Source organism: Pseudomonas cremoris (assembly GCF_014230465.1).
Genome location: NZ_JAAXCY010000005.1, coordinates 115344 through 173014, shown reverse-complemented (window position 1 = coordinate 173014; position 57671 = coordinate 115344). Strand labels below are relative to the sequence as shown.

48 protein-coding genes and 4 tRNA genes (2 of these 52 cut by a window edge) are annotated in these 57671 nt (G+C 60.3%); 24 read left to right on the top strand and 28 right to left on the bottom strand.

What is annotated here, in order from left to right:
• Positions 1-895 carry the 5' portion of a LysR family transcriptional regulator gene (locus HF257_RS13870; protein ID WP_185706418.1) on the bottom strand. Its footprint begins 5 nt before the window's first position, so the window shows 895 of its 900 coding nt (coding positions 1-895); its start codon is at positions 893-895; its stop codon lies beyond the left edge, outside the window.
• A gap of 116 nt (positions 896-1011) precedes the next feature.
• On the opposite strand from HF257_RS13870, the gene HF257_RS13865 reads away from it, so the two are divergent.
• Positions 1012-2214 (top strand): MFS transporter, encoded by a 1203-nt coding sequence (locus HF257_RS13865; RefSeq protein WP_185706417.1) that lies wholly within the window; start codon positions 1012-1014, stop codon positions 2212-2214.
• A gap of 107 nt (positions 2215-2321) precedes the next feature.
• On the opposite strand, the gene HF257_RS13860 is transcribed toward HF257_RS13865, so the two are convergent.
• The 10 genes from HF257_RS13860 to HF257_RS13815 form a co-directional block, all read right to left on the bottom strand.
• Positions 2322-4196 carry a SurA N-terminal domain-containing protein gene (locus HF257_RS13860; RefSeq protein WP_185706416.1) on the bottom strand — a complete coding sequence of 625 codons (1875 nt, stop codon included), beginning with the start codon at positions 4194-4196 and terminating at the stop codon, positions 2322-2324.
• A 229-nt stretch (positions 4197-4425) separates the two neighbouring features.
• Positions 4426-4698 (bottom strand): HU family DNA-binding protein, encoded by a 273-nt coding sequence (locus HF257_RS13855; protein ID WP_003174819.1) that lies wholly within the window; start codon positions 4696-4698, stop codon positions 4426-4428.
• Positions 4699-4846: 148 nt separating this feature from the next.
• Entirely contained in the window at positions 4847-7243 is a 2397-nt protein-coding gene (gene lon / locus HF257_RS13850; protein WP_185706414.1) for an endopeptidase La, read from the bottom strand.
• Positions 7244-7417: 174 nt separating this feature from the next.
• The gene (gene clpX, locus HF257_RS13845; RefSeq protein WP_010209414.1) at positions 7418-8701 is read right to left on the bottom strand and encodes an ATP-dependent Clp protease ATP-binding subunit ClpX; all 1284 of its coding nucleotides are present in this window, start codon (positions 8699-8701) and stop codon (positions 7418-7420) included.
• Between the two features lie 112 nt (positions 8702-8813).
• The gene (gene clpP, locus HF257_RS13840; protein ID WP_017736926.1) at positions 8814-9449 is read right to left on the bottom strand and encodes an ATP-dependent Clp endopeptidase proteolytic subunit ClpP; all 636 of its coding nucleotides are present in this window, start codon (positions 9447-9449) and stop codon (positions 8814-8816) included.
• Positions 9450-9540: 91 nt separating this feature from the next.
• Positions 9541-10851, bottom strand: a complete 1311-nt coding sequence (tig, locus tag HF257_RS13835) for a trigger factor (RefSeq protein WP_185706412.1) — start codon at positions 10849-10851, stop codon at positions 9541-9543.
• 399 nt (positions 10852-11250) lie between these two features.
• A tRNA-His gene (locus HF257_RS13830) sits at positions 11251-11326 on the bottom strand.
• A gap of 79 nt (positions 11327-11405) precedes the next feature.
• Positions 11406-11490: transfer RNA gene (locus HF257_RS13825), tRNA-Leu, on the bottom strand.
• A gap of 57 nt (positions 11491-11547) precedes the next feature.
• Positions 11548-11623, bottom strand: a tRNA-His gene (locus HF257_RS13820).
• A 32-nt stretch (positions 11624-11655) separates the two neighbouring features.
• Positions 11656-11732 (bottom strand) — tRNA-Arg (locus HF257_RS13815).
• Between the two features lie 279 nt (positions 11733-12011).
• Here HF257_RS13815 and folD point away from each other — a divergent pair.
• The gene (gene folD / locus HF257_RS13810; protein WP_185706410.1) at positions 12012-12866 is read left to right on the top strand and encodes a bifunctional methylenetetrahydrofolate dehydrogenase/methenyltetrahydrofolate cyclohydrolase FolD; all 855 of its coding nucleotides are present in this window, start codon (positions 12012-12014) and stop codon (positions 12864-12866) included.
• 207 nt (positions 12867-13073) lie between these two features.
• A complete protein-coding gene (pbpG, locus tag HF257_RS13805) occupies positions 13074-13997 on the top strand; it encodes a D-alanyl-D-alanine endopeptidase (RefSeq protein ID WP_185706408.1) in 924 nt (307 codons plus the stop codon).
• A gap of 141 nt (positions 13998-14138) precedes the next feature.
• Here the strand turns inward: pbpG and HF257_RS13800 are convergent, their stop codons facing one another.
• The gene (locus tag HF257_RS13800) at positions 14139-14801 is read right to left on the bottom strand and encodes a peptidase C39 family protein (protein WP_185706406.1); all 663 of its coding nucleotides are present in this window, start codon (positions 14799-14801) and stop codon (positions 14139-14141) included.
• Positions 14802-14998: 197 nt separating this feature from the next.
• On the opposite strand from HF257_RS13800, the gene HF257_RS13795 reads away from it, so the two are divergent.
• Positions 14999-15157: a hypothetical protein gene (locus HF257_RS13795; RefSeq protein ID WP_185706404.1), complete on the top strand. Its 159-nt coding sequence runs from the start codon at positions 14999-15001 to the stop codon at positions 15155-15157.
• On the opposite strand, the gene HF257_RS13790 is transcribed toward HF257_RS13795, so the two are convergent.
• Positions 15154-15564 (bottom strand): PA0061/PA0062 family lipoprotein, encoded by a 411-nt coding sequence (locus HF257_RS13790; RefSeq protein ID WP_185706402.1) that lies wholly within the window; start codon positions 15562-15564, stop codon positions 15154-15156. The genes HF257_RS13795 and HF257_RS13790 overlap by 4 nt on opposite strands.
• Before the next feature lie 196 nt (positions 15565-15760).
• Between HF257_RS13790 and HF257_RS13785 the strand changes: the two genes are divergently transcribed.
• From HF257_RS13785 to HF257_RS13775, 3 genes are read left to right on the top strand one after another with little or no spacing between them, the layout of a single operon-like run.
• Complete coding sequence (locus HF257_RS13785; RefSeq protein WP_185706400.1) at positions 15761-18982, top strand: efflux RND transporter permease subunit; 3222 nt, start codon at positions 15761-15763, stop codon at positions 18980-18982.
• Positions 18972-20141, top strand: coding sequence for an efflux RND transporter periplasmic adaptor subunit (locus HF257_RS13780; RefSeq protein WP_185706398.1), 1170 nt, complete (start codon positions 18972-18974; stop codon positions 20139-20141). The genes HF257_RS13785 and HF257_RS13780 overlap by 11 nt, the downstream gene beginning before the upstream one ends.
• Positions 20125-21543 (top strand): efflux transporter outer membrane subunit, encoded by a 1419-nt coding sequence (locus HF257_RS13775; RefSeq protein ID WP_185706396.1) that lies wholly within the window; start codon positions 20125-20127, stop codon positions 21541-21543. The genes HF257_RS13780 and HF257_RS13775 overlap by 17 nt, the downstream gene beginning before the upstream one ends.
• Positions 21544-21690: 147 nt before the next feature.
• Here HF257_RS13775 and HF257_RS13770 read toward each other — a convergent pair whose 3' ends face one another.
• Both HF257_RS13770 and HF257_RS13765 read right to left on the bottom strand, forming a co-directional pair.
• A complete protein-coding gene (locus tag HF257_RS13770) occupies positions 21691-22974 on the bottom strand; it encodes a Zn-dependent hydrolase (RefSeq protein ID WP_185706394.1) in 1284 nt (427 codons plus the stop codon).
• Between the two features lie 41 nt (positions 22975-23015).
• A complete protein-coding gene (locus HF257_RS13765; RefSeq protein ID WP_185706392.1) occupies positions 23016-24503 on the bottom strand; it encodes an NCS1 family nucleobase:cation symporter-1 in 1488 nt (495 codons plus the stop codon).
• 591 nt (positions 24504-25094) lie between these two features.
• Here HF257_RS13765 and hydA point away from each other — a divergent pair.
• The 3 genes from hydA to preA all read left to right on the top strand — a co-directional run bounded on the left by hydA (position 25095) and on the right by preA (position 29328).
• Positions 25095-26534 (top strand): dihydropyrimidinase, encoded by a 1440-nt coding sequence (hydA, locus tag HF257_RS13760; protein ID WP_185706390.1) that lies wholly within the window; start codon positions 25095-25097, stop codon positions 26532-26534.
• A gap of 152 nt (positions 26535-26686) precedes the next feature.
• A complete protein-coding gene (locus HF257_RS13755) occupies positions 26687-28054 on the top strand; it encodes an NAD(P)-dependent oxidoreductase (RefSeq protein WP_185706388.1) in 1368 nt (455 codons plus the stop codon).
• Positions 28054-29328, top strand: a complete 1275-nt coding sequence (preA, locus tag HF257_RS13750) for an NAD-dependent dihydropyrimidine dehydrogenase subunit PreA (RefSeq protein WP_185706386.1) — start codon at positions 28054-28056, stop codon at positions 29326-29328. The genes HF257_RS13755 and preA overlap by 1 nt, the downstream gene beginning before the upstream one ends.
• A gap of 123 nt (positions 29329-29451) precedes the next feature.
• On the opposite strand, the gene HF257_RS13745 is transcribed toward preA, so the two are convergent.
• A complete protein-coding gene (locus HF257_RS13745) occupies positions 29452-30072 on the bottom strand; it encodes a TetR/AcrR family transcriptional regulator (protein WP_185706384.1) in 621 nt (206 codons plus the stop codon).
• A 143-nt stretch (positions 30073-30215) separates the two neighbouring features.
• On the opposite strand from HF257_RS13745, the gene HF257_RS13740 reads away from it, so the two are divergent.
• From HF257_RS13740 to HF257_RS13695, 10 genes are all read left to right on the top strand, one after another.
• On the top strand, positions 30216-30683 hold the full coding sequence (locus tag HF257_RS13740) for a GNAT family N-acetyltransferase (RefSeq protein ID WP_185706383.1): 468 nt from the start codon (positions 30216-30218) through the stop codon (positions 30681-30683).
• Complete coding sequence (copC, locus tag HF257_RS13735; protein WP_185706382.1) at positions 30677-31042, top strand: copper homeostasis periplasmic binding protein CopC; 366 nt, start codon at positions 30677-30679, stop codon at positions 31040-31042. The genes HF257_RS13740 and copC overlap by 7 nt, the downstream gene beginning before the upstream one ends.
• 3 nt (positions 31043-31045) lie before the next feature.
• Entirely contained in the window at positions 31046-31903 is an 858-nt protein-coding gene (copD, locus tag HF257_RS13730; RefSeq protein WP_185706381.1) for a copper homeostasis membrane protein CopD, read from the top strand.
• Positions 31904-32082: 179 nt separating this feature from the next.
• Complete coding sequence (locus HF257_RS13725; RefSeq protein WP_185706380.1) at positions 32083-33345, top strand: OprD family porin; 1263 nt, start codon at positions 32083-32085, stop codon at positions 33343-33345.
• Positions 33346-33516: 171 nt separating this feature from the next.
• Positions 33517-34335: an NAD-dependent epimerase/dehydratase family protein gene (locus tag HF257_RS13720; RefSeq protein ID WP_185706379.1), complete on the top strand. Its 819-nt coding sequence runs from the start codon at positions 33517-33519 to the stop codon at positions 34333-34335.
• A gap of 30 nt (positions 34336-34365) precedes the next feature.
• Positions 34366-35241 carry an SMP-30/gluconolactonase/LRE family protein gene (locus HF257_RS13715; protein WP_185706378.1) on the top strand — a complete coding sequence of 292 codons (876 nt, stop codon included), beginning with the start codon at positions 34366-34368 and terminating at the stop codon, positions 35239-35241.
• A 51-nt stretch (positions 35242-35292) separates the two neighbouring features.
• On the top strand, positions 35293-36255 hold the full coding sequence (locus tag HF257_RS13710) for a TRAP transporter substrate-binding protein (protein ID WP_185706377.1): 963 nt from the start codon (positions 35293-35295) through the stop codon (positions 36253-36255).
• A 63-nt stretch (positions 36256-36318) separates the two neighbouring features.
• Complete coding sequence (locus tag HF257_RS13705; RefSeq protein ID WP_185706376.1) at positions 36319-36846, top strand: TRAP transporter small permease; 528 nt, start codon at positions 36319-36321, stop codon at positions 36844-36846.
• Between the two features lies 1 nt (position 36847).
• A complete protein-coding gene (locus HF257_RS13700) occupies positions 36848-38128 on the top strand; it encodes a TRAP transporter large permease (protein WP_185706374.1) in 1281 nt (426 codons plus the stop codon).
• Positions 38128-39015 carry an aldose 1-epimerase gene (locus HF257_RS13695; protein WP_185706372.1) on the top strand — a complete coding sequence of 296 codons (888 nt, stop codon included), beginning with the start codon at positions 38128-38130 and terminating at the stop codon, positions 39013-39015. Before HF257_RS13700 ends, HF257_RS13695 begins: the two co-directional genes overlap by 1 nt.
• 66 nt (positions 39016-39081) lie before the next feature.
• Here the strand turns inward: HF257_RS13695 and HF257_RS13690 are convergent, their stop codons facing one another.
• The 10 genes from HF257_RS13690 to pedF form a co-directional block, all read right to left on the bottom strand.
• The gene (locus tag HF257_RS13690; protein ID WP_185706370.1) at positions 39082-40227 is read right to left on the bottom strand and encodes an HlyD family secretion protein; all 1146 of its coding nucleotides are present in this window, start codon (positions 40225-40227) and stop codon (positions 39082-39084) included.
• Positions 40224-41867, bottom strand: a complete 1644-nt coding sequence (locus HF257_RS13685; RefSeq protein WP_185712090.1) for an MFS transporter — start codon at positions 41865-41867, stop codon at positions 40224-40226. The genes HF257_RS13690 and HF257_RS13685 overlap by 4 nt, the downstream gene beginning before the upstream one ends.
• A gap of 954 nt (positions 41868-42821) precedes the next feature.
• Positions 42822-44285: a DASS family sodium-coupled anion symporter gene (locus HF257_RS13680; RefSeq protein ID WP_185706366.1), complete on the bottom strand. Its 1464-nt coding sequence runs from the start codon at positions 44283-44285 to the stop codon at positions 42822-42824.
• A gap of 64 nt (positions 44286-44349) precedes the next feature.
• Positions 44350-45720: an ATP-binding response regulator gene (locus tag HF257_RS13675; RefSeq protein ID WP_185706364.1), complete on the bottom strand. Its 1371-nt coding sequence runs from the start codon at positions 45718-45720 to the stop codon at positions 44350-44352.
• The gene (gene ercA / locus HF257_RS13670) at positions 45704-46867 is read right to left on the bottom strand and encodes an alcohol dehydrogenase-like regulatory protein ErcA (RefSeq protein WP_185706362.1); all 1164 of its coding nucleotides are present in this window, start codon (positions 46865-46867) and stop codon (positions 45704-45706) included. The genes HF257_RS13675 and ercA overlap by 17 nt, the downstream gene beginning before the upstream one ends.
• Before the next feature lie 104 nt (positions 46868-46971).
• Positions 46972-47043 (bottom strand): pyrroloquinoline quinone precursor peptide PqqA, encoded by a 72-nt coding sequence (gene pqqA / locus HF257_RS13665; RefSeq protein WP_010209364.1) that lies wholly within the window; start codon positions 47041-47043, stop codon positions 46972-46974.
• 242 nt (positions 47044-47285) lie between these two features.
• Complete coding sequence (gene exaC / locus HF257_RS13660) at positions 47286-48806, bottom strand: acetaldehyde dehydrogenase ExaC (RefSeq protein WP_185706360.1); 1521 nt, start codon at positions 48804-48806, stop codon at positions 47286-47288.
• A gap of 29 nt (positions 48807-48835) precedes the next feature.
• Entirely contained in the window at positions 48836-49768 is a 933-nt protein-coding gene (locus HF257_RS13655) for a quinoprotein relay system zinc metallohydrolase 1 (RefSeq protein ID WP_185706357.1), read from the bottom strand.
• Positions 49765-50508, bottom strand: coding sequence for a quinoprotein dehydrogenase-associated SoxYZ-like carrier (locus HF257_RS13650; RefSeq protein ID WP_332872217.1), 744 nt, complete (start codon positions 50506-50508; stop codon positions 49765-49767). The genes HF257_RS13655 and HF257_RS13650 overlap by 4 nt, the downstream gene beginning before the upstream one ends.
• A gap of 3 nt (positions 50509-50511) precedes the next feature.
• Positions 50512-50973 carry a cytochrome c-550 PedF gene (gene pedF, locus HF257_RS13645; RefSeq protein WP_185706355.1) on the bottom strand — a complete coding sequence of 154 codons (462 nt, stop codon included), beginning with the start codon at positions 50971-50973 and terminating at the stop codon, positions 50512-50514.
• 257 nt (positions 50974-51230) lie between these two features.
• Between pedF and exaA the strand changes: the two genes are divergently transcribed.
• Both exaA and HF257_RS13635 read left to right on the top strand, forming a co-directional pair.
• The gene (gene exaA / locus HF257_RS13640; RefSeq protein ID WP_185706353.1) at positions 51231-53126 is read left to right on the top strand and encodes a quinoprotein ethanol dehydrogenase; all 1896 of its coding nucleotides are present in this window, start codon (positions 51231-51233) and stop codon (positions 53124-53126) included.
• Positions 53127-53279: 153 nt separating this feature from the next.
• Entirely contained in the window at positions 53280-53927 is a 648-nt protein-coding gene (locus tag HF257_RS13635) for a pentapeptide repeat-containing protein (protein WP_185706351.1), read from the top strand.
• A 129-nt stretch (positions 53928-54056) separates the two neighbouring features.
• Here HF257_RS13635 and HF257_RS13630 read toward each other — a convergent pair whose 3' ends face one another.
• Complete coding sequence (locus HF257_RS13630; RefSeq protein ID WP_185710488.1) at positions 54057-54683, bottom strand: response regulator; 627 nt, start codon at positions 54681-54683, stop codon at positions 54057-54059.
• Between the two features lie 154 nt (positions 54684-54837).
• Here HF257_RS13630 and HF257_RS13625 point away from each other — a divergent pair, with 154 nt between their 5' ends.
• Positions 54838-55377 carry a PQQ-dependent catabolism-associated CXXCW motif protein gene (locus HF257_RS13625; protein ID WP_185710487.1) on the top strand — a complete coding sequence of 180 codons (540 nt, stop codon included), beginning with the start codon at positions 54838-54840 and terminating at the stop codon, positions 55375-55377.
• Between the two features lie 27 nt (positions 55378-55404).
• Complete coding sequence (locus tag HF257_RS13620; protein WP_185710486.1) at positions 55405-56070, top strand: response regulator transcription factor; 666 nt, start codon at positions 55405-55407, stop codon at positions 56068-56070.
• Positions 56071-56157: 87 nt separating this feature from the next.
• Here HF257_RS13620 and HF257_RS13615 read toward each other — a convergent pair whose 3' ends face one another.
• Positions 56158-57671: the 3' portion of a PAS domain-containing hybrid sensor histidine kinase/response regulator gene (locus tag HF257_RS13615; RefSeq protein ID WP_185710485.1), read on the bottom strand. It continues 430 nt past the right edge of the window; the window shows 1514 of its 1944 coding nt (coding positions 431-1944); its start codon lies beyond the right edge, outside the window — the gene reads right to left on this strand; its stop codon occupies positions 56158-56160.

Genomic DNA, 57671 nt, shown 5'->3' with positions numbered 1-57671 from the left:
CGACGGTGCCTGCAGGAAAAAGCCCTGCACACATATGATCAATAAACACACGCAATTTGGCCGAGGCATGGCGGCTTGACGGCCACAACATCCAGAAACTGCCACGGTGCTCCAGGTAATCATCCAATACCCGTTGCAGGCGCCCCTCCCCCACGGCTCTGTTGACCATGTAATCCGGCAGGCAGGCAATGCCCAACCCCTCGTGCACCACATGGTTGAGGGATTCGATGGTGGTGCTGACCAACGGAGCGCGCAAGACCGGCTCTGCGGCACCGGGCGCAAGACGCAACGGCCAAGGCTCCAGTTTGCCTGTCGCGCAGAATTTGTGACGCAGGCAGGCGTGGTCGCTCAAGTGGTGGGGGTGTTGCGGAGTGCCGTGCTGAAGGAAGTAAGCCGGGGTGCCCACCAACACCAATTGGTAGTGCCCCAGGTGGCGGGCCATCAGCCGTGAATCTTCCGGTTTGCCGGTGCGAATGACCGCGTCGAACCCCTCTTCGATCACGTCTACCATGCGGTCGGAAAAATCCACATCCAGCTCGATCTCAGGGTAAGCACGCATGAAGTCACTGAGCACCGGCATCAACAAGCCGCGCACCTGCGGCAGGCTGATGCGCAACTTGCCCCGAGGCGTCGCACTGGCCTCGGTTAGCTCGCGTTCGGCGGCCTCCACCTCGGCCAGGATACGCCGCGAGCGTTCAAGGAATAACGTGCCTTCCCCGGTGAGCGTGATACTGCGCGTACTGCGATGAAACAACCGCACGCCCAGGCGTTCTTCCATACGCGCGATACTTTTGCCCACCGCCGAGGACGACACGCCCAAGACGCGCCCCGCAGCCGTGAAACTGCGGGTCTCTGCGACCTGCACAAATACCGAAAGGCTGCCCAAACTGTCCATGATGTGACCCTGCATTACGGACGAGTGTGTCCGATAAGTTCGGAACCTTAGCCTGTTTTTCCGCAGACGGCAGCCCCCTACTCTGCGTCCTTGCCCTTTTGCATGGATACAGCGTCATGACTTCACTTGTTAGCGACTCCCCGGATACGCTGCCGCTGGGCGGCTTGCTGGCACTGGCCAGTGCGGGCTTTATTACCATCCTCACTGAGGCCATGCCCGCCGGGCTGTTGCCACAGATGGGCGATGGCCTGGGCGTGTCGCCTGCACTGGTTGGCCAACTGGTCACCCTCTACGCGCTGGGCTCATTGCTGGCCGCCATCCCCCTGACGTTGCTGACCCGTGGTTGGCGTCGACGTCCGTTGTTGCTGCTCGCCATCGGCGGTTTTGCCTTGGTCAACAGCGTGACCGCCTTATCCAGTCACTATGGGCTGACGCTGGTGGCACGCTTCTTTGCCGGGGTATTCGCCGGGCTGCTGTGGGCGTTGCTGGCTGGTTATGCCAGCCGGATGGTCGCGCCACATCTGCAAGGTCGTGCAATTGCCGTGGCGATGCTTGGCGCACCACTGGCCTTATCCCTGGGCGTGCCAGCCGGCACCTTGCTGGGTAACGTTGTCGGCTGGCGCCTGAGTTTTGCGATCATGACCGGGCTGACACTGATACTGCTGGTCTGGGCGCGTTGGCAGCTCCCGGATTTTGCCGGCCAGCCCGCCGAAAAACGCATGGGGTTACGCCAGGTGCTGACCTTACCCGGCATTCGTCCGGTGCTATGGGTGACCTTTACCTACGTGTTGGCCCACAACATTCTGTACACCTACATCGCCCCACTGCTAGTGCCTGCCGGGATTGCAGTGGAAATCGATCGGGTACTGCTGGTGTTCGGCCTGGCGGCACTGCTGAGTATCTGGCTGGCTGGCGTGCTGATCGACCGGTGGCTGCGCGTTTTGCTGTTGATCAGCTGTGCGCTATTTGGCCTGATCGCTTTAGTGCTGGCGTTATGGATCAGTGTGCCGGCGATCGTCTATTTTGCGGTCGCATCGTGGGGCCTGGCGTTTGGCGGCCTACCGGCATTGCTGCAAACGGCACTGGCCAAGTCGGCAGGAGAATCAGCCGATGCCGCGCAATCGATGCTGGTGACCGTATGGAACCTGGGCATCGCCGGCGGTGGCTTGGCGGGCGGTGTACTGCTTCAAGCCTGGGGCGTCACGGCCTTTCCATGGGCAGTCATTTTGCTGATGTTGCTTGCCCTGATCGGCGCGTCACAGACGGCGACCCAACACCTGAGCCGGCCAGCCATCCATTCCTTGAACCGACACGGTTGACACTCCCTTCCCGAACGACAGCGCTCACGCGCCCAGGCCGTTCACTCTAGCGCACATAAAAAAGCCCCCGGTCTTTTCAGGCCGGGGGCTTCTTGTTCAAAGCGACATCAGAACTTCTTGATGTCAGCTTTCTCTTCCAACTGCTTGCGGTACGCCGCGAAGTCTTGCTGGCCAACACGGGAGGCGAGGAAGCGGCGGATTTGCGCTTTTTCTTCGTCCGTTGGGGCAGCGGCTTCGTTAACGCCATTCAAGCGCACGATCACCAGGCTACCATCGGCCAGGGTCACGGTGGTGAAGGTCGGCTTGTCCTTGGCCGCAGGCTTAGGCATACGGAACAGGGCTTGCAGCACGGCAGGCTCGATCGCTTCCTGGTTACGGGTAGCAGCTTCGGTAACCTTCCACGCCTGACCGTCGACCGGCTGGTTCAGCGGGGTCTTGCCATCGCGCAGGCTGGCGATCAACTCGTCAGCATGAGCCTTGGCAGCCGCGCTGGCGCGCTCCTTGGTCATCTGGGTGCGGATCGCTGCAGCGACGCTTTCCAGCGGCAGTTGCGCAGGCTTCAAGTGCTCCTTAGCACGCAGCACAATGATGGTTTCCGGGTCCAGCTCGATAGCGGAACTGTTAGCACCTTCATCCAGCACTTCCGGGCTGAATGCAGCGGTGACCACGGCACGATTGGCCGCAACACCTTCGCCACCTTCACGGCCAAACGGCGCAGAGGTACGCACGGTCAGCTTCAAATCGGACGCTGGCTGTGCCAGGTCGGAGGCCTCGAATGCCGCGTCTTCCAATTGCTTGGTCGCCTCGACATAACGCTGCTCAACCTGTTGGGTCTTGAGCTCTTTGGTCAGCTTGTCTTTCAGGCTGGCAAAGGTCGGCACTTGAGGTGCTTCAACGCCCAGCAGCTTGATCAGGTGCCAACCAAAGGTGCTACGCACCGGTGCCGAAACCTGGTCCTTGTTCAACGCGTACAAGGCGGTTTCGAAGTCCGGGTCGTAGACGCCTGGGCCGGCAAAGCCAAGGTCACCACCATTGCTGGCCGAACCTGGGTCTTGGGAGAACTCCTTGGCCAGGGCCTCGAACTTCTCGCCTTTGGCCAGGCGTGCCTGGATCTCTTCGATCTTGGCCTTGGCTTGGGCGTCAGTGACCTTGTCGTTGACTTCAATCAGGATGTGCGCCGCACGACGCTGTTCAGCGAGGTTGGCGGTTTCTTTCTGATAGGCAGCCTGCAGTTCATCGTCCTTGACGGTCACCTGGTCGAAGAAAGACGACTTCTTCAGTTCCAGGTAGTCGATGACCACTTGATCCGGCGTCATGAACTCTTTGGCGTGCTGGTCGTAGTAAGCCTTGACCTCCTCGTCGGTGATCTTCACCGCCGCAGGGTTGGCCTTGATATTGACGGTGGCGAAGTCGCGGGTCTGTTTTTCCAGACGGGCAAATGCCAGTACCTCGGCGTCGGTCACGAAACCGCTACCGGCGATACCCGCACGAACCTGGCCGATCAGCATTTCCTGGGTCAGCATCTGACGGAACTGCATGCGGCTATAGCCCAGTTGACGGATCACCTGGTCAAAGCGTTCGGCGCTGAATTTGCCGTCCACCTGGAATTCCGGCGTCTGCAGGATCACCTGGTCCAGTGCCGCTTCAGAGAAGCCAAACTTGGAATCAGCCGCGCCTTGCAGCAGCAGCTTGCGATCGATTAGACCTTTAAGGGCCGCTTCGCGCAGCAATTTTTCGTCCAACAGGGAAGCATCGAAATCCTTGCCCAGCTGTTGCATCAGCTGGCGACGTTGCATGTCGACGGCCTGGCTCAGCTCGGTCTGGGTGATTTCTTCACCGTTGACCTTGGCCACGTCCTGCTTGTTGTTACCCGAAGCCTGGAAAATAGCTTCGATACCGGTGAACGCCATCAATGCGACGATGATCCCGATAATGGTCTTGGCAATCCAGCCTTGTGAATTGTCCCTGATATTTTGCAGCATGCGTCCCCCAGAAACGGTTGATCTTCAAAAATAGGCAACCGTGGAGCGTGGGTAGAGTACGGATATAAGAAAGGCGCATCCTAGGATGCGCCTTCTCGCAACTGGCGGAGCGGACGGGGGCTTGAGTTCTCCCCCCGGCGTGGTGACCCGATGGATACGTGGGTCAGCTGCCGCTCCGCTGCCAGGTCGAACCTGCGTTCGACCCGGGTAGGTAAGGCTTGAGCGAAGCTTAGTTAACGGCTTCTTTCAGGGCTTTACCGGCTTTGAAACCTGGTTTCTTGGCAGCAGCGATTTGCAGTGCTTTGCCAGTCTGTGGGTTACGGCCAGTGCGAGCTGGGCGGTCAGTCACAGAGAAAGTACCGAAGCCTACCAGTACCACGGAGTCGCCGGCCTTCAGAGCGCCAGTGACGGATTCGATTACTGCATCCAGCGCACGGCCAGCAGCAGCTTTCGGGATATCAGCGGATGCAGCGATAGCATCAATCAGTTCCGACTTGTTCACTCTAAGTCCCCTTATATATCTATTGAGTATGATTCTAAGTTTTTTGGTGAAAGCAAAAACCAGTGCTGAATGGCCTACAGACACTTAAGAGCCGCTTTATAACAAGGGCTCTAAAAAGCTGTCAAGGAAGCCCCCAGGCTTAACCGCATTAATGCGTGCTAATTCTTTCCTTGGAATCAGACTCGCGTTTTTCGTCCTTTGCAACTATCTCCGGAGCCACATCCGGCAAGGGCTCCGGCGCGTATTGCAGCGCAATTTGCAGGACCTCGTCAATCCATTTAACCGGTTTAATCTGCAGATCTTGCTTGATGTTGTCAGGAATTTCCTTCAAGTCGCGAACATTCTCTTCGGGAATGATCACGGTCTTGATGCCACCCCGATGTGCGGCCAGCAATTTCTCTTTCAGGCCACCAATGGCCAGTACTTGCCCACGCAAGGTGATTTCACCCGTCATTGCCACATCAGCACGCACCGGAATGCCGGTCAACGCCGATACCAGGGCCGTGCACATGCCCACGCCAGCGCTAGGGCCGTCTTTGGGCGTCGCCCCTTCCGGCATGTGGATGTGGGTGTCGTGCTTCTCGTGGAAGTCCAGGGGGATCCCCAGGCTCTTGGCGCGGCTGCGCACCACGGTCTGCGCGGCTGTGATGGACTCGACCATCACGTCACCGAGGGAACCGGTCTTGATCAGTTGCCCCTTGCCCGGGATCACTGCGGCTTCGATAGTCAGCAACTCGCCGCCCACCTGAGTCCACGCCAAGCCTGTCACCTGCCCGACCTGATCCTGCTGCTCAGCCAGGCCGTAACGGAATTTACGTACGCCCAGGAAGTGCTCCAGGGAATCCGCCGTCACCTTCACAGAGAAGCGTTTTTCCAGCGCATGCTCCTTGACCGCCTTACGGCAAATCTTCGCAATTTGGCGCTCCAGGCCCCGTACACCGGCCTCGCGGGTGTAATAGCGCACGATGTCACGGATCGCCTCGACCTCAAATTCGATCTCGCCTTTCTTCAGGCCGTTGGCCGAAGTCTGCTTGGGCGCGAGGTATTTGACCGCGATGTTGATCTTCTCGTCTTCGGTGTAACCCGGCAGACGAATCACCTCCATCCGGTCCAGCAAGGCTGGCGGAATGTTCATGGAGTTGGAGGTGCACAGGAACATTACGTCGGACAGGTCGTAGTCGACTTCCAGGTAATGATCGTTGAAATTGTGGTTCTGCTCGGGGTCGAGCACCTCCAGCAGAGCAGACGCCGGATCGCCACGCATGTCACTGCCCATTTTGTCGATTTCATCGAGCAGGAACAGCGGGTTGCGCACACCCACCTTTGTCATCTTTTGAATCAATCTTCCTGGCATCGAACCGATATAAGTACGGCGATGGCCACGAATTTCGGCTTCGTCACGCACGCCACCAAGGGCCATACGCACGAATTTACGGTTGGTGGCGTTGGCAATCGACTCCGCCAGGGAGGTTTTACCCACACCAGGCGGGCCAACCAGGCACAACACGGGACCGCGAATCTTCTTCACTCGCTTTTGCACGGCGAGGTATTCGAGGATGCGTTCCTTGACCTCTTCAAGACCATAGTGGTCGGCGTCGAGGATGTCCTCGGCACGTGCCAAGTCCAGGCGCACTTTGGTCTGGGCCTTCCACGGCACCTGTACCAGCCAGTCGATGTAGGAGCGAACCACGGTGGCTTCGGCTGACATCGGCGACATTTGCTTGAGCTTGTTCAACTCGGCATTGGCTTTGGTCAGAGCGTCTTTCGGCAGGCCTGCGGCGTCGATGCGCTTTTTCAGCTCTTCGATTTCGTTGTGGCCTTCCTCGCTGTCGCCGAGCTCCTTCTGAATGGCCTTCATCTGCTCATTCAGGTAGTACTCGCGCTGGCTGCGCTCCATTTGTTTCTTCACACGACCACGGATGCGTTTTTCGACTTGCAGCAAGTCGATTTCGGCATCCAGCAGCGCCAACACGTGTTCAACACGGGCCGACAGGTCGATAATTTCGAGAATGTCCTGCTTCTGCTCGATCTTCAGCGCCATGTGCGCAGCCATGGTGTCCACCAGGCGGCTTGGCTCATCGATACTGTTGAGAGAGGACAGGACTTCGGCCGGGACCTTCTTGCCCAACTGCACATACTGCTCGAACTGCGAAAGCAGGCTGCGTACAAAGACTTCGGACTCGCGCTCAGGGGCTTCGACTTCGTCGATCAGCGCCACTTCGGCGCGCAGGTGGCCGTCCACCTCCATGAAGCGCTCGACCGCGCCGCGTTGCTCACCTTCCACCAGCACCTTGACGGTGCCATCGGGCAGCTTGAGCAGTTGCAAAACAGTCGCAATGGTGCCGACGCGATACAGGGCGTCTTCGCCCGGATCATCGTCAGCAGGATTTCTTTGGGCCAACAGCAGGATCTGCTTGTCGCCCGTCATCGCTGCCTCAAGGGCTTCGATAGACTTCTCGCGCCCCACGAACAGCGGGATAACCATGTGCGGATAGACGACGACATCACGCAACGGCAGGAGAGGCAATTCGATGGTGGTCTTCATGATTTCGCCTCTATGACAGATGAAAAATAAGCTTGAAACCAAGATGGGGGCTGCATGCAAAAAAAACAAGCTTATTGCCAGCAGTTAAACGCAGGAAACATCTCACAACAAAAACCGCTTCAAAAACAAAGGGGCCCCTAAAGGCCCCTTGTTTGTACCGCAACCGCAAAACGCTTACGCGTCTGGCGCAGCCTTGGCAGCCGGCTCACTGTTCTCGTAGATATACAGTGGCTTGGACTTACCCTCTATAACGCTTTCATCGATCACCACTTTACTCACCTCAGACTGCGAGGGGATTTCGTACATGGTGTCGAGCAACACGCCTTCGAGGATCGAACGCAAACCACGCGCACCGGTTTTACGCTCCAGTGCCCGCTTGGCCACCGATTTGAGCGCGTCGGTACGGAATTCGAGGTCCACACCTTCCATTTCGAACAGCTTGGCGTATTGCTTGGTCAGGGCGTTCTTCGGCTCGGTGAGGATCTGAATCAGAGCAGCCTCATCCAGCTCGTCCAACGTGGCCAGGACCGGCAAACGGCCTACGAATTCCGGGATCAGACCGAACTTGACCAGATCGTCAGGCTCGACTTCACGCAGGGACTCGCCTACCTTCTTGCCTTCTTCCTTACTGCGTACTTCGGCACTGAAACCAATGCCGCCACGGGTCGAACGCTGCTGGATAACTTTTTCCAGACCGGAGAACGCACCGCCACAGATAAACAGGATGTTGCGCGTATCAACCTGAAGGAATTCCTGCTGTGGGTGCTTGCGACCACCTTGTGGCGGTACGGAAGCAACCGTGCCTTCGATCAGTTTCAACAGGGCTTGCTGCACGCCTTCACCGGAAACATCCCGGGTGATGGACGGGTTGTCGGACTTGCGCGAAATCTTGTCGATTTCGTCGATGTAGACAATGCCCATCTGGGCCTTCTCTACGTCGTAGTCGCACTTCTGCAGCAGCTTCTGAATGATGTTCTCGACGTCCTCACCCACGTAGCCAGCCTCGGTGAGGGTGGTGGCGTCGGCAATGGTAAACGGAACGTTCAGCAAACGAGCGAGGGTTTCTGCAAGCAGGGTTTTACCCGAGCCTGTAGGACCGATCAGCAAGATGTTGCTCTTGCCGAGCTCGACTTCGTCGCCTTTCTTGTCACGCTGGTTCAAGCGCTTGTAGTGGTTGTATACCGCTACGGCCAGAACCTTCTTTGCACGCTCTTGACCAATCACGTACTGGTCAAGGATGCCGCTGATTTCTTTAGGCGAAGGCAATTTATGCGCACTGCTCTCGGCCTGGGCTTCCTGCACCTCCTCGCGGATGATGTCATTGCACAGGTCGACGCACTCGTCGCAGATAAACACCGAGGGGCCGGCAATCAATTTGCGTACTTCATGCTGGCTTTTGCCGCAGAAGGAGCAATAGAGCAGCTTGCCGTTGTCCTCGCCGTTGCGGGTGTCAGTCATTCGTTCGATCCAAATCCGATAGGCTTGCAACACAAGATGAAGGCTTATGCGGGCTTTTTCAAGCCCGCCAGTGGTCGGACATGCCGACCAGCCCTATTTTGAGCGGCTTATATTAAGCGGGGCGCTTGTCGATCACTGCGTCGATCAACCCATAATCACGTGCGGCTTCAGCGCTCATGAAATTGTCGCGGTTGGTGTCGCGCTCGATTTCTTCCAGGGTGCGCCCGCTGTGCTTGGCCATCAGCGTGTTGAGACGCTCACGAATAAACAGGATTTCCTTGGCGTGGATTTCGATGTCCGAAGCCTGGCCCTGGAAACCGCCCAGTGGCTGGTGAATCATCACGCGGGAGTTCGGCAGACAGAAACGCTTGCCCTCGGCACCCGCGGTCAGCAGGAAAGCGCCCATGCTGCAGGCCTGGCCGATGCAGGTGGTCGATACGTTTGGCTTGATGAACTGCATGGTGTCGTAGATCGACATGCCCGCTGTCACCGAACCGCCTGGGGAGTTGATGTAGAGATGGATGTCCTTGTCCGGGTTTTCCGCTTCAAGGAACAGCAGTTGCGCACAGATCAGGTTGGCCATGTAGTCCTCTACGGGGCCCACCAGAAAGATCACTCGCTCCTTGAGCAGGCGCGAGTAGATGTCGTAGGCGCGTTCGCCACGAGCGGACTGCTCGACAACCATCGGGACCAGGCCGCCAGCGGCCTGGATATCAGAGTTCTGCTGAATATAGGAATTACGGAACATGCTCTGCAGTTACTCCCAAATAGTCATGTCTTGAAAACGCATAAGCCAGCGCGAGGCTGGCTTATGGTTGTATTTCCAACGAGTTGGACAATCAGTCGGCTTGTGCTGCTTCCGCCGGTTTGACTGCTTCTTCGTAAGAGACCGCTTTGTCGGTCACCTTAGCCTTCTGCAGAACAGTATCCACAACTTGTTCTTCCAGCACAACCGAACGTACTTCGTTCAGCTGTTGGTCGTTCTTGTAGTACCAAGCCACAACCTGCTCAGGCTCCTGGTAGGCCGAAGCCATTTCCTGGATCATTTCGCGAACGCGATCTTCGTCAGGCTTGAGGTCGAATTGCTTGACCACTTCAGCCACGACCAGACCCAGCACGACACGGCGCTTGGCTTGTTCTTCGAACAGCTCGGCCGGCAGTTGGTCAGGCTTGATGTTGCCACCAAACTGCTGAACAGCTTGTACGCGCAGGCGATCCACTTCGTTGGACAGCAGGGCCTTAGGCACTTCGATCGGGTTGGCAGCCAGCAGACCGTCCATAACCTGGTTCTTGACCTTGGACTTGATGGCCTGACGCAGTTCGCGCTCCATGTTCTTGCGAACTTCGGTGCGGAAGCCTTCGATACCGGTTTCCTTGATACCGAATTGAGCGAAGAACTCTTCGTTCAGCTCTGGCAGCTTAGGCTCGGAAACGCTGTTGACGGTCACGGTGAACTCGGCGACTTTGCCAGCCAGGTCCAGGTTCTGGTAGTCAGCAGGGAAAGTCAGGTTCAGAACGCGCTCTTCGCCGGCTTTAGCGCCAACCAGGCCGTCTTCGAAACCCGGGATCATGCGGTTGGAACCCAGCACCAGCTGAGTACCCTTGGCGGAGCCGCCAGCGAATACTTCGCCGTCAACCTTGCCAACGAAATCGATGTTCAGTTGGTCTTCGTTCTGGGCAGCACGATCAACCGCTTCGAAACGAGTGTTCTGCTTGCGCAGGATTTCCAGCATGTTGTCCAGGTCGGCATCAGCCACTTCAGCGCTCAGGCGCTCTACGGCGATGGACTCGAAACCGGCAACGGTGAACTCTGGGAACACTTCGAAAGTAGCGACGTATTCCAGGTCCTTGCCAACTTCCAGGGACTTAGGCTCGATCGAAGGCGAACCAGCCGGGTTCAGCTTGTGCTCAACAACAGCTTCGTAAAAAGAGGCCTGGATCACGTCGCCAACAGCTTCCTGACGCGCATCAGCACCAAAACGGCGCTTGATTTCGCTCATTGGCACTTTGCCTGGACGGAAACCAGCGATCTTGGCCTTCTGGGCAGTCTGCTGCAGACGCTTGTTGACCGCAGTCTCGATACGCTCAGCCGGAACGGTGATGCTCAGGCGACGTTCGATAGCAGTAGTATTTTCAACAGAAACTTGCATGGATATTCCTCGTTGCACAGACGTTAGCCGGCCATTTCCGACCCCAATCAAGGGCATGCATTCTAGTGGGTCAAACTCAAGAAGTCACCCTACTGGAAACTCACCCGAAAACAGCCGGCAATTTATCGGTACGAAGGCACTGAAGTACCTCGCCCCGGTGACAAATACATCCCATCACGCCAGGGCTCTGCGCCGCCCCTTCTATATATAGAAGAGGTCGTCATCCATCTCCCTGACGGCCCACCCCGCAAACAGGGCGAGCAGGCAGCGCGGCATCATCGAGACACATAAATACGATGAAACGCCCTGCCGCTGCGACCCAGCACCTGCAGTCGCGAATATCAGAACCGCTAAAACCAAAAAAGGCGCCAGACTGTTAAATCTGGCGCCTTTCGAATATGGGGTGGACGAAGGGGATCGAACCCTCGACAACGGGAGTCACAATCCCGTGCTCTACCAACTGAGCTACGCCCACCATATTGCATTAACAAAGAACTCATACATCTTCTTTGTTGAACCTCACCTTACCTGACGGTAGGGCGACGCCTTGAAATTGGTGCGGATGAAGAGACTCGAACTCTTACGCCTCGCGGCGCTGGAACCTAAATCCAGTGTGTCTACCAATTCCACCACATCCGCGCTTGAAGCTCTTAAAGCAAAGGCGCCAGACGATTAATCTGGCGCCTTTTCAGAATATGGGGTGGACGAAGGGGATCGAACCCTCGACAACGGGAGTCACAATCCCGTGCTCTACCAACTGAGCTACGCCCACCATATAGCGCTACTTGTGCCAAAGCTGCCTAATGGCGCACCCGGCAGGACTCGAACCTGCGACCATCCGCTTAGAAGGCGGATGCTCTATCCAGCTGAGCTACGGGCGCCTGATTAATCTGTATTCTATTAGGACTACAAACTAAGTGCTTCCAGCCTTACAGAACAACCATCTATTCTGCTCGACCTTCTTAACCAGTGCTAGGCTGTGCCCGACAAGTGCGACGAATAGTATAGAGGGCCTCGAAACCCGTCAAATCTTTTTTGAAAAAAATTCATTTTATTTAAGGGGTTAGGGCAATTTGCAGACCAAGCGCCTTTGCCCTCACGCCATGGCATGCGAGAATGCGCGCACTTTTCTTCCCCCTCTCGATGGTTAATCACGCGTAATGACTGCACAACTTATCGACGGCAAATCAATCGCCGCCAGCCTGCGCCAGCAGATCGCCAAACGAGTCACCGAGCGCAGCCAGCAAGGCCTGCGCACGCCTGGTCTCGCGGTGATCCTGGTCGGCAGCGATCCTGCCTCTCAGGTTTATGTCTCGCACAAGCGTAAAGACTGTGAAGAGGTCGGCTTTATTTCCAAGGCCTATGACCTGCCTGCCGAGACCTCCCAACAGGCGCTTACCAACCTGATCGATGGCCTCAACGCCGACGCTGGCATCGACGGCATCCTGCTGCAACTGCCGCTGCCGGAACACCTGGATGCATCCAAATTGCTGGAGCGTATCCGCCCGGACAAAGACGTCGACGGTTTCCACCCCTATAACGTCGGCCGCCTGGCCCAGCGTATCCCGCTGCTGCGCCCGTGCACCCCGAAAGGCATCATGACCCTGCTGGAAAGCACCGGTGTCGACCTTTACGGCCTCGATGCCGTTGTCGTCGGCGCGTCCAACATCGTCGGTCGCCCGATGGCCATGGAACTGCTGCTGGCCGGCTGCACCGTGACCGTCACCCACCGCTTCACCAAAGACCTCGCCGGCCACGTCGGGCGAGCCGACCTGGTGGTTGTCGCCGCCGGCAAGCCAGGCCTGGTCAAGGGTGAGTGGATCAAGGAAGGCGCCATCGTTATCGACGTGGGCATCAACCGCCAGGAAGATGGCAAGCTGGTGGGCGACGTGGTGTACGAAACCGCCCTGCCCCGCGCTGGCTGGATCACGCCGGTCCCGGGCGGTGTAGGCCCGATGACCCGTGCCTGCCTGCTGGAAAACACGCTGTACGCTGCAGAAAACCTGCACGACTAATAACCAGCGGCACTGAAAAAGCCCTGCCTTATCGCAGGGCTTTTTATTGGCCGCAATAAAACCCGTTTTTTCTTAGTTTTTAGGTACTTTCGTCTGCTTTCAGAAGAACATTCGACAGTTTCTGATCCATACTCCTAAAATGTAACGGCATTTGTCATATAACCCGTTCCCGAACGGTATTTCCTTACTTTTAGCGAGTTCATCCGCGTGAAAATTCGTCTCTCTCTCGTCAGCCTATTTTTTGCATTTACAGGCACCTTCGCGCACGCCGCCGAGACCACCCAGGCTCCGCGTGACACTTCCAAGCTGCAGATCGCTTCAGGCAGCGCCATGCTGGTGGACCTGCAGACCAACAAGGTCATTTATTCCAGCAACCCCGACGTGGTGGTCCCTATCGCCTCGGTGAGCAAGCTGATGACCGGCCTGATCGTGCTGGAAGCCAAGCAGAACATGGACGAGTACATCGACATCAACATCAAGGACACGCCAGAAATGAAAGGCGTGTTCTCCCGCGTGAAGATCGGCAGCGAAATGCCGCGTAAAGAAATGTTGCTGATCGCCCTGATGTCCTCGGAAAACCGTGCCGCCGCCAGCCTGGCCCACCACTACCCTGGCGGCTACCCAGCGTTTATCGCGGCGATGAACGCCAAGGCCAAGGCGCTGGGCATGACCAGCACCCACTACGTGGAACCCACCGGCCTGTCGATCCACAACGTATCCACTGCCCGTGACCTGAGCAAACTGCTGGCCGCCGCACGCCACTATCCGATGCTCAGCCAGTTGAGCACCACCAAGGAAAAGACCGTTTCGTTCCGCAAGCCCAACTACACCTTGGGTTTCTCCAACACCGACCACCTGATTAACCGCGCCAACTGGGATATCAAACTGACAAAGACCGGCTTCACCAACCAAGCCGGCCACTGCCTGGTGCTGGTGACCAGCATGGGTAACCGCCCGGTGTCGCTGGTGATCCTGGATGCGTTTGGCAAATTCACCCACTTTGCTGATGCGGGCCGGATTCGTAATTGGGTTGAAACCGGCAAGAGTGGCTCGGTGCCCGACGTAGCGCTGCGCTACAAGGCCGACAAGAACTTGAAGAACCGTCCTAACGCGGCAGAAGCCAGTCGCTAAAACACTACGATATTCCTGTAGAAGCGGGGCTGTGTAGGAGCGGGCTTGCTCGCGAATGCGTTGGGTCAGTCAGTGAATCTAAGCCCGACACACCGCTTTCGCGAGCAAGCCCGCTCCCACAGGGGTTCGCGGTGTTCTTGCTTACTTGGTTTCAGCCAACACTTTAAGCGCCTGCGCCGCCGCACGCTCCTGCCCGGCCTGGGCCGTTGCATTGGCAGCATCACGCCAGCGCTGGGCATCCACATTGGCCGGCAACTGGCTCGGGCGCTGAGTGAGGATTGCCCAGCTCCCAGCGCTTTTCCACTTCGATTCAAAGTCGCTGAAGCTCATCAACAAACGCCGGTCCATTCCCGAGCGCAGCAACACCGTACTCTTCTGTTGGTTGAACCCCACTACAACCACGTAGCGCGCATCCGACCAAATCCCGCCGCCCACCCGCGCCATCACCGGGTAACCTGCCGCCACCTGCGCCAGTACCGCCGTCAGCTTGGCGTCCAACGGGTACACCATCAGCCCGTACTCGCGCGCCAGCACTTGCATGTTGCGTTCAAGGTCCGCTTCGCCGCCTGGCAAATGCAGCGGCTTATCCAGCAAGCCCGGTGTCATGACAATGCCTTGTTGCGACAGCATGCTGGCTAACGCGCTAGGGCCACTTTGATAAGCCTCGCTGCGAAAGGTCGGCACGCCATTGAGCTCGACACGCTCCGGCAGGCCCGGCAGCTTGGACGGGTGCCCGGAACAGGCCGCAAGCCCCAAGGCACAGGCCAATACCCACGATGATTTAACGTTCGACCGTAACCGCAATTTTTTACTCTCTTGATCAACTGCCGGTAAGGGCCCAGATCATAGCCCAATCGCGTTTCTGTAGGAGAACGGCGGCGCGCATATAGCAAAGAAGTTGGACGGACTCGACCATTGGTCAATAGCAGGCAACCGCCAGGTGTCTAGACTGTCCATTGAGAAGACTGTGTGTGCCCCGGACGGGGCGAAAGGAGGCCCAAATGAGCCTTGCTGCAACGATTATCCTGTTGATCTGCGGTTGGCTGGCAGTTGCCGGCGCCATGTTGTGGGGGGTATTGCGCATTACCCGCCGGCACCACCCCCACGTCAAACCCGCTGCACCTGCAAAACCTCACAAGGCAGCGGTGCGCCACGCTTAGCCAGGCATGCAATTGAAGTCCTGAGTCGCCGCGACTTCCTTGCCGTGACCATCTTTCAGGGATGCGCGCACGGTGGTGCCCAGGCTTGATTCCACCAGGGTGTAATGCTCACCCGCCTTGAAATCCTTGTACTCCACTCGGCCCTGGCAGTCCTGCTGATTGTCGTCGCCTGGCTCCTCTTCGAACAACGTCACGTCCAGGCGATGGTCCCCCGGGGTCACTTCAAAAAAGCGCCCGTCATCCACGCGCTTGCCGTCTACGCGTTCAGCCATCAGATCGTTCGGCGCTTCTTCCTTCAAGCCGATCCAGGCTTCGCTCGGGTCGGCTTTGGGAATCGGGCCGGCACACGCCGACAACAACAGCACAGCACCAAGGGCTGGAATCAACAAAAGAGGTTTGAGTGACATGGCAGGGCTCCAGAGAAAGACGATGTGTCCAATGGGTTACAAGCTTGAGGAGCCGACCTGTGTAGAACAAATGAATACATATGAAACGATCTTCAGCCCTTAACTAAATGTTCCTTCACTTGGCTGAAAGGTGCCTGTTAGGTGGGTCGGGCAAGACTGCCGGGGTTTGCAATCCTGCTCCAATGGAGGTTCACGCATGCTCGGGCTGGTAAAGACCGCACTGCAAAAGCCGTACACGTTTATCGTGTTGGCTATATTCATCTGCATCATCGGGCCGATGGCGGCCCTGCGAACCCCTACGGATGTTTTTCCCGATATCGGCATCCCCGTGGTCGCCGTGGTCTGGCAGTACAACGGCTTGTCGCCGGACGCCATGGCCGGACGGGTGATCTACACCTACGAACGCTCCCTGAGCACCACCGTCAACGACATCGAACACATCGAATCGCAATCGCTGCCCGGCATGGGCATCGTCAAGATCTTCTTCCAACCGGGCGTGGACATCCGCACCGCCAACGCCCAAGTGACCGCCGTTTCACAAACCGTGCTCAAGCAGATGCCACCGGGCATCACGCCGCCGCTGATCCTCAACTACAGCGCCTCCACGGTGCCGATTTTGCAGATGGCGTTCTCCAGCCCCAGCCTCTCGGAAGCGAAGATCCGCGACCTGGTACAGAACAATATCCGCTTGCCCCTCAGCGCCCTGCCCGGCCTGGCCATGCCGACGCCCATGGGCGGCAAGCAACGCCAGATCACCCTTGACCTTGACCCGCAGGCGCTGGCCGCCAAAGGTCTGTCGGCTCAGGACGTGGGTAACGCGCTGGCGCTGCAAAACCAGATCATTCCGGTGGGCACTGCCAAACTCGGCCCCAACGAATACACGATCCTGCTCAACAACAGCCCTAAGGCCATCGATGAGCTCAACGACCTGCCGATCAAGACGGTCGACGGCGCGCTGATCACTATCGGCCAAGTGGCCCATGTGCGTGACGGCTCGCCGCCGCAAACCAACATCGTGCGTGTAGACGGCCATCGCGCCGTGCTGATGCCGGCGCTGAAAAACGGCAGCATCTCCACCCTGTCGATCATCGACGGCATCCGCCAGATGCTGCCGCGCATCAACGAAACGCTGCCGCCGTCGCTGAAGACCTCGTTGCTGGGTGACGCCTCGGTGTTCGTCAAGCAATCGGTGGGCAGCGTGGCCCAGGAAGGCATCATCGCCGCCCTGCTGACCAGCGCGATGATCCTGCTGTTCCTCGGCAGCTGGCGTTCGACGCTGATCATCGCCGCCTCGATTCCCTTGGCAGTCTTGTCGGCCATCGCACTGCTGGCAGTCAGCGGGCAAACCCTCAACGTGATGACGCTGGGCGGGCTGGCGTTGGCCGTGGGCATCCTGGTGGACGACGCCACGGTGACCATCGAAAACATCAACTGGCACCTGGAGCAAGGCAAAGCGGTGAAGACCGCGATCCTCGACGGCGCCGCGCAAATCGTCGGCCCCGCGTTTGTTTCGCTGCTGTGCATCTGCATCGTGTTCGTGCCGATGTTCCTGCTGCAAGGCATCGCCGGTTACCTGTTCCGGCCGATGGCGCTGGCGGTGATCTTTGCCATGGCCAGTTCATTCATCCTCTCGCGCACCTTGGTGCCGACCCTGGCAATGTTCCTGCTCAAGCCCCATGTACCGGAGCAAGGCGCGGGGCATCACCCGGAAGATGAATTCATCAACCACCACGAGGGCGAGCAGCACACCAAACAACGCAATGCCGTGCTGCAATCGGTGCTGAATTTCCAGCAGGGTTTCGAGCGCCACTTTTCGAATATCCGCGACACCTACCATGGTGTGTTGATGCTTGCGCTGGGCAATCGCAAGCGCTTTATCGTCGGCTTCCTGGCCTGCGTACTCGCCTCGTTCCTGCTGCTGCCAAGCCTGGGCCAGGACTTCTTCCCGGCCACTGACGCTGGCGCCCTCGCGCTGCATGTGCGCCTGCCGCTGGGCACGCGCATCGAAGAAAGCGCCGCGGCTTTCGACCGTATCGAAGCGCGGATCCGCGAAGTGATCCCCGCCGAAGAACTCGACACCATCGTCGACAACATCGGCATCCCGCTCAGCGGCATCGACATGGCTTACAGCAGCAGCGGCACCATCGGCCCGCAGGATGGCGACATCCAGGTCACCCTGAAAAAGGACCATGCACCAACTGCCGACTACGTGAAAAAACTGCGCGAAGCCCTGCCGCAAAGTTTCCCCGGCAGCCACTTTGCCTTTCTGCCAGCGGACATCAGCAGCCAGATCCTCAACTTCGGCGCCCCTGCTCCGCTGGACGTGAAGATCTCCGGACGCAGCGATGAAGAAAACCGTGCGTACGCGGTAGAGCTTGAGCGCCGCTTGCAACACGTGCCGGGCATTGCCGACCTGCGCATCCAGCAGTCCACCGGCTACCCGTCGTTGCAGGTCAACGTTGACCGCATGCGCGCCAACGGCTTGGGCATCACCGAGCGCGACGTCACCAACAGCATGGTCGCGTCCCTGGCCGGCAGCTCGCAGACCGCTCCCACGTTCTGGCTCAACCCGGCCAACGGCGTGTCGTACTCCATCGTCGCCGCCACGCCGCAATACCGCCTCGACAGCTTGCCGTCACTGGAAGCATTGCCGGTGACCGGTGCCGACGGCCAGTCGCAAATCCTCGGCGGTGTGGCGACTATTTCCCGGGTTGAGAGCCCGGCGGTCGTGACCCACTACAACATCGAACCGACCCTGGATTTGTACGCCAACGTTCAAGGCCGCGACCTCGGCGGCGTGGCGCGCGACGTGCAAAAGGTGCTGGATGACACCGCCTCCATGCGCCCCAAAGGCGCGGTGATCAGCCTGCATGGGCAGATCGATGCGCTGCATGAAGCGTTCAGCGGCTTGAGCTTCGGCCTGCTCGGCGCGGTGGTACTGATCTACCTGCTGATCGTGGTCAACTTCCAATCCTGGGCCGACCCGTTCGTGATCATTACGGCGCTGCCGGCCGCACTGGCGGGGATCGTGTGGATGCTGTTCCTCAGCGGCACCTCGTTGTCGGTGCCGGCACTGACGGGGGCCATCTTGTGCATGGGCGTGGCCACCGCCAACTCGATCCTGGTGGTGAGCTTCTGCCGTGAACGCCTGGCCGAACATGGCGATGCGCTCAAGGCTGCGATGGAGGCCGGCTACACGCGCTTCCGTCCGGTGTGCATGACTGCCCTGGCAATGATCATCGGCATGTTGCCGCTGGCCATTTCCGAAGAACAAAACGCCCCCCTCGGCCGGGCGGTGATCGGTGGGTTGATCTTCGCCACCATCGCCACCCTGCTGTTTGTACCCGTGGTCTTCAGCCTGGTCCACGGGCGTCACCCTACTCGCGCTGTTGCAGGAGAAACCCCACATGTCGTCTGATCACAAACCCTCGCGCAAGCGTCTGATGCTCATGGGTGTCGGCGGCCTGACTCTGGCTGCCCTGTTGGTCGCCAACGGCCTGCATGCCCGCACGTTGCACGAACAATCGGTGACCGCCTGGACAGAGACCGCCGCCATCCCGCAAGTGATGGTGTTCCAACCGCAACAGAACGCCGCCGGCGACACCCTGCGCTTGCCGGCACACCTGGAAGCCTGGAGCAAGGCGCCGATCCATGCCCGGGTCAGCGGCTACTTGAAGGACTGGAAAGCCGACATTGGCACCCAAGTCAAAGCCGGGCAAATCCTGGCCGAAATCGACAGCCCGGACCTGGACCAGCAAATGGCGCAAACCCACGCCCGGTTGATTCAGGAACAGGCCAACGCGCGCCTGGCCGAAACCACCGCCACACGCTGGCAAAACCTGCTCGCCAGTCACTCGGTTTCACGCCAGGAGGCCGATGAGAAAACCTCCAACGCCGCTGCCGCCAAGGCCAACGCCGAGGCCGCTGCTGCCGACTATGCGCGGCTGTCGGCGCTGGAAAGCTACAAGACCATCCGTGCGCCATTTGCCGGCACCATCACCGCGCGTAACACCGACATCGGCCAGTTGATCAAGGCCGATACCGACAGCGACCCGGAGCTGTTCAACATCGCCGACACCCATCAATTGCGCCTGTATGTACCAGTGCCGCAGAACTACGCGGCGGTCATCCACCCAGGCCTTGAAGCCGAGTTGACGGTGCCCGAGCATCCTGGCGAGCACTTCAAGGCGCGCCTGATCGGCGACTCCACCGCCATCGACCGCCGCTCCGGCACCCTGCTTGCGCAGTTCGTCGCCGACAACCCCAACGGCGAACTGCTGCCCGGTGATTACGCCGAAGCCACGCTGCCGATTCCAGCCGACACCCACGGCGTGAGCATTCCTGCCAGCGCCCTGATCTTCCGTGCTCAAGGTACCCAGGTCGCGGTGCTCGACGCGCACAACCACGTGCACCTGCAAACCATCCACATCGGCCTGGACCTCGGTGAGCGGCTGGTGATCGACCAAGGCCTTAAACCCGCCGACCGCGTGGTCGACAACCCGCCCGACGCCTTGCGCGAAGGTGACCCGGTGCAGTTGGCCGATGCCTCTGGAGGTGCGCATGCGCCCAAGGCTTAAACCCCTCGCGGCATTGATGCTGCTGGCATTGCAGGGTTGTTCGATGGCGCCGACCTACAAGGTGCCCACGGTTGACCTGCCCGCCGGCTACCGCGAACAAACCAGCGACGGCCCGTGGCACAGTGCGCAACCGTCCGACCAACTCGCGCCTGAATGGTGGAAGCTCTACAACGACTCGCGGCTGGATGACCTGCAACAGCAACTGCTCAAGGCCAACCCGGACTTGGCGGCGGCACTGGCGCACTTCGATGCGTCCCAGGCGTACGCCAGCCAATTGCACGCCGGGCTGTTCCCGCAAATCACCGCCAGTGCGCAACCGCTGCGCCAGCGGCAATCGGATACGCGGCCATTGCGCGGCAGCACGCAACCCTCGGTGTACAACAGCAACACCGCAGGGTTTTCGTTGAGCTACGACTTGGACCTGTGGGGCAAGATTCGTAACCAAGTTGCAGCCGGCGATGCCCAGGCGCAAGCGTCCGGCGATGACTTGGCGGTGGCGCGCCTGAGCTTGCAGCATCAGTTGGCAACCTTGTATGTGCAACTCAATGGGCTGGACGCGCAGGCGCGGATCCTGAACAGCTCGCTGGGGGATTTCAGCCAGGCGCTGCAACTGACGCGTAGCCGCTATGAAGGCCAGATCGCTTCGGAGCTGGACCTGACCCGTGCGCAAAACCAACTGGCCGAAGCCAAGGCGCAATTGGACGAAGTGCAAGGCCAACGCAACCTCACCGAACACGCGATGGGTGAACTGGTGGGCGTGGCGGCCAGCAACTTTACGCTGCCCCCGAGCCCGCAGCTGATCGCGCTGCCGGGTATCCCTTCACAATTGCCCAGCCACCTGCTGCAACGCCGCCCGGATATCGCGGCGGCAGAACGCCGGGTGTTTGCCGCCAACGCCAATATTGGCGTGGCCAAGGCAGCGTGGTACCCGGATTTCAGCTTGACCGGACTGATTGGCGGGCAGACCCAGGGCGTCGGCAACTTATTTTCGGCGGGCAATCGTTATTGGGCGCTGGGGCCGTTGGTCAACCTGCCGATCTTTGACGGCGGGCGCTTGAGCGCCAATGAGCGCCAGGCCAAGGCCGAGTTCGAAGAAGCCTCGGCGCAGTACCGCAGCCATGTGCTGAAAGCCATCCGCGAAGTGGAGGACAACCTGGGGCAACTGCGGGATTTGCAGCAGGAAGCCCAGGATGAACAAGCGGCAGCGGATGCGGCGCAGCACACACAAGCGCTGGCAATGAACAGCTACCAGGCGGGCGCGGTGAGCTATTTGGACGTGGTGACCGCACAGACGGCCGCGTTGCAGGCGCAAAGGACGTTGCAGGCGGTGCAGACGCGGCAGTTGCAGGCGAGTGTCGGCCTGATCACAGCCCTCGGAGGAGGCTGGCAACCCCCAGCCTAAACGACCTTGTAGTGAGCGGGCTTGTTCCGCGCTGGGTGGCGAAGCCGCCCTAAACCCGGGCACCTCGGTCTTTCTGAGACACTGCGGCGTCCTTATTGGGGCGGCTTCGCCACCCAGCGCGGGACAAGCCCGCTCACTACAAGTATTTCAGGCAGCGAGTTTACCGCTGGCGATAGCGGCTGACGCAGCCACCATTGCCCTGAGCAACACCGCACATCCCGCCGCCAGATCATCCGGCGCGGCATTCTCGATTTCGTTATGGCTGATGCCACCCTCACACGGCACAAAGATCATTCCCGCCGGGCCGAGCTCGGCGACGAAGATCGCGTCATGCCCTGCCCCGCTGACGATGTCCATGTTGGAGAGGCCCAACCCATTCGCGGCATCGCGCACGGCGTCCACGCAGCCTTTATCGAAGTACAGCGGTGGGAAGTCGGCCGTGGGCTCCATTTCAAAACTCAGACCGTGCTTGGCACAGGTGTCATCGATCACCTTGCGCACCTCGGCAATCATCGAATCCAACCGCGCCGGTTCCAGGTGGCGGAAATCGAGGGTCATGCGCACTTCGCCTGGAATCACGTTGCGTGAGCCGGGATATGCTTGCAGGCACCCCACCGTGCCACACGCATGCGGCTGATGCCCCAGTGCCGCCGCATTCACCGCCGCCACCACCGCCGCCGCGCCTACCAGGGCGTCCTTGCGCAAGTGCATCGGTGTCGGCCCCGCATGGGCTTCAACGCCGCGCAATTTCAGGTCAAACCACTTCTGCCCGAGCGCGCCCAACACCACGCCGATGGTTTTTTTCTCGTCCTCAAGGATCGGCCCTTGTTCGATATGCGCTTCAAAATACGCGCCGACTTTGTGGCCGCTTTCCGGGCGAGTACCCGCATAGCCGATAGCATTCAAGGCATCCCCAACGGAGATTCCGTCCGCGTCGACCTTGGCCAAGGTATCCGCCAAGCTGAATTTCTTGGCAAACACCCCTGAGCCCATCATGCACGGCGGAAAACGCGAGCCTTCTTCATTGGTCCACACCACGACTTCCAGTGGTGCTTCAGTTTCCACGTTCAGGTCGTTGAGAGTGCGCAGCACTTCCACCCCGGCCAGCACACCAAAGCAGCCATCAAACTTGCCGCCGGTGGGCTGGGTGTCGATATGGCTGCCGGTCATCACCGGCGGCAGGTTGGGATTGCGACCGGGGCGGCGGGCGAAGATGTTGCCGATACCGTCAACGGTCACGGTGCAGCCAGCGTCCTCGCACCACTGCACGAACAGGTCGCGGGCTTTGCGATCCAGGTCGGTGAGGGCCAGGCGGCACACACCGCCCTTGGGCGTAGCACCGAGCTTGGCCAAGTCCATCAGGGACTGCCACAAGCGGTCGCGGTTGATGTGCTGATGGGTGGACTGCAGAACGTCGAGCGCAGCGTTCATGGGGATCTCCTCAGGCGATATTTTCTTATGAGTTGACGCGGTCAACTGTGGGATTTGGCAGGCACCTGGCTGATGCCCCGCTTGGCATTCAGGCCGTAATACAACAGCCCACCCAACGCCGAACCGGTAAACCAGCCGTAGCTGTAGAACCAGCTGAATGCATCGCTGCCCAACGACAGCAACGTCAACACCACCGGCACGCCAAACGCGATAAACCCGCTCCAGTTCCACGCCGGGTACACGTCATCGCGGTACAAACCGGCCAGGTCGAGTTGCTGTTTGCGGGTGATGAAATAGTCCACCACCATGATCCCGGCGATCGGCCCAAGCAGGCTTGAGTAACCGAGCAACCAATTGGAATAGACGGTTTCCAGGCTCACATCGGAAACGATCAACCCCAGCTTTTTCAGCAGCTCATGCGCCATCAGCGCCAACCCCACCAGCCCGGTGAGGATCACCGCCGTGGTGCGGTTGATCAACTTCGGCGCGATGTTCTGGAAGTCATTGGTGGGCGAGACAATGTTGGCCGCCGTGTTGGTGGACAAGGTGGCGATGATGATCAACGCCATGGCGATAGCCACCCACACCGGGCTTTGGATATGCCCGATCAAGGTCACCGGGTCGGACACGCTCACACCCACCAGTTTTACCGATGCGGCGGTCATGATCACGCCCAGGGCGGCGAACAGGAACATGGTCAGCGGCAGGCCGAAGATCTGCCCCAGAATCTGGTCTTTCTGGCTTTTGGCGTAGCGGCTGAAGTCGGGAATGTTCAGGGACAAGGTGGCCCAGAACCCCACCATCGCCGTCAGGCCGGCCATGAAATAACCGGTAAGGCTCGCGCCTTCAGGACGTTTGGGCGGAATCGCCATCAACTCGCTGAGAGAAACATTGGGCATCGCCCACACCAACAGGCCGATACCCACGGCCACCAGCAGCGGTGCCGACAACGTTTCCAGGCGCTTGATCGACTCGGCGCCACGCAGCACCACCCACAAATTCAGGCACCAGAAAATCATGAAACCGATCACCTCTCCGGTGCCACCAAGGGACTTCCAACCCTCGAAAATCGAGCCCAGGAACAGGTGAATCGCCAGCCCGCCAAACATCGTCTGGATACCAAACCAGCCACACGCCACCAGCGCTCGAATCAAACACGGCACGTTGGAACCGAGAATGCCAAACGATGAGCGCAACAGTACGGGAAACGGGATGCCGTACTTGGTACCGGGAAACGCGTTAAGGGTCAGCGGGATCAGCACCACGATGTTGGCCAGCAGGATCGCCATCAGCGCCTCCCCCACTGACAACCCGAAGTACGCGGTCAGCACCCCGCCCAACGTATAGGTGGGCACGCAGATCGACATGCCGACCCACAGCGCGGTGATGTGCCATTTGTTCCAGGTTCGTTCGTGCACCTTGGTCGGTGCCATGTCGTGGTTGTAGCGCGGGCTGTCGAGGACGTCGGGGCCGGCGTCGAGTTCGTACAGGCCGTTGCGTTCAATGACTTGCGATCTGTTCTGTTGCATGGCCGCTCCACGGTTTTTTCGAATTATTGTTGCTCATCCAATGCTGTGCACTGGATGGCCGGAGTACCTCGTAAACAACATGACATCACGGGTCCGGCCAGCCGCCACTGCACTCAATAACCGTGCCGACAACCGTTACCGCACCCGCACCGCTTATATAACTTACTGATGTTTATCAGCTTTCCAATTGAGCGTTCGGTACTTGCCACGCTACTCAGGCTAAATAACGCGATAGTTGCCCGAACCATCAGGACTCAATCTGGTGCAACACAATTATTTTTATTTACCGCCCTCGTCAAGAGGCATGTCTCAAGCGTCTGATTTGCAATAAGAAATGTTGCTCAATTTAGAAACCTGTCAAGTGCGTCAAAATGGTTAAAGGTTGCCACATTTTGGTGATTTTCTGTTTTTCTCGTTATAAATCAATGTTTTAAATACGATATAAGCTTATAAAAAATCTTCTTGCCCAATCGAAAAACTCGGGCTAGTTTCTATTCCTGTCACCGATGACAGGAATTAATCGACCATCGGTAAGCAGCATTACAACACTTAGAACTGGCACAAGCCGGTCAAGCCTGTGAGGAACTCGACATGTCGCTGTTGATCCGTGGCGCCACCGTTATTACCCATGATGAAAGTTACCGCGCCGATGTGTTATGCGCAGGCGGTCTAATTCGGGCTATTGGTACGAATCTGGATATTCCCGCCGGCACTGAAACACTCGATGGCAGCGGCCAATATTTGATGCCTGGCGGCATCGATCCCCACACCCATATGCAACTGCCCTTCATGGGCACCGTGGCCAGTGAAGACTTTTTCAGTGGTACGGCGGCGGGCTTGGCAGGTGGCACCACGTCGATCATCGACTTCGTGATTCCCAACCCGCAGCAGTCGTTGCTGGAGGCGTTTCACCAGTGGCGCGGCTGGGCGGAGAAGTCCGCATCCGACTACGGCTTTCACGTGGCAATCACCTGGTGGAGCGAGCAGGTGCGCGAGGAAATGGCCGAGCTGGTCAGCCAACACGGCATCAACAGCTTCAAGCATTTCATGGCCTACAAGAACGCGATCATGGCAGCCGACGATACCCTGGTCGCCAGTTTCGAGCGCTGCCTGGAGCTGGGCGCAGTGCCCACCGTGCATGCGGAAAACGGCGAGTTGGTGTATCACCTGCAACGCAAATTGATGGCCCAAGGCATCACCGGGCCGGAAGCGCATCCGCTCTCGCGCCCCTCACAGGTGGAAGGCGAAGCGGCCAGCCGCGCGATACGTATTGCCGAAACCATTGGCACCCCACTGTACCTGGTGCACGTCTCGACCAAGGAAGCCCTCGACGAAATCACCTACGCCCGCAGCAAGGGCCAACCGGTCTACGGCGAAGTCCTTGCCGGCCACCTGCTGCTGGACGACAGTGTCTACCAACACCCCGATTGGCAAACCGCCGCCGGCTACGTGATGAGCCCGCCGTTCCGCCCACGTGGGCATCAGGAAGCCCTGTGGCACGGCCTGCAATCGGGCAACCTGCACACCACCGCCACCGACCACTGCTGCTTCTGCGCCGAGCAAAAAGCCGCCGGGCGTGACGATTTCAGCAAGATCCCCAACGGCACCGCAGGCATCGAAGACCGCATGGCGCTGCTGTGGGACGAAGGCGTCAACACCGGGCGTCTGTCGATGCAGGAGTTTGTCGCGCTGACCTCCACCAACACTGCAAAGATCTTCAACCTCTACCCACGCAAAGGTGCAATCCGCGTGGGTGCGGATGCCGACCTGGTGCTGTGGGATCCCCAGGGTACGCGGACGATTTCCGCCAAGACCCACCATCAAAAAGTCGACTTCAACATCTTCGAAGGCAAGACCGTACGCGGCGTGCCGAGCCACACCATCAGCCAGGGCAAGTTGGTCTGGGCCGATGGCGACCTGCGCGCCGAACGCGGTGCCGGGCGGTATGTGGAGCGGCCGACGTACCCGCCGGTGTTTGAGCAGTTAAGCAAGCGGGCCGAGCGTTCCAGGCCCACTGCTGTGAAACGCTGATACCGCCTTCGGGAGCAAGCCCGCTCCCACATTTCGTTTTGTGAACACATTCAAAATGTGGGAGCGGGCTTGCTCGCGAAGAGGCCGGCACAGGCAACACAAAAACCAATGCCCATCAGAGGCAGCACCTCAATAACCGTGAGGCCAATACCGTGATCCAGACCCTGACCCACCTCCCCCATCCCACTGAAGACGGGCCAACACTCGCCAGCCACTTCACCGACCTGGCACCGCCCCTCAATGCCCGCCAGGCCCAGCTCGAAGCCTCGCGCTGCCTGTATTGCTACGACGCGCCATGCGTGAATGCATGCCCCAGCGAAATCGACATCCCTTCGTTCATCCGCAATATCCACACAGAAAACGTGCAAGGCGCCGCGCAGAAAATTCTCTCTGCCAACATCCTCGGCGGCAGTTGCGCCCGGGTCTGCCCCACCGAGATCCTCTGCCAACAAGCCTGCGTGCGTAACAACAGCGAAGAATGTGCCCCGGTGCTCATCGGTCTGTTGCAACGCTATGCGGTGGACAATGCACACTTCACTGAGCACCCTTTCCACCGCGCCGCGTCCACCGGCAAACGCATCGCCGTGGTCGGTGCCGGGCCTGCGGGTTTGGCGTGTGCCCATCGCAGTGCCTTGCACGGCCATGACGTGGTGGTCTTCGAAGCGCGGGAAAAGGCCGGCGGCCTGAATGAATACGGGATCGCCAAGTACAAACTGGTGGACGACTTCGCCCAGAAGGAACTCGACTTCCTGCTGCAGATCGGCGGCATCGAGATCCGCCACGGCCAGCGCCTGGGCGACAACCTCACCTTGAGCGAACTGCACCAGCAATTCGACGCGGTGTTCCTGGGCCTCGGCCTGGCCGCCAGCAAACAGCTCGGCCTGCCCCACGAAGACGCCCCCGGCCTGCTCGCCGCCACCGACTACATCCGCGAATTGCGACAGGCCGACGACCTCACCCAACTGCCCCTGGCCGACCGCTGCATCGTGCTCGGCGCCGGTAATACCGCCATCGACATGGCCGTGCAAATGGCCCGCCTCGGTGCCCGCGACGTCAACCTCGTCTACCGTCGCGGCCTGGCAGACATGGGCGCCACGCAGCATGAGCAGGACATCGCCAAGGCGAACCAGGTACGCCTGTTGACGTGGGCGCAACCGGAAGCCGTGCTGCTGGATGACAACGGCCACGTACGCGGCATGCGTTTCTTGCGTACGCGCATGGAGAACGGCCGCCTGCACCCTACCGGCGAAACCTTCGAACTGGCTGCCGATGCGATCTTCAAGGCCATCGGCCAAGGGTTTGACAGCGAGGCCTTGCACGACCCGCTGGCCCAGCAACTGCACCGCGTTGGCGAGCGGATTTTTGTCGATGAGCACCTGCGCACCAGCATTCCTGGTGTGTATGCCGGTGGCGATTGCGTCAGCCTCGGCCAGGACCTCACCGTGCAGGCGGTGCAACACGGCAAGCTGGCCGCTGAAGCCATGCACGCCCAACTCATGCTGAATGTGGAGGCTGCGTAATGGCCGATCTCTCGATTGTATTCGCCGGTATCAAAGCCCCCAATCCATTCTGGCTGGCCTCCGCGCCGCCCACCGACAAGGCCTACAACGTGGTCCGCGCCTTCGAAGCGGGCTGGGGCGGCGTGGTCTGGAAAACCCTGGGCGAAGACCCGGCGGCGGTCAACGTGTCGTCACGCTACTCGGCCCACTACGGCGCCAACCGTGAAGTGCTGGGCATCAACAATATCGAACTGATCACCGACCGCTCACTGGAGATCAACCTGCGGGAAATCACCCAGGTGAAAAAGGACTGGCCCGACCGCGCGCTGATCGTGTCGCTGATGGTGCCGTGCGTGGAGGAATCGTGGAAGAACATCCTGCCGCTGGTGGAAGCCACCGGCTGCGATGGCATCGAGCTGAACTTCGGTTGCCCCCACGGCATGCCTGAGCGCGGCATGGGCGCGGCGGTGGGCCAGGTGCCGGAGTATGTGGAACAGGTGACACGCTGGTGCAAGACCTATTGCTCGCTGCCGGTGATCGTCAAGCTCACGCCAAACATCACCGACATCCGCGTGGCGGCGCGGGCGGCCTATCGCGGCGGCGCGGATGCGGTGTCGCTGATCAACACCATCAACTCCATCACCAGCGTCGACCTGGAACGTATGGTCGCGCTCCCCGTGGTGGGCACCCAAAGCACCCACGGCGGTTATTGCGGTTCGGCGGTCAAGCCAATTGCGCTGAACATGGTCGCCGAAATCGCCCGTGACCCACAGACCCAAGGCCTGCCCATCTGCGGCATTGGCGGCATCGGCAACTGGCGTGATGCCGCGGAATTCGTCGCACTGGGCTGCGGCGCCGTACAGGTGTGCACAGCGGCGATGCTGCACGGCTTTCGGATTGTGGAGGAGATGAAAGATGGTTTGTCGCGATGGATGGACAGCCAGGGCTACACCAGCCTGCAGGATTTTTCCGGGCGCGCGGTGGGCAACACCACAGACTGGAAGTACCTGGATATCAACTATCAGGTGATTGCGAAGATTGACCAGGCGGCGTGCATTGGTTGTGGGCGTTGCCATATTGCCTGTGAGGACACGTCGCACCAGGCGATTGAGAGTGTGAAACTGGCGGATGGCACGCACAAATACGAGGTGATTGACGATGAATGTGTGGGCTGCAACCTGTGCCAGATCACCTGCCCGGTGGCCGACTGTATCGAGATGGTGCCGATGGACACGGGCAAGCCGTTTTTGAATTGGACGCAGGATCCGCGTAATCCTTATCGGGAAGCTGTATAGCCCTCCAGGCCGCCTTCGCGAGCAAGCCCGCTCCCACATTCGATTGCATTCCTTCAGACAGAAATGCGGTCCCATATGGGAGCGGGCTTGCTCGCGAAGAGGCCTTCAGCCTCACCAGAAAAATCAGGGCTCCAACCCAATCCCCCGCAAAATCACCCCCGTCACCGTCTGGATCGCCCGCTCAAACTGCATATCCGACAACGGCTGGTGATCATTCAAGATCTTCACTTGATGGTCAAAGTCGGCATAGTGCTGGGTCGACGCCCAGATCATGTACAGCAGGCTCGACGGCTCCACCGGCAAGATGCGTTTGTCCTCCACCCACTGGCGAATTTTCGCTTCCTTCATCTTGGCCCAGTCGTACAGGCTTTCATCCAACGCCTCACCCAAGGTGGGGGCGCCGTGGATGATTTCGTTGGCCCAGACTTTCGAGCCATACGGCCGCGTGCGCGAGCGCTGCATCTTGGCGCGGATGTAGCTGCTGAGTACCACACGCGGGTCATCGAAGGTCTCGAAGCTCAGGGCATCCTGCTTCCACAGCTCCAGCAGGCCGAACAGCACCGCGCTGTACAGCTCGCTCTTGGTGGTGAAGTAGTAATGCAAGTTGGAGCGCGGCAGTTGCACTTCTTTGGCGATGTCAGCCATGGCGGTGCTGCCATAGCCTTTTTCGGCGAAAATTTTCTCCGCCGCCAGCAGGATTTTTTCGACGTTGACCCGGCGAATTCCGATCTTGTGATTGCCCATAAGGGCTCCCTGACAACAACTTGGGTTAAAGACTACCATCGGCTCTAGATCGCGGCGACAGGCCATAATGAAACTTCTGACGCGAACCTTTCCCGTGGAAATCGGATTGGTTAGGATCGCGGTCCCTATGAAGGATCATTGCAATGACTATTCGACCTCGCGTGGCCACCGACGACCCAGTGCTGGGCGCACTGTGGGAGCGCTCGGTACGCGCCACCCATGCCTTCCTGCCCGAGGATGATATCCAGCGTTTGCTGCCTCTGGTACGGGACACCTACCTGCCGATGCCCGCCCTGGAGGTATGGGTGTATGAAGACCAGAACGGTGTCGCCGGGTATATCGCCACGGGTGCGAGCAATGTGGAAATGTTGTTTATCGACCCCGATCGACGGGGCCAAGGCATTGGCCGGCAATTGCTGGACCACGTCCGTGCCCGTCACGACACGCTCACCGTCGACGTAAACGAGCAAAACCCACAGGCTGTGGGTTTCTACCTGCACTATGGTTTTATTCAGGTTGCGCGTTCGCCGCTGGATGGCGAGGGCAAGCCCTTTCCCTTGTTGCACATGGCCTTACCGACTCCCTCATCTGAAGGTACTGAACAATGTTGATCAAGAAGACACTGACGACCGTCGCGCTACTGGCGTCCCTGCTGGGCGCCTCGGCGGCGTTTGCCCATGCCCATCTGAAAAGCGCCGTCCCCGCCGCCGACAGCACCGTCGCAGCCCCCGCCGACCTGCGCTTGACCTTCAGCGAAGGCGTCGAAGCCACCTTTACCAAGGTGTCCTTGAGCAAGGATGGCACCGAAGTCGCCATCAAGGGCCTGGAAACCCCGGATGCCGACAAGAAAACCCTGGTGGTAACGCCGGCAGCCCCCCTGGCCGCCGGTACCTACAAAGTGGTGTGGGACGCGGTGTCGGTCGATACCCACAAAAGCAACGGCGAATACAGCTTCAAGGTCGGCCAATAACCCATGGCAACCCTGTTGGTGCTCTGCCGCTTCGTGCATTTCATCGTCGTATTGTTGATGTTCGGGGCCTGTGTATTCAGGCCCCTGCTGCTCGGAGCAGCCACTCAGCCGGTGCTGGACCTGCAATTGCTGCGCATCACCCGTGCTCTGGCCTGGGTTGGGCTGGTGTCTGGCGTGACGTGGCTACTGTTGATCACCGCCAGCATGGCCGGCAGCTGGGATGCCGCGCTGCATCTGTCGACAGTACAGCTGGTGCTGGGCAAGACATTTTTTGGCCAGGTGTGGGTGTGGCATCTGCTGCTGAACCTGTTGCTGGTGATCGCGCTGGTCAAACCCTGGCCTGTGCTGCGCCTACCCGTGATCGCGCTGCTGTTGGCGACCCTGGCCCCCGTCGGCCATGGCGCCATGCTGAACGGGCTCAGCGGGCAAATGCTGATTCTTAACCAAGTGGTGCATCTGTTCAGCGTGGGCGCATGGCTGGGTGGCTTGATGCTGCTGGTGCTGGTCCTGCGCCATCCGCACAGCTATGCATTGGAGTCGATCCTGCGTCGATTCAGTGGCGTGGGGTATGGCTTGGTGGCGGGGTTGCTGGTCACGGGGTTGATCAACGTGCGGGTGCTGACAGGGCAGTTTTGGCCCACGCCGCTGTTCAGCGGCTTTGCGCTGATCCTGTTGATCAAGGTGCTGCTGGTGCTGGGGATGTTGGCACTGGCGTTGCTGAACCGGTTGCGGATTGAGCGTTGTGAAGCGCGTCTGGGCAGTTTGAAGGCCAGTGTGATGGTTGAGTGGTTACTGGGGATTTCTGCAGTGGTAGCGGTTTCCCTGTTGGGTACCCTGCCCCCGATGGTCATGACCAACTGAGCTCTCCCCTTTGAAATGCAGCCAGCTCCTACATTGATCGTGCTTGCGTTGGATGAGCTTCAACCAAGTCATCGTATAACTTCCCCTTGACACCGCCCAAAATCCCCGCAAATATCGCCATTAATGTTGTACGACGACGTACGACAAATAATAAAAACAACAAAAAAGGGAGCTTCACTGTGAGTCAATTCGCCCGCAATTCCTGCGCACGTCTCGGTTTGATCAGCCTCGGCAGCCTGGCCGTCACCGTCCCCCTCAGTGCCCAGGCCGACGGCTTTCTCGACGATGCCAAGGCCACGCTCAACCTGCGCAACGCCTACTTCAATCGCAACTTCACGAACCCGACCAACCCCCAGGCCAAGGCCGAAGAATGGACGCAGAACTTCATTCTCGACGCCAAGTCTGGCTTCACCCAAGGTACGGTCGGCTTCGGGCTGGATGTGCTCGGCCTGTATTCGCAAAAGCTCGACGGCGGCAAAGGCACCGCTGGCACGCAACTGTTGCCGGTGCACAGTGATGGCCGCCCCGCAGACAATTTCGGGCGCCTGGGCGTGGCGCTGAAAACCAAGCTGTCGAAGACCGAACTGAAGGTCGGCGAATGGATGCCGGTACTGCCGATCCTGCGCTCCGACGATGGTCGCTCCCTGCCCCAGACCTTCCGAGGTGGGCAGGTCACCTCTAACGAAATCGCCGGCCTTACGCTGTACGGCGGCCAGTTTCGCGGCAACAGCCCCCGCAACGACGCGAGCATGGAAGACATGTTCATGAACGGCAAAGCTGCGTTTACTTCAGACCGCTTCAACTTCGGCGGCGGCGAATACTCCTTCAACGACAAGCGCACCCAAGTCGGCGTGTGGTACGCCGAACTGACCGATATCTACCAGCAACAGTACCTCAACCTCACCCACAGCCAGCCCGTGGGCGACTGGACCTTGGGCGCCAACCTCGGTTTCTTCAACGGCAAGGAAGACGGCAGCGCCCTCGCGGGCGACCTCGACAACAAGACTGCATTCGCCCTGCTCTCGGCCAAGTACAACGGCAACACCTTCTATGTAGGCCTGCAGAAACTCACCGGCAATAGCGCGTGGATGAAGGTCAATGGCACCAGCGGCGGCACCCTGGCCAACGACAGCTACAACGCCAGCTATGACAACGCCAAGGAAAAATCCTGGCAGGTGCGGCATGACTTCAACTTCGTGGTGCTCGGTATTCCTGGGCTGACCATGATGAACCGCTATATCAGCGGCAGTAATGTGCACACCGGAGCGATCACCGATGGCAAGGAATGGGGGCGCGAGTCGGAACTGGCGTACACGGTGCAAAGTGGGGCGTTGAAGGATTTGAACGTGCGGTGGCGGAACGCGACCATGCGTCGGGATTTTAGTAACAATGAATTTGATGAGAATCGGATCTTTATCAGCTACCCGATTTCGCTGCTGTAAGGTTTCGCGCCGAACAGGGATTTGCCACCAACACAAATCCCCTGTGGAATCGTCGCACCGCCGCTCCCACATTTGATCTCATTCGTCCAAAGGGGCGTTGACAAGCCAAGGAGTCCGTAACGATACTTCGATCAAGTCATACGACAACCTACAACAACAACTGGAATTTCAATGACCACTACCACGCCTGTCCCCTTCAACCGCCTGCTGCTCACCGGTGCCGCCGGCGGCTTGGGCAAAGTCTTGCGCGAGCGCATGCGCCCTTACGCCCAGGTGTTGCGCCTGTCGGACATCGCCAACATGGCCCCAGCGGCCGATGACTCCGAAGAAGTGCAACCCTGCGACCTCGCCGACAAACAAGCCGTGCACCACTTGGTGGAAGGCGTCGACGCCATCCTGCACTTTGGCGGCGTGTCGGTGGAGCGCTCTTTCGAAGAAGTGCTGGGCGCCAATATCAGCGGCATTTTCCACATCTACGAAGCCGCTCGCCGCCATGGGGTCAAGCGCGTGATCTTCGCCAGCTCCAACCATGTGATCGGCTTCTACAAACAGGGCGAGAAACTCGACGCCCACTCCCAACGCCGCCCAGACAGCTACTACGGCTTGTCCAAGTCCTACGGCGAAGACATGGCCAGTTTCTACTTCGACCGCTACGGCATCGAGACCGTGAGCATCCGCATCGGCTCCTCGTTCCCCGAACCGCAGAACCGCCGGATGATGCACACCTGGCTGAGCTTCGATGATCTCACCCAATTACTGGAACGCGCGCTGTACACCCCCAACGTCGGCCACACCGTGGTCTACGGCATGTCGGACAACCTCGACACTTGGTGGGACAACCGCTACGCCGCGCACCTGGGCTTCGCGCCCAAGGACAACTCCGAAGTGTTCCGTGCCCAAGTCGAAACCCAGCCACCGGTGGCCGCCGATGACCCGGCCAAGGTGTATCAGGGCGGTGCGTTCTGCGCGGCCGGGCCGTTCGGTGACTGAGTGCGTATCCACCCAAGGGAATGAGTGCCAATGACTGCTGAATTGATTGTCGACGCCCGCAATGCCGTGGGCGAATGCCCGGTGTGGGTGCCCGAGGAAAACGCCCTGTACTGGGTAGACATCCCCAACGGTGGCCTGCAACGCTGGAGCGCTGCCAGCGGCCACGTCGCCGCCTGGAAGGCCCCGCAAATGCTCGCCTGCATTGCCCACACCACAGCGGGCAACTGGGTTGCCGGCATGGAGACCGGCTTTTTCCAACTCACCGCGCACAACGACGGCAGCCTCGATACCACGCCTTTGGCCGGTATCGAGCACCCACGCCCGGACATGCGCCTGAACGATGGCCGTTGTGATCGCCAGGGTCGTTTCTGGGCGGGCAGCATGGTGCTGAACATGGGCCTGAATGCGGCCGAGGGCACCCTTTACCGCTATGCGGCAGGGGCCGCGCCGCATGCCGAGTTGGGCGGTTTCATCACGCTCAATGGCCTGGCCTTCAGCCCCGATGGCCGCACGATGTATGCCTCGGACTCCCACCCCTTGGTGCAGCAGATCTGGGCGTTCGACTACGACATCGACACCGGCACGCCGTCCAATCGCCGGGTGTTCGTGGACATGCACCAATACCTCGGCCGGCCCGACGGCGCAGCGGTGGACGCCGATGGCTGCTACTGGATCTGCGCCAACGACGCCGGGCTGATCCACCGTTTCACCCCTGACGGTCGCCTCGACCGCTCCCTCACCGTCCCGGTGAAAAAACCCACCATGTGCGCCTTTGGCGGCAGTCGGCTGGACACCTTGTTCGTCACCTCGATCCGTGACGACCAGAGTGAGCAGTCCCTGTCCGGCGGCGTATTCGCCCTCAATCCCGGCGTCCAAGGACTCCCCGAACCCCGCTTCACCGTCTAGCCGCATCGCTGTGCCTTGAATACAAAAATAACAAGACAGGAGACACACCCAATGGACTTCAAACGCACCTTGCTCGCCGCTGCATTCATCACCCTGAGCAGCGCCGCCCAGGCACTGGAAATCAAGTTCGCCGACATCCACCCCGATGGCTACCCCACCGTGGTTGCCGAGAAAAACATGGGCGCCGCACTGACCAAAGCCAGCAATGGCGAACTGACCTTCAAGTTCTTCCCCGGCGGCGTGCTGGGCTCCGAGAAGGAAGTGGTCGAACAGGCCCAGGTCGGCGCCATCCAGATGGCCCGGGTCAGCCTCGGCATCGTCGGGCCGGTGGTGCCGGACGTGAACGTGTTCAACCTGCCATTCGTGTTCCGCGATCAGGCACATATGCGCAAAGTCATCGACGGCGAAATCGGCGATGAAATCCTCGCCAAGATCACCGACTCCGAGTTCGGCCTGGTGGCCCTGGCCTGGATGGACGGCGGTACGCGCAATATCTACACCAAGAAACCGGTGCGCAAGATCGAAGACCTCAAGGGCATGAAGATTCGTGTGCAAGGCAACCCATTGTTCATCGAGGCGTTCAATGAAATGGGGGCCAACGGTATCGCCATGGACACCGGCGAAATCTTCAGCGCCCTGCAGACCGGCGTGATTGACGGTGCGGAAAACAACCCGCCGACCCTGCTCGAGCACAACCATTTCCAGAACGCCAAGTTCTACACCCTCACCGAGCATTTGATCCTGCCTGAGCCCATCGTGATGTCGAAAATCACCTGGAACAAACTCAGCCCTGCCCAGCAAGTCATGGTGAAGAACGCCGCCAAGGACGCCCAGGCTGACGAGCGCGCGCTGTGGGACGCCAAGTCCTCCAGTAGTGAAGCCAAGCTCAAGGCCGCCGGTGTCGAGTTCATCACCGTCGATAAAAAACCCTTCTATGACGCCACCGCGCCGGTTCGCGCCAAATACGGTGCGGCTTACGCCGACATCATCCAGCGCATCGACGCGGTCGAGTAATCACCCTCCCTTCTGCTAGGCCCGGCGCGGTCCGCATCGACGCGCCCGGTCACGGTGAACGCCATGAAGAATTTACTGCTGCGCATCAATGACCGTATCTACATGACCTGCATCTGGGTCGCCGGCCTCTCGGTACTGGGGGTCGCGCTGATCATTCCTTGGGGCATCTTCGCCCGCTACATCCTTGGTACCGGCTCCAGCTGGCCAGAGCCCACCGCCATTTTGCTGATGCTGGTATTCACCTTTATCGGCGCCGCCGCCAGCTACCGCGCCGGTGCGCATATGTCGGTGGCAATGATCACCGACCGCCTACCACCGCAACAACGCCGTCTCGTCGGCATCCTCTCCCAATTGCTGATGGCGACCATTTGCTTGTTCATGACGGTCTGGGGCGCCAAGTTGTGCCTGTCCACCTGGAACCAGTTCATGAGCGCCATCCCCACCCTGCGCGTGGGCATCACCTACATGCCGATCCCGATTGGCGGGTTGCTGACCCTGGTGTTCGTGCTGGAAAAACTCCTGCTCGGTGACCAAAGCCAGCGCCGTGTAGTGCGCTTCGACCTGGTTGAAGAAAACGAAGGGGCTGCCTGATATGGACGCATTGATTCTGTTGGGCAGCTTTATCGCCTTGATCCTGATCGGCATGCCGGTGGCCTACGCCCTCGGCCTGTCGGCGCTGATCGGCGCGTGGTGGATCGACATCCCGTTCCAGGCCTTGATGATCCAGGTGGCGGGCGGGGTGAACAAATTCTCGCTGATGGCGATTCCGTTCTTTGTGCTCGCCGGCGCGATCATGGCCGAGGGCGGTATGTCGCGCCGGCTGGTAGCGTTTGCCGGGGTGCTGGTGGGTTTTGTGCGCGGCGGCCTGTCGCTGGTGAATATCATGGCCTCGACGTTTTTCGGCGCGATCTCCGGCTCGTCGGTGGCGGACACGGCCTCGGTCGGCTCGGTGCTGATCCCGGAAATGGAACGCCGGGGCTATCCACGCGAGTTCGCCACGGCGGTGACCATCAGCGGCTCGGTCCAGGCGCTGCTGACACCGCCCAGCCATAACTCGGTGCTCTACTCCCTGGCAGCCGGTGGCACCGTGTCCATCGCTTCGCTGTTCATGGCCGGCGTGGTGCCAGGCTTGCTGATGAGCGCGTGCCTGATGGTGCTGTGCCTGATCTTCGCCAAGAAGCGCGACTACCCCAAGGGCGAAGTCATTCCCTTGAAGCAGGCGCTGAAAATCTGTGCCGATGCGCTCTGGGGCCTGATGGCCATGGTGATCATCCTCGGCGGCATTCTCTCGGGCATCTTCACCGCCACCGAGTCCGCCGCGATTGCGGTGCTGTGGGCATTCTTCGTGACAATGTTCATCTACCGCGACTACAAATGGAGCGAGCTGCCCAAGCTGATGCACCGCACGGTGCGCACCATTTCCATCGTGATGATCTTGATCGCCTTCGCCGCCAGTTTCGGCTACATCATGACGCTGATGCAGATCCCGGCGAAGATCACCACGATGTTCCTGACCCTGTCGGATAACCGCTATGTGATCCTGATGTGCATCAACGCCATGCTGCTGCTACTGGGCACGGTGATGGACATGGCACCGCTGATTCTGATCCTCACACCTATACTGCTGCCGGTGATCCTGGGTATCGGCGTCGACCCGGTGCACTTTGGCATGATCATGCTGGTGAACCTCGGGATAGGACTGATTACCCCACCCGTGGGCGCGGTGTTGTTTGTAGGGGCAGCGGTGGGCAAGACCAGTATCGAGAAGACCGTGAAGGCCTTGCTGCCGTTTTACGGGGTACTGTTCCTGGTATTGATGGCGGTGACCTATATTCCAGCACTGTCGCTGTGGCTGCCGAGGTTGGTGCTTTGATGAAGATCGAACTTAACGACAAACTGACCCATCTCACGTTGGCCCCCGCTGTGGGCGGCAGCATCGCCAACTGGTACGCCCTCGCCACTGGCCAACCGCTGTTGCGCCACAACGACGAACACGCCCAGCTTCCCGGAAAGCTGGGGTGCTATCCGCTGGCCCCCTGGTCCAACCGTATCGGCGAAGGCGGTTTTGACAACCCCGAGGGTTGGTTGCCCCTGGCACCTAACAGCCCACTGGACCCGCTACCGATCCACGGCTCGGCGTGGCAGCAGGCCTGGCAAGTGGTCAGCCAATCGGCGAATGAAGCGGTGCTTGAGGTGGTGTGCGATACACCGTTTGCCTACCGTGCCGAGCAACGATTCAGGTTGGATAACGGCGAGCTGAGCATCACCTTGCGGGTGACTCACCTGGCAGAAAAAGCCGCATGGCACGGCGTAGGCTTGCATCCCTATTTCCCGCGCACTCCCGGCACACGGTTGCAGGCCAACGCTTCACAGGTCTGGCTAAGTGATGCGTCCAAGCTACCCACCGGGTTGGCACCTCTGCCGGAGGACTGGGATTTTCAGCAGCTAAAGGCCTTGCCGGAAAGGTTGGTGGACAACGGGTTTTGCCAGTGGGATGGGCATTGTGTGATCGAGCAGCCGGAGCTTGGCTATTCGCTGGAATGTAACGCGAGCGGCGCGGACTACTTCCTGTTGTTCTGCCCGCCGGGGCTAGGGTTCTTTTGTGTTGAGCCGGTGAGTCACCCGGTGAATGCACATCACCTTGCGGGAAGACCGGGCCTCAAATTGTTGGAACAAGGCCAGTCAACCCACCTCGAATTTACGTTGAAATACCTACCAAATGTGGGAGCGGGCTTGCTCGCGAAAGCGGAGGATCAGTAACACATTTGTCGCCTGACACACCGCCTTCGCGAGCAAGCCCGCTCCCACATTTCGCTCCCCGGTGTGTCAAGGCGGGCTGTTTTTCAGCCGCCCTGCAGTATCGATACTCACCACCACCGACAACCCCGGCCGCAACCGCTCACTCTGCTCCTGGTCGGGATCGACGGTGATCCTTACCGGCACCCGCTGCGCGATCTTCACAAAGTTGCCGGTGGCATTGTCGGCCTGCAACAGGCTGAATTCCGACCCAGTCGCCGGCGAAATATGCTGCACCGTGCCGTGAAACTTGCGGTGGTTCAGCGCATCCACGGTGAACGTCACCGGCTGCCCCACCTGCACGTTGTCCATCTGGGTTTCCTTCATGTTGGCGATCACCCACAGTTGCGGCGGCACCAGCGCCATCAACTGCGCGCCGGAGTTGACGTAGGCCCCCAGGCGCACGCCAATCTGCCCCAACTGGCCGTCACGCGGTGCCGTGATGCGGGTGTTGGACAGGTCGATCCGCGCCAGCTCCACCGCCGCATCGGCACTCGCCACTGCCGCTTCCAGGGAGCCACGATTGACGATTACCGTCTGCAAATCCTGCCGTGCAATTTCCAGGCTGGCCTGGGCTTGCGCCACCGCCGCGATGGTCTGCGCGTTGGCCGCACGGGTCACGTCCAGTTCGCGCTTGGACACCGAACCGTCGCTGATCAACTCTTCATTGCGGCGCAAGTCGGCGGTGCTTTTGCGCGCCTGGGCCTCGCTGTCGGCCAATGCTGCCTGGCGCAACTTGATGGTGGCCTCGGCACTGTTGCGCTGCTGCACCACATTCGCCAGCGACGCCTTCTGCACCGCCAGTTGCGCCAATGCCTGGTCGAGGCGCTGCTTGTAGATGCGGTCATCCAGACGCACCAGCAAATCGCCGGTTTTCACGTACTGGAAATCCTGCACCGGCACTTCAAACACGTAGCCTGCGAGTTGCGGCCCGATGATCGTGACCTGCCCGCGCACCAGGGCGTTCTCGGTGGTTTCCACCGCACTGCTGAACGGCGGCAATTGCCAGGCATACAGCACGATCAGCACGCCGACGACGGCAATCGCGGCAAAGCCCAGGGACGAGAGGATGCGCACCCGCAACGGCCGCAACTCGGTGGGCACAGCGCCCGGTGGCGTGCTGCCTTCTGGGGTGGAAGCAATGGCGGTGGTGGTCGTGGTTGAAGGTTCGGTCATGAAGGTGCGCCGCTGGGTTGAACGGGAGTGGCTGCTTTGGTAGTGCTCATCAGCCACAGACTGCGGATAAAGATCCAGATCATGGTCAGCATCGCGATGATCGCGATCAGCATGAAGACATCGTTGTAGGCCATCACATTCGCCTCACGGGTGGCCGCCGTGGCCAGGCTGCGGATGCCCATCAAGTTGCGCAGCTCGGGGTCGGCAATGATGCCGCCGTAGGCCGAACCGCCACTGCTGACCCGCGCCGCCACACGCGGGTCGAGCAGGGTCAGGTGTTCGACGATCATGCTGGAATGGAATTTCTCCCGCACGATCTGGAACGTGCCCAGCAATGCGGCGCCAATCAAGCCGCCGAGGTTCTGGCAAATGCCGAACATCACCGAGAAACTCACCAGGTTGCGCGGGTTGGTCAGCACGTTCTTGGTGCCCAGCACCATGGTCGGCCCCAGGAAGAACGTACCGCCGAAGCCTAGCAGGAACTGGCTGATATACAGGTTTTCCGGGCGGGTCAGGTTGCTGGAGAAGCTGTCCATCACCGAGCCTGTGGCCATCAACGCCAAGGAGATAACCAGCGGCATCAGCAAGTGCGCCGGGTTGATGGTCAACGCGCTGACCACCAACCCGGCAATCGCCCCGGCCAGCATGACTACGTACAGCGTGTGCATCTGCTGGTAGCTCATGTTCAACATCTGCATGAACCCCACCGCGCCGGTGGACTGCTCCGACAGCACCATGCGAATCAGGATCACCGCCAGTGCCAGGCGGATCATCACGCCGCTGCCCAACCAGCGCGTCATCAGTATCGGGTTCGCGCGGTTATGCTCGATGGCCAGGCCAGTCATGATCAGCACCAGCGAGCAGGCCGAGGCCACGCCGATCCAGGGTGCTTCCAGCCACCAGTCGATACGCCCCAGGGACAACACCGCACACAACAGCGCCACGCCGGTAGCAAGAATGGCGAAGGTGAGGAAGTCGAGTTTTTCAAACGTCTTGAAGCGGTCACCCGGCGGTAACTTGAGCAGGAACACGCAACCCAGGCAGATTAGCGCCATGCCCAACTCGAACAGGTACAACCCGCGCCACTCGGCGATTTGCAGCAAATCTTCGGAGAACAACCGCGCCAACGGCAACGCCAACTGCGCGGTGCCCAACCCCAATACCAACGCCTTCAAGCGCCACTTGGCCGGAAACGCCTGGATCATGTAGTACAAGCCCAACGAGCTGAGCGCCGCCCCCACCATGCCGTGGGCGGCCCGTACCGCAATGGCCGAACTGAGGTCGTTGACGAACAAATGCCCGAAGGTCACCAGCGCGTAAAGCACCAGGAACACCTCGGTAAATGCCCGCAGGCCGAATTGTTGGCGAAACTTCACCAGCAGCAGGTTCATGCAGACGTTGGTCATCACGTAGGCGGCGGGCAGCCAGGCCATTTCGGCGGTGGTCGCGCCGAGTGCGCCTTGCAGGTATTGCAGGTTGGCGATGACCAGCGCGTTGCCCAAGCCCCCGGTGATCGCGACAAGAACGCCGACCATCGCGAACAGCCAACGCTTGTGCGTGGGGTGCAACGGGGTCGACGGCGAACCGGGCAGGCTCGGTCGCTCGTGGGGTTCCCAGGTGTGGGGGGTGAATTTGTTCATTCGCTGACCTAGATGACCCGACGGGGGATGCCGGTAAAACCATACTCAGAGAGTAGTAAACCTGAGGGGAGTTCATCTTGCCATCGTGAAGTTGGGGGGTTGGGGGGTTGGGGTGGAGTACATATCCGTTGTTTGGGTAACGGCCTCCTATGGTTCCGCTTTTACAGCGGGTCACTTTGGAAAAGAGCCCCAAAGTAACCAAAGGGCTCTTGCCCCACCACTCGGCACCTCGCCTAGGCTCGGTGTGCCCGAACGAAGGCTTGAATCCGTGGGCCGCCGCCACGCGCCATCCATGGCGCGGGGCGGCTAACCCGGCGTCCTGCCGGGTTACCCACGGATTCAAGCCTGCGTTCGGCCAGCGTGGTTTAACGGGGCGCCTAAGATCAAGATCACAAACCAGATCAAAAGCCGGAGCCAGGGCAGACCGCTGTCTATCTGACAAATGGAGATCCAAATGTGGGAGCGGGCTTGCTCGCGAATGCAGTGTGTCAGTCAACAAATTCATTGGCTGATCCACCGCATTCGCGAGCAAGCCCGCTCCCACATTTTTTGACCGTGTCCGGCCTCCTTACCCTGTGAAACCTGCTTTTCTGTGGGAGCTGGCTTGCCTGCGATGCGGACAACTCGGTCCATCAGGCACACCCAGTTGAAGCCATCGCAGGCAAGCCAGCTCCCACATTTGAACGGTGATCGGCACAAAAAACCGGTCGGCTCTAAGGCCGCCGCGCTCTTGCTTTTGATCTGGGAGCGCCCCGTCAACGCAGGCTTTGGAGCGTGGGCACACCGAGCCTAGGCGAGGTGCCGAGTGTTGGGGCAAGAGCCCTTTTGCTTACTTTTGGCTGGGCCGGCATTCCGGGCTCTTTTCCAAAAGTAAGTCGCTGTAAGGGCGAAACCATAATCAGCCGTTACTTAAACAACGGATATGTACACCAACCAACCCACCGCCATAGAGGATCAGATCCAACCCAACCAACTCCAATAAGTCGCAGCGAACACCAGCATCAACCCATACCCCACCAGCGTCACCAAAATCCCCACCTTGGCAAACTGCCGCGCCGTGAACGTCCCGGTTCCCAAACACACCATATTCTGCGGCGCATTGATCGGCAGGATAAACCCGTAGCTCATCACAAACCCCAGCAACATGGTCATGCCCAACCGGCTGAAATCCCCCGGCAAGGTCTGCAACACCGCGATCAAAATAGGCAACAACGCCGAGGTCAACGCCGTGGCGCTGGCAAAACCCAAGTGAATCAAGATCAGGAATGCCCCCAAAATCGCAAACACGCCCAACGGCCCGACCTGATCCAACCCGGTGTGCGCCACCACTTGGGAGCCCAGCCACTGCCCCGCCTGAGTGGTCAGCAACGCCGTACCCAGGCTGATACCCACCCCAAACACAATCACCGTGCCCCACGGAATGCGCGATTGCACATCCTTCCAGGTCATCACGCCGATCCCCGGCATCAGCAGGAACACCAGGCCTGCATAGGTGGTCGAGGTGGTGTCAAAACTGTGCAGGCGCCCTTCCGTGGCCCAGGCCAGCAGTAACAGCACGGACACGCTCAGCAGGCGTTTCTGCGGCCCGGTCATCGGGCCAATCTCCACGAGCGACTGCGCCACCGCTTCCTTGCCGCCTGGAATACTGTCGGTTTCCGGAGGCAGCAGCTTGAGCACCAAAAACAGCAACACCGCCGACATGATCAACGCCCACGGCGCGCCCGCGATCAGCCAGTCGATCCACGACACGCGCTGGCCGAGCATCTTGTCCATGAAGCCCACGGTGAGCAGGTTCTGCGCAGCGGCGGTCTGGATGCCGACGTTCCAGATGCTGGTGCCCTGGGCCACCACGATCATGATGCCGGCGGCGATGTTCGAGCGTTTATCCACGCCGAACGCGGCAATCACCCCCATCATGATCGGCACCACGCAGGCACTGCGCGCCGTGGCGCTGGGCACCACCAGGCTGAGCAGGATAGTCACCGCAATCGCCCCCAGCAGGATGCGCCGGGTGCTGGTGCCGACCCGGCTCAGGGTCACCAGTGCAATACGCCGGTCCAGGCCGGTGTGGGTCATGGCGGCGGCGATAAACAGCGCGCCTGCCACCAACGCCAGCGCCGGGTTGGAGAACCCGGTCAGTGCCATGCTGATGGCCGGGCTGGTGCCGATCAGGTGCGCGGGGTCTTGCAACGACGGCGCGGTGCCCAGCAGAAACGCCATCAACGAGGTGATCATGATCGCGCTGGCTTCATAGGACACCGCCTCGGTGATCCACACCACTACCGCAAACGCGAGGATCGCCAGCATGCGATGCCCGGCCACCGGCAAGTCGGCTGGCAGCGGCAACAGCAGCACGCCAGCCATCACCAATACGGCGACCACCAGGCCCAGGGGTAATTTGAAGGGTGCCGCGCTCATGGGATGCTCCAAGGCTCTAGATCAGGCCTTGAGCATAGGGCAACGCCTCCTGCGACGCATTGACCTAGGCCAATAACTGGCTCAACACCGCCCGCAACTTGCCAGGCTTGACCGGTTTGTTCAGCAACGGCGCTTCAAGACGACTCAAGGCGCGGCGGCATTGGTCGGTGCGGTCGGCGGTGATGATCACCGCCGGAATCTTGCACCCGAAATGCTCGCGCAAGTGCTTGACCACTTCGCAACCGACCACCCCATGGTCAAGGTGATAGTCCGCCAGAATCAACTCCGGCGCCCTGCCCTGCAACACCTGTAACGCGCCGGCCTGATCGGTGGCGGTCAGCACTTCACACCCCCACTGACCGAGCAGCGCCTGCATGCTGTCAAGGATGCTCATCTCGTTATCGATCACCAGCAACCGCCGTCCCGGCAGTGGGTTGCCGGTGGTCGGCAGCACTGGCAGTTGGCTGATCGGCAGCGGCATCTCGTCACTCAGGGGCACTTCGATGCTGAACATCGAGCCTCGCCCCGGCCAGGAATGCACGGCAATCGGATAACCGAGGATCTCGGCGATGCGCTCCACAATCGCCAACCCCAGCCCCACGCCCTTGCGATCCGCAGCACGGCCAACGTCGAGTTGGTTGAACTCCAGGAAGATCGCCTCCAGCCGATCCGCCGCAATCCCGCGCCCGGTGTCCCACACCTCAAGCCGCAGGTAATCACCGCGGCGGCGTGCACCCAACAGGATGCAACCCTCGTCGGTGTAGCGGCAGGCATTGCTCAAGAAATTACGCAGGATGCGCGTAAGCAGCCGCAAGTCTGTACTCACCGCATAGCCGCCGGTGTGCACCCGCAGGTTCAATCCGGCCGCCTGAGCCACCGATTGAAACTCCGAGACCAGCGGCGCAAACACTTCGTCCAAGCGGTACAACGCCACGTCCGGTTTGACTGCCGCTTGGTCCAGCCGCGAGATGTCGAGCAAGTCAGTCAGCAAATCCTCGGCGCCCTCCAGCGCCTGGTGCGTGCGTTCCACCAGCACCTGCTCGACGTCGGGCAGCGTGCGCTCGCGCAAGGTGGCGATCAGCAACCGTGCGGCGTTGAGCGGTTGCAACAGGTCATGGCTGGCGGCTGCGAGGTATTTGTCCTTGCTGCGATTGGCGGCCTGGGCAGCATCGCGGGCATCGCGCAGGTCCTGCTCGATCTGTTCACGCTGGGCGATCTGTTGTTGCAGGTTGAGGTTGGCTTCCAGCAGCTCATCGGTGCGGGCGGCAACGCGCTGCTCCAGTTCGTCGTTGAGACGGATATAGCGCTTGCGTTCGGCTTCCAGCTCATCCAGACGTGCGGTCAGTTCCGGGTAGTGGCTCTTGCGCGCCGACTGGTCGCCCAAGCCCAACAGCGCTGAAAGCGCACGTTGCGGGTCGTCAGAGTGCTTCGCCATAGACGACCTCGACGTCACGCTGGCTCGACGCTCGCGGGTTGGTCAGGATGCATGGGTCATCCATCGCATGCTCGGACAGGAACGGAATATCCGCCACGCGCACACCATGCAGGCCGAGGGTTTCGTGGAAGCCAATCGCATGCTTCAACGCGATCAGGTGCTCCACCAACCGCCCGCAGATCTGCCGATGGTTCAGGCCCCGGCAGTCAATGCCAAAGGTTTCGGCAATGACCTTGAAACGCTCCGGCGCCGAGCTGTAGTTGAACGCCACCACATGCTCTACCAGCACCGCGTTGCACAGCCCGTGGGGCAAATCGAGGAAGCCGCCGAGGCTGTGGGACATGGCATGCACCGCGCCAAGGATCGCATTGGAGAACGCCAACCCGGCCTGCATGCTACCGAGCATGATCTTTTCGCGCAGGGCAATGTCCGTCGGGTTGGCGATCATCTGCACCAGGTTGCCGTTGATCAGCCGCATGGCTTCAAGCGCGTGGGGGTCGGTGAGCGGGCCATGCCCAGTGGACACGAACGCCTCGATGGCATGCACCAGCGCGTCGATGCCGGTACAGGCCGACAGGAACGGGTCCATGCTGGCGGTGGTTTCCGGGTCGATCAGCGACACGTCCGGCACCACCGCCTTACTGACGATGGAGAACTTCATGCGCTCTTGCTGGTTGGAAATGATCACAAACTGCGAGACATCCGCCGAGGTGCCTGCCGTGGTCGGTATCAGGATCAGCGGCGGGCTGGGCACACGAATGGTGTCCACGCCTTCGAATTCGAGAATGCTGCGCCCGTGGGCGACTACGATGCCGATGGCCTTGCCGCAGTCCATGGGGCTGCCGCCGCCGATGGCGACGATCACGTCACAGTGGTTTTCGCGGTACACCTCGGCACCGGTCATCACTTCTTCAACACGCGGGTTGGGCGAGACGGCGCTGTACAGGCAGTAGTCGATGCCGATGGCTTGCAGGCTGGCTTCCACATCGGCGACCCAACCGGCGGCGATCACCCCGGGGTCACTGACCACCAGCACCTTGCGCGCACCAAAGGTCTTCGCGTAGTTGCCGACGTTGTGCCGGCAGCCGGCGCCAAAGATGATTTCAGGAGAGACGAATTTACGCAGTTGGCTCAGAGTCTGGCTCATTGGAAAGCCTGTTCTTATTATTTTGGAAGAATGCGCTCCACACTAACCGATCCGGCCGCGATTGCAATCAGACCAAAGAGGCATCCTTCCTGCAGCACCCGAGATCAGCGGCTGGCGAAGTACATGGTCACTTCAAAGCCGATACGCAGGTCGGTAAACGCGGGTTTGGTCCACATAGGGTATTCCTCTTGTTATGCCGGAGGGTTCCGGTCTGGTCATTAATGCATGGGGGGTGTGGGAGGCGAATGCTACTTTCGAAGGAGTTGGAACAGTGCATTGGTCTCAGGCATGCAGAGATCAAAATGTGGGAGCGGGCTTGCTCGCGAACGCGTCGTGTCAGTCAACACATCCATCACTGACACACCGCTTTCGCGAGCACGCCCGCTCCCACATTGGATTGCATTTCAAGTGTTGAGGGTTAGAAGAAACCCAGCGGGTTGATGTCGTAGCTCACCAGCAGGTTTTTAGTCTGTTGGTAATGATCCAGCATCATCTTGTGGTTCTCACGCCCCACACCGGATTTTTTATAGCCCCCAAACGCCGCATGCGCCGGGTACAGGTGATAGCAGTTGGTCCACACGCGCCCAGCCTTGATCGCCCGGCCCATGCGGTACGCACGGTTGATATCACGGGTCCACAAGCCAGCGCCCAGGCCGAACTCGCTGTCGTTGGCAATCGCCAGGGCTTCGGCTTCGTCCTTGAAGGTGGTAATGCCCACCACCGGGCCAAAGATTTCCTCCTGGAACACGCGCATCTTGTTGTGGCCCTTGAGCAGGGTCGGCTGGATGTAATAACCGCTGGACAAGTCGCCCTCCAAACGCTCGGCCGCGCCGCCGGTCAGCAGTACCGCACCTTCTTGCTTGGCGATTTCAAGGTAGGACAGGATCTTGTCGTATTGCTGCTCGGACGCCTGGGCACCCACCATGGTCTCGGTGTCCAGCGGGTTGCCGCGCTTGATCTTGACGATTTTCTGCATCACCACTTTCATGAAGTCGTCATAGATCGACTCCTGCACCAGCGCCCGCGACGGGCAGGTGCACACTTCGCCCTGGTTAAAGAACGCCAGTACCAAGCCTTCAGCGGCCTTTTCGATAAACGCAGGCTCAGCCTTCATGATGTCTTCGAAGAAGATGTTCGGCGACTTGCCGCCCAGCTCTACGGTGGACGGAATGATGTTCTCGGCAGCGGCATGCATGATGTGCGCGCCCACCGGGGTCGAGCCGGTGAAGGCGATCTTGGCGATGCGCTTGCTGGTGGCCAACGCCTCCCCCGCTTCGCGGCCAAAGCCTTGCACGATGTTCAGTACGCCCGGCGGCAGCAGGTCATTGATCAGCTCGGCGAACACCATGATCGACAGCGGCGTCTGCTCGGCCGGCTTGAGCACGATGCAGTTACCGGCAGCCAGCGCCGGCGCCAGTTTCCATGCGGCCATCAGCAGCGGGAAGTTCCACGGAATGATCTGCCCGACTACGCCCAAGGGCTCATGGAAGTGATACGCGGCGGTCAGCTCGTTGATCTCGGCCGCGCCGCCTTCCTGGGCACGGATGCACCCGGCGAAGTAACGGAAGTGGTCAGCGGCCAGCGGCACGTCGGCGTTGAGGGTTTCGCGCACGGCCTTGCCGTTGTCCCAGGTTTCGGCCACGGCGAGCACTTCGAGATTCTGCTCGATGCGGTCGGCAATTTTCAGCAGCACCAACGAGCGGTCCTGGGCCGAGGTTTTGCCCCAGGCATCGGCGGCAGCGTGGGCAGCGTCGAGGGCCTTGTCGATATCAGCGGCAGTGGAGCGCGGGAATTCGGCGATGACTTCACCGGTGACCGGCGAAGTGTTGGTGAAGTAGTTGCCATCGATAGGCGCGACAAACTCACCGCCGATGTAATTGCCGTAGCGCGCCTTGAAATTGACGACGGCGCCAGGGGTGCCAGGTTGGGCGTAGATCATGGTGAGGCCTCTGTTTGTTGTGGGTGTTGTCAGGGGTTGATGCGTTGCATCTGCTCGCGTTCGTACTGCGGGTACAGATGGGTAACGCTACGGATCAATTCGTATGGGCTCAGGTTGATCGCCGCGAAACGCTCAGGGATAGGGCTGCGAATCAGCTCGGGCATATCGCGGCCTTGTGCGGCGCCATCGCGCAGCAACTGGTCGAGCCAGGTGAGGTAGTCGTGCATTTGCTCAAACGGCTTGGCATCGCTGGCGACAGGGCCGTGGCCGGGCACGATCAGGGTCCAGGGCAAGCCCTGCAGGGTAGCGATATCGGCCAGCCAAACCGGCAGGCCCGGTGAATTCGGCGTGGTCAGTGCACGCTGGTAGAACACCAAGTCACCCGCAAACAGCACACCCGTTTTCTGATCGAGAATGGCCAGGTCGGCTCCCGTATGCCCGCGCAGTTGCACCAGTTGCAAGTCATGGCTGCCGAAGGTCTTTATCCCCGGTTGCACGGCCTGGGTGGGCAACACCACCTCGGTGCCGCGCATCCAGTCGCCGACCATGCGGTACAGGTTCTCGGCCATGCCGTCGCCCTGCTCGTGCAGCAACTGCGTAGTGCCTGCCAACGCGCCAATCGGCACGTCCTTGAACGCTTGGTTGCCCAACGCGTGGTCGGGATGGTGATGGGTGAGCAGTACCTGGATCACGGGCTTGTCGGTGACGCTGGCGATGGCCTGGCGCAGGGCTTCGCCATAGCGCTTGGACGGCCCGGTGTCGATCACCACCACGCCCGGCTCGGTGACGATGAACCCGACGTTGACGATATTGCCGCCATTGTCCTTGGCGAAATTGTCCGTGCTGCCTTCGAGCAGCCAGGTGTTGTCGGCGATCAAGCGCGGTTTCAAGCCATAGTCCAGCTCCGCCAGCACCGGCAGGCTCAGCATGATCAGCCACAGCAGAATCCAGCGCTGGTTCATGGGATGGCCGCCTCGAATTGCGTGCCGCTGGTGTCGCGCAGGGTCAGGCGCGTGGGCCCGGCCCCTTCGATATCAAACGCCAGGTTGGGGTTTTCGCTGACGGCGGGGAACAGTTCCAGGCGTGCCAGCAGGCGGTCATCGGCGCCGTGCAGCTCGGCCTGGTTTATAAAGAATTCGGGGATGCCGCTGACCATACCGTTATCCATGGGGTGAGCGACTTGCAGCTTGACCCGGCTGAACTCGGCACGCGGGTAACGCCCGCCGAACACTTCGCCCAGGTGCTCCTCCCAGCCCGGTTGGGTGCGCACCACACTGGGCGCCGTGCAACCGCCGCCAGCGGCGTCGATCAGCGCCGAGCCAACGTGCCACAGACCGTCCCTGGTCAACACGGCTGCACGCAACGGCGTGGCCTGCTCGATACGAATCCGGATCGACAGCCACGGCAGCACACGCTCCACCGGCTGGAAGTCGACGATTTGTGGCAACGGGTTCAGCTCCGCCCAGGCGAGGATTTTCACCACGTCGCCGGCGAAGGCGCGTGCGTCGATCTCCAGCGGCACCTGGCGTGCATCTTCGGCGAACGGCGGGGCCAACAGCTTTACGCGCTCATCGAACACGAAGGGGGCGTTGTCGAGAAAGCGCTGGTGGTAGTACGCCCACATTACCGAGGGCACCGGGTCCACGGGCGCGCCCCAGGCCAGGATCGGCAAACAGCAGGCCCACAACCCGATCAGCCGCACGGGTTACTCCTCGACGTGCACGCTGTCGAGGTAAGTGCGTACCGCCCACAGGGCTTCCTGGCTCAAGTAGTCGGCCATTTTCGGCATGTACACCCGGCCATCGCGCACGGCACCGTGGCGCACCCGCTCGACAAACCATTCATCCCCGGCATCGCCGGCATCCAGCATGCGCAGGTCGGGGGCGATGCCGCCGGACTTGGCTTCCAGGCCATGGCACGCCGCGCAATTCTGGTTGTAGGCCGAGGCACCGACTTCCACCGCCTTGTCATGCTCGGGGGTGGTGCGATAGGGGTTGGTGGCCGCCCAGCCGTCACCGTCCAGCGGCACGCCGGCGTCCTTGATCGGGGTGAGGCCCTTGGTTTCCACGGCGGTGGGCGTCACGTTGCCGTGGGCCCAGACGGAACCTGCGCTGATGGCACCGGCCAGCAGGCAGGCGGTGATCAAGGCGTTGCGTTTTGTTGTCATTATTTTTTTCCCCTCAGGATTGCACGCAAAACCTCTTGGCAGAGGCTATGGCAACCATCTTAGGAAGCGCCCGGCGGTGCCCGTATGCTGCTTTGGTGGCCGGGCTCTCATCCGTTGGTAGCAGGCCTTGTGGGGCACTGCTAAATCAGATGCGGTTCGGGAAATTGTCCCGGCAACACCGGGACTTTTTCCGTATTCGCCAATCCCTCCAGGCAGCAACCTGTGCAGGCCAAAACCTCCACTGGGAACTGCAAACCATGACAATAAGATCGCTACCCGCCCTCTCACCTTTGAGCCTTGCCATGCAAGCCTTTCTGCTGGTGGGCAGCCTGTCCCTCAGTGCCGCGAGCTATGCCGCCGCCGAACCTGCCGCCAAGCAAACCCGCAACGTCACCTGGGAAGACATTGCCAACGACCACCTGACCACCAAGGACGTGCTGCAATACGGCATGGGCACCAATGCCCAGCGCTGGAGCCCCCTGGCCCAGGTCAACGACAAGAACGTGTTCAAACTGACCCCGGCCTGGTCCTATTCCTTTGGCGACGAGAAACAACGCGGCCAGGAATCCCAGGCCATCGTCAGCGACGGCGTGGTGTACGTCACCGGCTCGTATTCCCGCGTATTCGCCCTCGACGCGAAGACCGGCAAGCGCCTGTGGACCTACAACCACCGCCTGCCCGACAACATTCGCCCGTGCTGTGACGTGGTCAACCGTGGCGCCGCGATCTTCGGCGACAAGATCTACTTCGGCACCCTCGATGCGCGCCTGATCGCCCTCGACAAAAACACCGGCAAAGTGGTGTGGAACAAGAAGTTCGGTGACCACGCCGCCGGCTACACCATGACCGGCGCACCCGTGCTGATCAAAGACAAGGTCACCGGCAAGGTGCTGCTGATCCACGGCAGTTCCGGCGATGAATTCGGCGTGGTCGGCCAACTGTATGCCCGCGACCCGGACACCGGCGAAGAAGTGTGGATGCGTCCATTCGTGGAGGGTCACATGGGCCGCCTCAACGGCAAGGACAGCACCCCCACCGGCGACGTCAAGGCGCCTTCGTGGCCGGATGACCCGACCACCGAAACCGGCAAGGTCGAAGCCTGGAGCCACGGCGGCGGCGCGCCTTGGCAGAGTGCAAGTTTTGATGCCGAGACCAACACCATCATCGTCGGCGCCGGCAACCCTGGACCTTGGAACACTTGGGCGCGGACGTCCAAGGACGGCAACCCACATGACTTCGACAGCCTCTACACCTCGGGCCAGGTTGGCGTCGACCCAAGCACCGGCGAAGTGAAGTGGTTCTACCAGCACACGCCGAACGACGCCTGGGACTTCTCCGGCAACAACGAGCTGGTGCTGTTCGACTACAAGGACAAGGACGGCAAGGTCACCAAGGCCACCGGCCACGCCGACCGCAACGGCTTCTTCTATGTGGTGGACCGCACCAACGGCAAGCTGCAGAACGCCTTCCCGTTTGTCGACAACATCACCTGGGCCAGCCACATCGATCTGAAAACCGGTCGCCCCGTGGAAAACGAAGGCCAGCGTCCGGCCAAGCCGCTGCCGGGTGAAACCAAGGGCAAGCCGGTGGAAGTCTCGCCGCCGTTCCTCGGTGGCAAGAACTGGAACCCAATGGCGTACAGCCAGGACACCGGCCTGTTCTACATCCCGGGCAACCAGTGGAAAGAGGAATACTGGACCGAAGAGGTCAACTACAAGAAGGGCTCGGCGTACCTGGGCATGGGTTTCCGCATCAAGCGTATGTATGACGACCACGTCGGCACCCTGCGCGCGATGAACCCCACCACCGGCAAGGTGGTGTGGGAGCACAAGGAGCACCTGCCGCTGTGGGCCGGCGTACTGGCAACCAAAGGCAACTTGGTGTTCACCGGCACCGGCGACGGCTTCTTCAAGGCATTCGATGCGAAAACCGGCAAGGAGCTGTGGAAGTTCCAGACCGGCAGCGGCATCGTCTCCCCACCGATCACCTGGGAACAGGATGGCGAGCAGTACATCGGCGTGACGGTCGGCTACGGCGGCGCAGTACCGCTGTGGGGCGGTGACATGGCCGAGCTGACCAAACCGGTGGCACAGGGCGGGTCGTTCTGGGTGTTCAAGATCCCGAGTTGGGATATGAAAACTGCCCAGAAGTAACCTCGGATAGGCGGGGCCACTTTGTAGTGAGCGGGCTTGTCCCGCGCCGGGCTGCGAAGCGGCCCCCGCTTTTCTCCAGCCAAATCGCGCAGTCAGGTTTACGACTGCTGCGCAGTCGAGCGCGGGGCAAGCCCGCTCACTACAGGTCTTGTGATGAAAATACTTCCTTTATTGGTCCTGCTAACTCTACCCCTCGCCCACGCCGACGACGGCGACGACGCCCCCCTCGTCATCAACGGCTGCACCCTCGCCGAACACAGCCAATGCCCCAGCGCCAACCTCAAGGGTGCCAACCTGCGTAACCAGAACCTCAGCGGCATGAACCTGGCTGGCGCCGACCTGCGCGATGCCGATTTGCGCCACGCCAACCTCGACCTGGCCAACCTGGAAAAAGCCCAGTTGCAAGGCGCCAACCTCACCCGCGCCAGCCTGCAACAAGCCAACCTGCGCCTGGCCGACTTCACCGGTGCCACGCTAATGGCGGTACAAGGGTGGGGCCTGTTTGCCCAGGGTGCGCAATTTGAAAACGCTAACCTGAGCGCCGCCTACCTGCAATTCGCAAGGCTGTCGGGGGCAAAGATGCACAAGGCCAACCTGCGTGCGGCTGACCTGGAAATGACCTGGTTGAGCAAGGCTGACCTGCAAGGCGCGGACCTCAGCGATGCGAATCTACAGGAAGCCAAGTTCGGCGAAAGCAACCTGGAAAAGGCCACGCTCACGGGCAGTCGCCAGCACTATGCAAACTTCCAGGATGCGAATATGGAAGGCTGTAAGGACTGCCCGACCACCTGGGATCGCTAGGACGCTGATATTCAAATGTGGGAGCGGGCTTGCTCGCGAAGGCGGTGTATCAGCTAGCACATCTGATACTGACACACCGCCTTCGCGAGCAAGCCCGCTCCCACAGGTACCGTGTGCATCAGTGACAAATCAGCCAGCGACCCGCACCACCCCCATATCAATCCCCACATGCACCAGCTCGGCGTGGGAACTGACCTGCAACTTGCTCTTGAGCAAGGTCAGGTGATTGGACACGGTCTTGCTGCTGATACTCAGCTGGGCCGCAATCGAACGTGCCGGCGTGCCCTTGGCCAGCATCAGGAAAATCTCCAGCTCGCGCTGGGTCATGCTCTGCAATCGCCGATCGGTCGGGTGATAGGCCAATTGGGTCGCCAGGTCCTGTTCGATATAGGTGTGACCATCAAGGATGCGCTGCACCGCTTCAAGCATCACCGCCGGCGATGCGCTCTTGGTGAGGTAACCCGACGCCCCCGCCTCCAATGCCTGACGAACCAACGGCAACTCGGCATGCTGGCTGAAAAACAAGATGCGTAATTGCGGCAGGCGCTGGCGCAAACGCCGCGTGGTTTCCAGGCCGCTGATACCCGGCAGGCCAAAACCGATGATGACCAGTGCAGGTACCGCTTCATGCACTCGGGCCAAGGCTTCCTCGCCACTGGCCGCTTCGCGCACATCCACACCCGGCAGCCCGTCGCGCAACAGGCCGGCGTAACCCAGGCGGACCACGGCGTGATCGTCAACCAGCAGGATATTCATAGTGCCTCCAATGGCAGCGCCTTTGCCCCATGCTAGAACCCCGGGCGGCACCGCAACCTACTACTTTGGTACTGGTTTTGGTGTCTATCGTCGCATTCCCAAGGCAGCGGGACTGGCGTGTAATGGCGGCATAACTATAAGGATTGGATCCGCCATGCTGCCCGCCCGACTGTCCCTGTTGGCCTTGCTGTGCCTGCTGTGCGCCAATGCCCAGGCCGACACCCCGCTGTTTTCCGCTGACGGCTATCGCATCAGCCTGTACCGCAGCCCCACGCCCGATCACCTGCCGGGTGCGACCATCGTCGACACCCCGGCCCTGCAAGCCCTGCTCAAGCAGACCCCGGCGCCGGTACTGATCGACGTGTACCGCCGCCAATGGCTGCAAGGCCGCTTCATCGAAGACCAGCCCCACACCAACCTGCCGGGCAGCCATTGGCTGGCCAATACCGGCGACGGCGACCTTACACCCGAATGGCAAGGCTACTTCGTGCGGCACCTGTATAGGTTCACCAGCGGCAACATGAGCAAGCCGGTGGTCTTCTACTGCCGCTCCGATTGCTGGCTGAGTTGGAACGCGGTAAAACGAGCCACCCAACTGGGCTATACCTCTGTGTATTGGTATCGCGACGGCTTGGACGCATGGGAAGCGGCAAAACTGCCATTGATGGCTGCAACACCCGAACCCTTTGAATAAAAAACCACAACAAGAAGGTGAACGGCCATGTACAAAATCCTGATCGCCGACGATCACCCGCTGTTTCGCGAAGCGATCCACAACGTGATCAGCGACGGTTTCCCCGGCAGTGACGTGATGGAAACCGCCGACCTGGACAGCGCCCTCGCCCTGACCCAGGACCATGACGACCTTGACCTGATCCTGCTGGACCTGAACATGCCCGGCATGCACGGCCTCAACGGCCTGATCAACCTGCGCAACGAGTCGCCGACGATTCCGGTGGTGATCGTCTCGGCTGAGCAAGACAAACAGATCGTGCTGCAAGCCATCACTTACGGCGCCGTAGGCTTCATCACCAAGTCGTCGCCGCGCCTGCAAATGACCGAGGCAATCCAGCAGATTCTCAACGGCAACGTGTACCTGCCGCCGGACATCATCCGCACCCAGAAAAACCCCAGCCAACGCCGCCTCAACGACAACCCGAGCTTTGCGCCGGAACTGCTGCAAGCCCTGACGCGCAAGCAGTTGCTGGTGCTGGAGCGCATGACCAAGGGGGAATCGAACAAGCAGATTGCCTATACGCTCGAGATTGCCGAGACCACGGTGAAGGCCCATGTGTCGGCGATCTTGCGCAAGTTGAATGTGCATAACCGGGTGCAGGCGATCCTGAGCGCCGGGGACATCGACTTCGGCTCGTACCTGCGCCGCTGATCTCCCAGGCATATGAAGATCAAATGTGGGAGCGGCGGTGCGACGATTCGCGAGCAAGCCCGCTCCCACATTTTGATTGGCGTTGTGTCAGGGGCGTCCGAGTAGGTGACTCATCGCTGTTTTGAGCTTCATCGGCCGCACCGGCTTATGCATCAACGTATGCCCCAACTCCCGAATCTGCTGCTTCAATTCATTGCTGTAGTTGGCCGTGATCATCAACGCCGGCACCGCGCTGCCGCGCCGGGCATTGATACGGGCCACGGCGTCCACGCCATTCTGGTCGTCATCCAGGTGGTAGTCGGCAATCAACAAATCGGCCTCGGCATGGTAGTTGTCCACCTGCCGCGCCAGGTCCTGTTCCGACAAGGCGGTGACCACCCGGCAACCCCAGCCTTCCAGCAGCGTGCGCATGCCGGCGCAGATCGCCGCGTCGTTATCCAGCACCCACACCCGCGCACCTTGCAGGCGTTCCAGCATTGGCTCGCTCATGCACGGCATCGGCAGTGACTTGGGTGCGGTGGCGCTCAGCGGCACTTCCACACAAAACATCGAGCCCCGCCCCGGCCAGGATTTGACGGTGATGCGGTGGCCGAGAATCCCGGCGATTTTCTCGACGATGGCCAGGCCTAGGCCGAGCCCGCGATCCTGGTCCGGGCGCTGCACATCGCCGCGCTTGAACTCCTGGAAAATTTCTTCCAAGCGTTCTTCGGCAATGCCCATGCCGCTGTCCCACACCTGGATCAACAAGCGCTGGTGCTGGCGGCGGCAACCGAGCACCACGCGGCCCTTGTAGGTGTAGCGCAGCGCGTTGCTCAGCAGGTTGCGCAGGATCCGCGCCAGCAGCTGGATGTCGCTGCGCACCAGCGCCGAGCAGCCGACAAAGTGCAACTGCAGGCCTTCGGCGCGGGCCAGTTCGGTGTACTCGGCGGCGAGGTTGTCCAGCAGTTCACTGAGGGCGAACGGGGCGATATCGGCCTTGATCACCCCGGCGTCCAGCTTGGAAATATCCACCAGGGTGCCCAGCAGGTTTTCCACGTCTTCCAGGGAGTTGCTCACGTTGCGTACCAGGGTTTCGCTGGGGCGCTCCAAGAGTGCGCTGGTAAACAGCCGAGCGGCATTCAGCGGTTGCAGCAGGTCGTGGCTGACGGCGGCGAGGAATTTGGTTTTCGACAGGTTGGCCTGTTCGGCCTCCAACTTGGCTTCGCGCAGGCGGGTTTCCATGCGCCGGCGTTCGTCGATTTCCTTGAGCAGTTGGTCATTGAGCGAGGTGAGTTCCGAGGTGCGCTGGGCCACGCGCTGTTCCAGGTGCTGATAGGCCTGGTGCAAGGCTTCGGCGGTGCGGCGGCGTTCGGTGATGTCGCGGATCAGTACGAAGATCCCCACCACTTCGCCATTGGCCAGCATGTTCGGCACATAGGAGCGCAACATGTAGCGCTCCTGGTTGTTGATGTTGGTTTCGGCAAATTCAAAGGTCACGCTTTCACCGGCCAGGGCGCGGGTGACGTAGGCATCCAGGCGTTGGCAGTGCTGTTCGCTGTGCACTTCGCGCAGGCTCTGGCCAAGCATCATGCCGCGCGGCCAGCAGTACCATTCTTCGTAGA

Coding starts and splice junctions, on each gene's coding strand:
- exaC (WP_185706360.1), bottom strand. CDS start 48,806: ATGATCTACGCCCAACCTGGCACCCCTGGCGCCGTCGTCAATTTCAAG.
- preA (WP_185706386.1), top strand. CDS start 28,054: ATGGCCGATCTCTCGATTGTATTCGCCGGTATCAAAGCCCCCAATCCA.
- HF257_RS13740 (WP_185706383.1), top strand. CDS start 30,216: ATGACTATTCGACCTCGCGTGGCCACCGACGACCCAGTGCTGGGCGCA.
- HF257_RS13715 (WP_185706378.1), top strand. CDS start 34,366: ATGACTGCTGAATTGATTGTCGACGCCCGCAATGCCGTGGGCGAATGC.
- HF257_RS13865 (WP_185706417.1), top strand. CDS start 1,012: ATGACTTCACTTGTTAGCGACTCCCCGGATACGCTGCCGCTGGGCGGC.
- HF257_RS13700 (WP_185706374.1), top strand. CDS start 36,848: ATGGACGCATTGATTCTGTTGGGCAGCTTTATCGCCTTGATCCTGATC.
- exaA (WP_185706353.1), top strand. CDS start 51,231: ATGACAATAAGATCGCTACCCGCCCTCTCACCTTTGAGCCTTGCCATG.
- HF257_RS13775 (WP_185706396.1), top strand. CDS start 20,125: ATGCGCCCAAGGCTTAAACCCCTCGCGGCATTGATGCTGCTGGCATTG.
- HF257_RS13680 (WP_185706366.1), bottom strand. CDS start 44,285: ATGAGCGCGGCACCCTTCAAATTACCCCTGGGCCTGGTGGTCGCCGTA.
- HF257_RS13695 (WP_185706372.1), top strand. CDS start 38,128: ATGAAGATCGAACTTAACGACAAACTGACCCATCTCACGTTGGCCCCC.
- HF257_RS13690 (WP_185706370.1), bottom strand. CDS start 40,227: ATGACCGAACCTTCAACCACGACCACCACCGCCATTGCTTCCACCCCA.
- copD (WP_185706381.1), top strand. CDS start 31,046: ATGGCAACCCTGTTGGTGCTCTGCCGCTTCGTGCATTTCATCGTCGTA.
- folD (WP_185706410.1), top strand. CDS start 12,012: ATGACTGCACAACTTATCGACGGCAAATCAATCGCCGCCAGCCTGCGC.
- HF257_RS13720 (WP_185706379.1), top strand. CDS start 33,517: ATGACCACTACCACGCCTGTCCCCTTCAACCGCCTGCTGCTCACCGGT.
- pedF (WP_185706355.1), bottom strand. CDS start 50,973: ATGACAACAAAACGCAACGCCTTGATCACCGCCTGCCTGCTGGCCGGT.
- HF257_RS13675 (WP_185706364.1), bottom strand. CDS start 45,720: ATGGCGAAGCACTCTGACGACCCGCAACGTGCGCTTTCAGCGCTGTTG.
- HF257_RS13745 (WP_185706384.1), bottom strand. CDS start 30,072: ATGGGCAATCACAAGATCGGAATTCGCCGGGTCAACGTCGAAAAAATC.
- HF257_RS13780 (WP_185706398.1), top strand. CDS start 18,972: ATGTCGTCTGATCACAAACCCTCGCGCAAGCGTCTGATGCTCATGGGT.
- HF257_RS13625 (WP_185710487.1), top strand. CDS start 54,838: ATGCTGCCCGCCCGACTGTCCCTGTTGGCCTTGCTGTGCCTGCTGTGC.
- HF257_RS13705 (WP_185706376.1), top strand. CDS start 36,319: ATGAAGAATTTACTGCTGCGCATCAATGACCGTATCTACATGACCTGC.
- HF257_RS13795 (WP_185706404.1), top strand. CDS start 14,999: ATGAGCCTTGCTGCAACGATTATCCTGTTGATCTGCGGTTGGCTGGCA.
- copC (WP_185706382.1), top strand. CDS start 30,677: ATGTTGATCAAGAAGACACTGACGACCGTCGCGCTACTGGCGTCCCTG.
- HF257_RS13635 (WP_185706351.1), top strand. CDS start 53,280: ATGAAAATACTTCCTTTATTGGTCCTGCTAACTCTACCCCTCGCCCAC.
- hydA (WP_185706390.1), top strand. CDS start 25,095: ATGTCGCTGTTGATCCGTGGCGCCACCGTTATTACCCATGATGAAAGT.
- HF257_RS13630 (WP_185710488.1), bottom strand. CDS start 54,683: ATGAATATCCTGCTGGTTGACGATCACGCCGTGGTCCGCCTGGGTTAC.
- tig (WP_185706412.1), bottom strand. CDS start 10,851: ATGCAAGTTTCTGTTGAAAATACTACTGCTATCGAACGTCGCCTGAGC.
- HF257_RS13655 (WP_185706357.1), bottom strand. CDS start 49,768: ATGAACCAGCGCTGGATTCTGCTGTGGCTGATCATGCTGAGCCTGCCG.
- HF257_RS13860 (WP_185706416.1), bottom strand. CDS start 4,196: ATGCTGCAAAATATCAGGGACAATTCACAAGGCTGGATTGCCAAGACC.
- HF257_RS13770 (WP_185706394.1), bottom strand. CDS start 22,974: ATGAACGCTGCGCTCGACGTTCTGCAGTCCACCCATCAGCACATCAAC.
- clpP (WP_017736926.1), bottom strand. CDS start 9,449: ATGTTCCGTAATTCCTATATTCAGCAGAACTCTGATATCCAGGCCGCT.
- HF257_RS13710 (WP_185706377.1), top strand. CDS start 35,293: ATGGACTTCAAACGCACCTTGCTCGCCGCTGCATTCATCACCCTGAGC.
- HF257_RS13685 (WP_185712090.1), bottom strand. CDS start 41,867: ATGAACAAATTCACCCCCCACACCTGGGAACCCCACGAGCGACCGAGC.
- HF257_RS13620 (WP_185710486.1), top strand. CDS start 55,405: ATGTACAAAATCCTGATCGCCGACGATCACCCGCTGTTTCGCGAAGCG.
- HF257_RS13765 (WP_185706392.1), bottom strand. CDS start 24,503: ATGCAACAGAACAGATCGCAAGTCATTGAACGCAACGGCCTGTACGAA.
- HF257_RS13785 (WP_185706400.1), top strand. CDS start 15,761: ATGCTCGGGCTGGTAAAGACCGCACTGCAAAAGCCGTACACGTTTATC.
- HF257_RS13790 (WP_185706402.1), bottom strand. CDS start 15,564: ATGTCACTCAAACCTCTTTTGTTGATTCCAGCCCTTGGTGCTGTGCTG.
- lon (WP_185706414.1), bottom strand. CDS start 7,243: ATGAAGACCACCATCGAATTGCCTCTCCTGCCGTTGCGTGATGTCGTC.
- ercA (WP_185706362.1), bottom strand. CDS start 46,867: ATGAGCCAGACTCTGAGCCAACTGCGTAAATTCGTCTCTCCTGAAATC.
- clpX (WP_010209414.1), bottom strand. CDS start 8,701: ATGACTGACACCCGCAACGGCGAGGACAACGGCAAGCTGCTCTATTGC.